We start from the raw sequence: 56269 nt of genomic DNA, 5'->3' as shown, positions 1-56269 counted from the left end.
CATGAGTTCGAGGGTGCGCGGCCAGACCACGAGCGCCTTCGAGGTCTGCGTCGGCTGCGGGCTCTTGTCGATCAGGCGGATGCCGATGCCGTATCGGGCGAGTTCGGCGGCGAGGGTGAGGCCGACCGGGCCGGCCCCGACGATGAGCGCTTGAAGCATGACCGTGCCCTGGCTCCGCTGCGATTCGCATTCGAAGCCACTGTATCGGAGATTCGATCACCCTCGGTAGAGACAGACCTCCCTGCCAGGAGGGTATGGGGCGACCACCATTCCGGGCCGGGGGTAGCGATGGAGTCCAAGACGACCGCGTGGTGGCCTCCGATCGGTTGCGGACTGGTCTCCCTGCATGCGGGCCTGATCGTCTCGTTCGCCCTCGGCCGCCTCCTCACCTGACCGAAACGCGACCTCATCCTTCGAGGCCTCCGCTGCGCTGCGGCGCCTCAGGATGAGGAGGTTGGTTGGGATGGTCCATACTCCCCGGATCGTCGACCCATGAACCCCATCAACGATGCCCTTAAATCGGAGAGTGCCCCCATGCCGCCATCGTCGCTCGGTAGCGATGGCCGGGCAGGATTTGCCGCGCGGGACGCCCCAGCGGCGATGGCGTTCCTATAAATATTTGACATAACACGATTTTTTCCGTTGCGACCAACGGCGGCGTTTTTGCAATGCAGGCGTGTGTCACTGGGAAAGTCGTGCCGCCATGTCCATCGGTCTCAACGGAATATCCGCCCCGGGAGCGAGCTACCCCGTCCGCACGACGCCGTCAGGATCGACGGAGGCGTCGGCGAAGGACGACTTCCTGAAATATGCCAAGATGACGCCCGCCGAGAAAATCCGCGAAGAGATCCTCAAGAAGATGGGCCTCACGGAGGAAGCGTTGGCCGGGATGCCGCAGAAGGAGCTCGAAAAGATCAACCAGGCGATCAAGGAAAAGATCGAGGAACTGGTGAAGCAAGGCCGGGAGAAAGTCGTCGGAGCCTTCGCCGACATCAAGGCCTGAAGAGACGGCACGCGGCCGGGTGGCGCTCAGTCCCGCGCCAGCATCGCCTTGCCGATGGCGAAGACCCGGCCGTCTCCCAGGAGATGCGCGGTGAAGCCGGCAGGAAACAGCGGATCGAAGGCCGGGTTGCGCACGTTGAGGCCGCCCGCATAGGCACCGAAAGCCGGCATCACCAAGCGCTTACCGTCGGTGACGAAGCAGCGGCGCCGAACCGCGCGGCCGCGCATGGCGACCTTGCCGCAGGGATGCAGATGCCCGGCGATCTCGCCCTCCGGCGCATCCGGCAGCGGCTCGTGCCGCAGGGTCAGTCCACCGAGCGCCATCGTCTCGGCATAGCGCCCGCCGACGCCTTCCGAGACGGCATGGTCGTGGTTGCCGGCGATCCAGACCCAGTCCCGGCCTTCCTGCAGGGCGGCGATCATGGCCCGGTCGCCGGGCTCCATCCGCTCGGGGCCGCGCGCATCGTGGAAGGAATCGCCCAAAGCCACGACGCAGGCCGGGTCGAAGCGGACCACCGCTTCGTGCAGGCAGGCCAGGGTCTCGCGGGTATCGTAGGGCGGCAGGAACTGGCCCGAGCGCGCGGCAAAGGCCGAGCCCTTCTCTAGATGCAGGTCGGAGACGATCAGGGTCCGGTGCGCGGCGAGCCACAACCCGCCGCAGAGGTCGAGGGTGAGCGCTTCGCCGGCCAGCGTCAGGCCGGGGGTCTTGATGGTCCGTTCGAGTTTCTGGCCGAGCGCCAAGATCGCATCCTCTAATCCGGGGAAGGGGCGCGTCACCGAATCGTCACCCGAGCGCTTCTTCGAGAAGCTGCGCCTCGGCCTCCGCCAGGATCTCGTCCGCGCCTTCGCCGTAGACCTTCTCGCGCCCGATTTCGAGCATGACGGACACGGAGAGCGGCGAGACGCGGTCCAGCGCCTTGTGGGTGATTCGCCCCTGGATGCGCCTCAACATCATGCCGAGGCGGGCCACGTCGAGGAGTCCGGTTGCCGCATCCTGCCGCGCGGCGCGCAGGAGCAGGTGGTCGGGCTGGTGCTTGCGCAGCACGTCGTAGACGAGATCGGTGGACATGGTGACCTGCCGCCCGGTCTTCTTCTGGCCCGGATAGCGCCGCTCGATCAGCCCGGCGATCACGGCGCATTGGCGAAACGTGCGCTTCATCATCGAGGATTCGTCGAGCCAGGCTTCGAGATCGTCACCGAGCATGTCCTCGGCGAACAAGGCGCCGAGGAAGCCGGGCTCGCGGGCGATGGCCTCGCTCACGTCGCGGGTCATCCAGATGGCGATGCCGTAATCGTTGGCGGCAAAACCAAGGGGACGCAAACCCGCCCGCTCCAGGCGGCGGGTGAGCAGCATGCCGAGGGTCTGGTGAGCCAGTCGTCCCTCGAACGGGAAGGCCGTGAGGTAATGGCGCTTCGCCCGTGGGAACGTCTCCACGAGGAGGCCGTCGGGCCCCGGCAGGATCGAGCGGCTGCGCTGCTGGACGAGGTAGTCCGCCACCTGTTTCGGCAGCCTGTCCCATTCGAACGGGTCGGCGATGAGGGCGCGCACGCGGGCGGCGAGGAAGGTCGAGAGCGGAAACTTCGCTCCCGCATAGGACGGGATCGCCGGGTCGGTGCCCGGCCCGGCCTTGCTCGCCAGGGCCTCGTCCTCGGACAGGCCCTCGAAGCGCAGCACTTCCCCGGCGAAGAGGAAGGTGTCGCCCGGCGTCAGGGTATCGGCGAAATCCTCTTCGATCTCGCCGAGAACGCGCCCACCCTTGGGCAGGATGGCGCCCGGTTTACCTCGGACGCCGCGCGCGAGGCGCACCTTCACCTTGGCGGATTCGACGATGGTGCCGACATTCATGCGGTATTGCTGGGCGATCCGCGCATCGCGCACCCGCCACAGCCCGTCCGGCCCGCGCAGGATCTTCGCGAACCGCTCATAGGCCCGCAGCGCGTAGCCCCCCGTCGCCACGTAATCGACGACGGCCTCGAAATCCTCCCAGGACAACGTCGCGAAGGGCGCGGCCGAGACGATCTCCTCGTAGAGCTGCAGAGGATCGAACGCATCGGCGCAGGCCATGCCGAGGACATGCTGGGCCAGAACGTCCGGCGCGCCGAGCCGGGCATCCGGCGTGTCCTGTGCGGCTTCCTCCACCGCGTCGAGGGCGGCCTGGCATTCGAGGATCTCGAAGCGGTTGCCGGGGACGAGATAGGCCTTCGACGGCTCGTCCATCCGGTGATTGGCGCGCCCGATCCGCTGCATGATCCGACTGGCCCCCTTGGGCGCGCCGATATTCACGACGAGGTCGACATCCCCCCAATCGATGCCGAGATCGAGGGTCGCGGTGCAGACGATGGCCCGCAATTGCCCCGCCGCCATGGCCGCCTCCACCCGCCGCCGCTGGCTGGCATCGAGGGAGCCGTGATGGAGCGCGATGGGCAGCGACGCCTCGTTGATGCGCCAGAGTTCCTGGAAGGTGTACTCGGCCTGGAGCCGGGTATTGACGAAGACCAGCACCGTCCGGTGCGCCTGGATCAGGTCGTAGATGGCCGGCATCGCCTGACTGGCGGTGTGGCCGGCGAGCGGCAGGGTCAGGCCGGTATCGAGCAGGTGGAGGTCAGGTGCTGCCCCGCCCTTCACGACGACGAGGTCGGCCATGGCATCACCGAACCCTCCCCCCTCTGCGGGGGAGGGTGGCCCGCGAAGCGGGTCGGGAGAGGGGAGCGCCGGTTCCTGAGAGGTCGCCCCCTCTCCCGCCTGCTCCGCAGGCACCCTCCCCCGCAGAGGGGGGAGGGTCATCGAGCCCTGCGGCACCAGATACCGCCTCAGATCGTCCGGCTCGCGCACGGTGGCGGAGAGGCCGATGGCGGTGAGTTTTGGGCTGAGGCGGTGCAGCCGCGCCAGCCCGAGCGACAGCAGGTCGCCCCGCTTCGAGGTGACGAGGGCGTGCAACTCGTCGAGCACCACGCAGGAGAGGGTGGCGAACAGCTCGGACGCCTCGCGATGGGCGATGAGCAAAGCGAGCTGCTCAGGCGTCGTCAGCAGGATGTCGGGCGGGCGCTCGATCTGGCGCGTGCGCTTGTGGGAGGGCGTGTCGCCGGTGCGGGTCTCGACCCGGATCGGCAGGCCCATCTCGGCGATGGGCGCTTCGAGGTTGCGGGCGATGTCTACCGCAAGGGCTTTCAGCGGCGAAATGTAGAGGGTGTGGAGCCCCCGCGCTTTTCGCGATGGCGCCCGCTTGGACAGGGCGACGAGGCTCGGAAGGAACCCCGCCAGCGTCTTGCCGGCCCCTGTCGGCGCCACCAGCAGGGCCGAGCGCCCTTCGCCGACGATGCCGAGGAGCTCAAGCTGATGCGGACGGGGCGCCCAGCCGCGCGAGGCGAACCAGGCCTCGAACGGCGCGGGAAGCCGGCCCTCAGGCAAGGATCGTCAAGCCAGAGCCATTAGGAACCGGTCGATCAGTTCGAGGGCGCGCCCGGTCATCGCACCGGGATAGCGCACGAAGATGTGGCAGCCGCCGGGATAGATCGCGGTATGGCCGCCATTGCCGGCCGCCGCCCAGCGGGACGACATGTAGAGCGTGTCGTCGAGCAGCGGATCGTGCGTGCCCACCGAGAACAGGGCGGGCGGCAGGCCCTTCAGATCGGCATAGAGCGGCGACACGTCGGGCCGGCGCCGGTCGATGCCGTCGCGGACGTAATCGTTGGCGAAGGTGGTGAGGTCCTTGGTGTTCACCACGAGGCGGGTGTCGCCCCAGTTGCGGACGCTGGGGGTCAAACCGAGGTCGAAGAAGCCGGCATTGAGGTTGGCGCCGCGGAAGGCGCGGGGCAGGTTGTGCCGGTCGCGCAGGCGCAGCAGGGTCATGACGGCGAGATGTGCGCCGGCCGATTCACCGCCGATGGTGAGGGCCGAGATGCCGAATTCGGCCTTGCCGGGGCCTGCGAGCCAGAGGGCCGCCGCCTCGCAATCCTCCAAAGCCGCCGGATAGGGATGTTCGGGGGCAAGGCGATATTCCACCGACAGACAGACGAAGCCGCAGGTATCGGCGATCCGCTCCAGCCACGGATCCTGCTCGTCGGCCGCGCCCCAGACCCAGCCACCCCGGTGGATGTGGAGGTAGGCTCCGCGGAGCTTCTGCCACTTCTTCGCGTCGGGCCGGATGACCCTCAGAGAGAGCGGGCCGCCCGGGCCGTCGATGACCACCGTCTCGGCGCGCGCGCTGCGCGGCATCGCCGGAGAGGCCTGGGTTCCCTGCCGGCGGCGCGCGCGCACTTCGGAAAGGGGAATCGACCAGGGATCGGCCTGAGCCGCATGGGCCGCGATGATCTCGGCGTTCAGGCGGTGGGTCTCCGGATCGATCGTCGCCGGGTCGAAGAGGGCGTGGTCGATCATGGAACGGTTCGTCTCATCCAGTGTGGGGCCGAAGCAGCGTTCGGGCGGGAGGGTCGAATGTGGGCGAAGCCCGCACCGATGCCAGTCGCCTTGCCGGCACGAGACGGCCTAACGCCCCAATGGACAGACGGTTTCGTTCGGGTGTGTCGCATCGGTCACGCTTCCGCCGGGTTCGCCGGCTTCAGAGAAGCCGATGAGGCCCCATATGTCCGAGAGAGTTCGGCCGTCGGACCACGGCCAGAGGATGACAGCATGATCGTCGACAACGACCCCCGCCGACAGGGACCGTACCAGGGCCGTCCCCCGGTCGGCAGTGGCTATTCCGATGGAGAACCGCGTTCGGCCCTGCGCCGCTTCCTCGGCGGCTCGCCCATGGCCGTGCTGGTGAAGCTGCTGTTCCTGTCCATTCTCGTCGGCGCCATCATGGCGATGGTGGGTGTCACGCCCGGCCTGCTGTTCTGGCACATCTACGACGCGGGCCGCGCGCTCATCGATCTCGGATTCGAGACCTTCCATGATTTCGGCCGCTGGATCCTCGCCGGTGCCGTGGTGGTGGTGCCGCTTTGGCTGCTGTCGCGGTTCCTTTCGGTGTCGAAATAGCCAGGCCGGAACGCACTCTACCGAAGGACATGAAAAAGGCCGGCGTTTCCGCCGGCCTTTTTCAGTTCGAAGCGTGTCGAAGACGATCAGCGCTGAACGATGACCTTCGCGCCGACCTTGGCGCGGGTGTAGAGATCGGCCACGTCGTCGTTGGTCATGCGGATGCAGCCCGACGAGACGGCGGTGCCGATCGTTTCCGGCTCGTTGGAGCCGTGGATGCGGTAGATCGAGCCGCCGAGATACATGGCGCGGGCGCCGAGCGGGTTCTCGATGCCGCCCTTCATGAAGCGCGGCAGGTCGGGACGACGGCGCAGCATTTCGGCCGGGGGACGCCAATCGGGCCATTCCCGCTTCATCGTGATGGTCTGGGTGCCGCCCCAGGTGAAGCCGGGACGACCGACGCCGACGCCGTAGCGCAGGGCCTGACCGCCGCCGAGCACGTAGTACAACCGGCGCTCGGCCGTGGAGACCACGATGGTGCCGGGAGCGTAATTGCCGCCGAAGGCGACCTGCTCGCGCTGGATCGCCGACATCTGCGGCACGGCCGAGGCCATCGGGTCGGCCGGGTTGAGCGAGGCGTTGGCGGTGGGCACCGCCACGACGGCCGGGGCAGGCTCCGCCTGCGGACGCACGCGCAGCACCAGCGCGTTGTCCAGGGGCTGACGGGTAAGCGGGTCGATCTCATAGGCGGCGGCGGGCGAGGCCCAGACACCAACCATGCAGACGAGCCCGGACAGGGCGGGGGCGATACGGCGCATCAAAGCCTCTCGAAGGCAGGCGAAACGTTGGGGAAACACGGTCGGTAACGCAACGCAGGATACCGTTTTCCGATCGCCAAGACGTAAACGCTGCCGCCCCAAAGCCAAGCTGAATTCGCGATGAAGCGATGGTTGTGGCGGGGTCGTGACTCCGTGGCCACAGTGTGGCGGCTTAGCCGTATTCGCAGGGATTATTATTAGGGGACCCTGTCAGCCGGGAACAATATCCGACGCGGCGGAACCGGACCCGCGTCGGACGTCCGAATACGCCAGATCAGACCGCGTCGAGGCCGAGGTCGATGATCGGTGCGCTATGCGTGATCCAGCCGCTGGAGATCAGGTCGACGCCGGAGGCGGCGATGGCCCCCACCGTCTCGCGGTTGATGCGGCCCGAGGCCTCCGCAATGGCGCGCCCGTCGATCATCCGTACGGCCTCACGCAGCTGGTCCGGGGACATGTTGTCGAGGAGCACCGCATCGGCGCGGACCGACAGGGCCTCGGCCAGCTGGTCCAGGGTGTCGACCTCGATCTCGATCTTCACGAGATGCCCGGAATAGGCCCGTGCCCGTTCGATGGCGGGAACGATCCCGCCGGCCACGGCGACGTGGTTGTCCTTGATGAGCACGGCATCGTCGAGGCCATAGCGGTGGTTGGAGCCGCCCCCGGCCCGGACCGCGTGTTTTTCCAGGGAACGCAGGCCCGGCGTGGTCTTGCGGGTGCAGACGATCCGCGCCTTGCCGTGCGGCCGCGCAGCCTCCACGAGCCCTGCCGTGGCGGTGGCCACGCCGGACATGCGGCACAGGAGATTCAGCGCCACGCGCTCGGCGGTGAGGATGGCGCGCGCCGGACCGTCGAGCCGGATCACCACGTCGCCGGGGGAGACCCGCGCGCCGTCGTGGCGTTCGACGATGACCGACACGGCCGGGTCGATCAGCGCGAAGGCGATGATGGCCGCATCGACGCCGGAGATCACCCCGTCCTGCCGGGCCGCGATGACGCCGGAGAGGCGGGCATCGGCGGGCACGATCGCGTCGGTGGTGATGTCGCCGGCGCGGCCGAGATCTTCGAGCAAAGCCGCGCGGACGATCGGCTCCACGAGGAGACGGGGGAGGGGGACGAGACGGGCATCGCTCATGGGTTCGCTCGTATGATGGTCGCTGGTAGGGGGCCGACGATCCGCCCACTGACCTCGTCCTGAGGTGGCGGAGCGAAGCGGAGCCCTCGAAGGAGGCCTCCATCTCGCATGGGGTAGCTGGAACTCTCCTTCGAGGCCCGCTCGCGCGGGCACTTCAGGATGAGGTCGATGGGTGGGATCATCCCAAGACGATTCCGATCGTCCGATCTAAACCGGAGCGACCGCATCGACCGAGACGGTCTCCGCCATCCGCCAGACCTCGGCCAGGGTCACTTCGCTGTGCCGGGCCGGCGCCTGGTCCGGGTGGTCGCTGCGCCAATGGGCGCCCCGGCTCTCCAGGCGGGACAGGGCGGAGGTCGCGACCATCAATCCGGTGAGGGCCGAGTCGGAGCCCTGCCTCGCCGCCGGCGCCAGGCGGCGCACAGCGTCGGTCAGGCCTTCGGCGTCGCGCACCACCCCGACATCGGCTTCCATGATCCGGCGGATCGCGTCGTGATCGGCGTCGTCGCGCCGGCACGGCTCGGCGATCGAAGCCGGACCGGGGGCGGGGACGGACGCAACAGCCTCGGCGATCCAGGGGGCGAAGGCCATCGCCTCGAGGAGCGAATTGCTGGCGAGGCGGTTCGCGCCGTGCAGTCCGGTGGAGGCGACTTCGCCGCAGGCGAACAGGCCGGGCACGGTGCTGGCGCCGGTGCCGTCCACCTTGATGCCGCCCATATGGTAATGCGCCGCCGGGCGCACGGGGATCGGCTGGCGCTGCGGGTCGATGCCGGAGGCGGTGCAGAGGCCGGCCACGGTGGGGAACCGCGTCGCCATGCGGGCGCCGAGGGCACCGCGACAATCGAGGAAGACCTCGGTGCCGCGCCGCCTCGCCTGGAAAATCGCCCGGGCGACCACGTCGCGGGGAGCGAGATCGCCCCCGGCGATACCGGCCATCACCGGTTCGCCCTCGCTGTCGATCAACCGCGCGCCCTCGCCGCGCAGGGCTTCGGTGGCGAGCGGCATCGGGTCCAGTCCCACCGAGATGGCGGTGGGGTGGAACTGCACGAACTCCATGTCGCGCAAGGTCGCCCCGGCGCGCGCCGCCAGCGCCAGCCCTCGGCCGGTCGCCCCGCACGGGTTGGTGGTGGAGGCGTAGAGGGAGCCGAGCCCGCCGGTGGCGAGCACGACCGACCGCGCTTCGAGCCGCACCGAGGCACCGTCGCGCTCGCAGATCAGGCCGGCGACGGCGCCGCTCTCGTCCTGCAGCAGGCCGCGGACATTGGCGACCAGGATCTCGATGGAGGGCGTCAGCGCGACGGCCTTCAGCAGCGTGTCGAGCACCATCCGCCCGGTGGAATCGCCGCCCGCCCGGACGATGCGGCGGCGCGAATGCGCCGCTTCGAGGCCGAGCGCCAGGGCACCGACGGCATCCCGGTCGAAGGGCGCGCCGAGGCCGACGAGCCAGTCGATCAGGCCGGGGCCGGCTTGCGCCACCCGCAGCGCGACGGCCGGGTCGGTGAGGCCGGCGCCGGCAGCTTCCGTGTCCGCCGCATGCAGTGCGGCGGCATCGTCCTCGGCCATGGCGGCGGCAATGCCGCCCTGCGCCCAGCCCGTCGCCGTGCCGCTTCCCAAGGGAGAAGCGGTGACGAGGGTGACCGGGCGGGGGCTGAGCCGCAAAGCCGTGGCGAGACCGGCGACGCCGGCGCCGACTACGATCACACGGTCCGAGCCGGGGAGGGTGAAGGAGAACGGGGAGTGCGCGTTCATCGCGGACGCACCGCGAGCATGCGCTCCACCGCCGCGCGAGCGCGCTCGGCGAGTTCCGGCTCCACCGTCACCTCATGGGTGAGGGTCTCCAGGGCGTGGCGGATGTTCCGCAGCGACATCCGCTTCATGTGCGGACACATGTTGCAGGGCTTGATGAACTCGATGTCCGGGTTGGCGGCGGCGATGTTGTCGCCCATGGAGCATTCCGTCACGAGCACCACCTGACGCGGCCGCTTCTCTGTGACGAAGTTCATCATCATCGCGGTCGAACCCGAGAAGTCCGATGCCGCCACCACGTCGGGCGGGCATTCCGGATGGGCGATGACGGTGACGCCGGGATAGCTCTCGCGCACCTCGTCGATATCGGCGGGTGTGAACTGCTCGTGGACCTCGCAATGGCCGGCCCAGGTGAGGATCTCGACCTCGGGCACCAGAACCTGGACGTTCTGCGCCAGGAACTCGTCGGGAATCATCAGGACGCGCGGCGCATTGAGCGAGCGCACCACGTCCACCGCGTTGCCGGAGGTGCAGCACACGTCCGATTCCGCCTTCACGGCGGCGGAGGTGTTGACGTAGGTCACGATCGGCACGCCGGGATACTTCTCGCGAAGTCCCCGCACGTCGGCGGCGGTGATCGAATCGGCGAGCGAGCACCCGGCCCGCATGTCGGGGATCAGGACGGTCTTGCCCGGATTGAGCAGCTTGGCCGTCTCCGCCATGAAATGGACGCCGGCCAGCACGATCACGTCGGCATCCACGTTGATCGCCTCGCGGGCCAGCGCCAGGCTGTCGCCGACGATGTCCGACACGGTGTGGAAGATCTCGGGCGCCTGGTAGTTGTGAGCGAGGATCACCGCGTTGCGTGTCTTCTTCAGCTCCAGGATCGCCGCGACGTCATCGGCCAGGGCCGGCCATTCGATGGCCGGAACATGCCGGCTCACGCGGGCGTAGATATCGGGCAGAGGCAGGGTCGAAACCCGGTCGATCGGGAAACTCGTGGCCGCCATGGTCGCGTCCTCAATTATGCTCAATCTGAGCATTGTGCCGACTAACGTAGGCGTGTGAGATACGCTTGTCTAGATATGCTGAGCCTGAGCATATTCATTTTGCATTGCGATATTGTGCAAACGTCATCCTCCGCCATCGCCGTCCCTTCCCTCGTGGTCGAGCGCGATAGTTCCTGATCGCGTGAGGGGACAAGGACGTTCAGAGGTCGAGTGCCGGTTCGGTCCGATAGGCACGATGCAGCAGGGCGGTGAGTTCGTCGGATCGCGGCAGGGTGACGGTGCCGATGGACGATATAGCGACGGCCGGCGTCCAGGAATTCATCGCGACGGCTCCGGCAAACTCGTGGAGCCCGTCCGCCGCTACGACCGCCTCGCGCTGGGGGACACCGAGGGCGGTCAATCGACGGCGGACAATTCCCATCGTGACCCCGGCCAGGATGTCGGCCTTCGGCCATGTCACCGACACTCCGTCCCAGAAGGCCAGGTTCCAGATCGTCGCTTCGCCGATACTCCCCTGACGATCGACGAACGCGGCATCGTCGAAGCCCATCCGGGCAGCCTCGCGCAGGAGATGGGTCTTTGCCGATTCGCCCACATGCTTGACCTCCGGGCGCCAACGCTCATGCGGCGTGAGGGCCAGTTTCAGCGGGCCGGCGGGGCCGTCACTCGGCGGAAAGGTTCGAACTAGAATCGAGAATATTTCCGCTGCGCAGTCGAGGCGGAACTCGCCGTTGCGCGAGAACACTGTCGCGGTGAGCGACAGGTCGCCGGGGGCGCCCGCGATGGCGGTCCGAAGTGCGTCTCGTATGCGCTCCTCAGGAATGGTGCAGCCGAACAGTGCCTGCGACCCGTCGAGAAGGCGCTCCAGATGAAGGTCCAACCCTCTCACGCGCCGGTCACGGACCTGCATGGCGGTAAAATGCGCGAACCCGGCGAAGGCGAGGGGGGCGAGGTCGGAGGCGGTGGCGATGCGCCCGTCGATCCAGGCATGGGTGGCGAAGACGTCTGTCATGGGAAAGCGCTCTCGACTGGTTTCCATCGAAGAGCCGCAGCCTTAATCCGTGACAGCACTGTCAGGGTCAACGGCCAATGCGGATTGGGACGCTATCGAAGCGCACGGGCGTCAGCGTGCGCATGCTGCGCTATTACGAAGGGGAGGGGCTGCTCGCGCCGGAGCGCACCGCCTCCGGGTATCGCGATTACACGCCGCTGGACGAGGAAACCGTCCGGCGGATCAGGACGCTCGGCGCGGCCGGAATGACCTTGCCGGTCATCCGCGTGTTCCTGCCCTGCGCGCTCGCCGGGCGCGGCGCATTCGAACCCTGCGACGAGCTTCGGCAAACGTTACGCCGGCACATCGGCGAGGTGGACGAGCGCATCGCGGCGCTCGAGACGAGCCGCGCCATGCTGGAATCGATCCTGGCGGCAATGTAGGCCCCACCCGCGATTGCCGCGTCGCCAGGGCCGAAACGTGTCTCGGCACGCGATGCCTCAGGGCGACCGTCGCGAAGGGGTCAGCCGGAACCCCGGCGCGGGGCGCTCCAACAGCACCTCACGGCGGAAGCGGACGAGCCGGGCGGGCCGCCCTGCCGCGCCGCTGGTAACTTCGTCGGTCTCCTCCACCAGCCCCTGCTGGGCGACGAGTCGACGGAAATTTTGCTTGTGGAGATTGGCGCCCGACAGGGCCTCCACGGTGCGCTGCAACTGGAACAGGGTGAAGGTCGGCGGCATCAGCTCGAACACCACGGGGCGATACTTGATCTTGCCACGCAAGCGTCCGATCGCCGTGGCGAGCACCCTGCGGTGATCGAACGTCATGGGCCGGCCCGTCGTGGCGAATTCGGCAGCATTTGCTTCCCCGGCCTGTCCCCGCGCTTCGGGGATCAGACCGGCCTCGAACAGGAGTTCGTAGCGTTCGAGCACGCGCTCCTCGTTCCAGGCCCCGCCGCCGATGCCGAAGGTGAGGCCGAGCCTGTCCTCACGCCGCCGCCTGACCTTGGCATCGGATGTCCCGGCCGCCCAGGCCAGGAGCTTGGCCTCGATCTCGTCGAGGGTCGCGGGCCGGCCCGCGCGCCAATCCTCCCAGGGAAGGAACGCGTACCAATTGTGCCACGACGCCTCGGCGAGCGCCGCCGACCGCATCTCGCGGACCAGAGCGAGATAGGCCACGGACAAAGAGTGAAGGCCGCCCGAATCGTCGCCCTGCCGGTCGCGGTCTCCGAACGTGTAGAGCTGCTCCACATAGCCGAGGCGCTGCTGGGTCTGGCGCTCCACCCAGGCGCGCAGACCGCGTTCCAGGGTCGGGTGCTCCGGCACGAGGGGACCGGACGGCAATCCGGTCTCGCGGCTCGCGGCCTGGCCCGGCACCTTCACGGTGAGGGCGCGCGGCTCGCCATCCGTCGCCGCGACGATGACGGCGACGAGCCCGACCGCCGACGGATTGGGAAGCGCATCGGCCGCTTCCGCTGCAAATCCGTCCTGCCCCCTCGTCACCTGTCCGCCCCCCGGTCCGTGAATGGGTCTCATGGCAGATTGCCTGCCGGAATCAACGCGCGAAAGGATGCGCGCGTCGCCTCACGCCTTGGTGGACACCGGGCGCGCCGGGTTGCCGACGACTGTCGCGCCGGGCGCCACGTCGCGGGTGACGACGGCGCCGGCCCCGATGATCGCATGGTCGCCCACCGTGACGCCGGGCAGGATCAGCGCGCCGCCGCCGATCCAGACATTGCGGCCGATGGCGATGGGGCGTGCGAATTCCAGCCCGGCCTCGCGCGCCTCCGCCTCGCGGGGATGGTCCGCCGTGAGGAGTTGGACGCCCGGCCCGATCTGTGTCCGCTCGCCGATCGTCACCGTGGTGCAATCGAGGATGACGCAGTTGAAGTTCAGGAAGACGTGGGCGCCGATGCTGATGTTGAAGCCGTAATCGCAATGGAACGGCGGCCGGATCACCGCCCCGTCGCCGACATTGGCCAACGTCTCGCGCAGCAGAACCCGGCGCTCGTCGGCGGGGCGGCCGAGCATGGCGTTGTAGCGCGCGAGCCAGACCTGGCAGGCGCGCAGGTCGGCACCGAGTTCCGCGTCGTCGGGGTGGTAGAGTTCCCCCGCGATCATCTTCTGCTTCGGCGTGCGCCCGGCTTCGGTGGTCATGCCAATCTCCGTGCTTCGTCGAGGCGGGGAGTAGGCCGATGGGCCGGGGCCGGCAAGCGAAGCGGTGCGGATCGGCTTTGCGTGGCACGGCCACCCGTTTAGATTGCCGCCGCTCGAACCTGGGCGCTGGGGCTTACCGGAGGAACGACGTGATCGGACGCGACACCGCCTTGGGCTCGACCGTGCCGGTCGACGTGAGGCTCTACGGTATTCTCGACGTGGACGTCTGTGGCGATGACGGCGACGACCTCGCCGATATGGCGGCCGAGGCCGTCTCGGGCGGATGTACCCTTCTTCAATACCGGGAGAAGTCCATCGAGAACGCGCGCGAGTCGCTGGCGCGCATCCGGGCCATCCGCGCGGCCATCGCGGGCACCGGGGTGCCGCTCCTCGTCAACGATCGCTGCGATCTCGCTCTGGCTGCCGAGGCCGAGGGCGTGCATCTCGGCCAGTCGGACCTGCACCCGGCGGATGCGCGGCGCATTCTGGGCCCACGCGCCATCATTGGCCTGACGTTGAAATCGGCGGCTCAGGCCGACGAGCTCTATCGCCTGCCCGTGGATTATGCCTGCATCGGCGGCGTCTTCGCCACGACGAGCAAGGACAACCCCGATCCGCCGGTCGGGCTCGACGGTTTCTCGCGCATCGCCTTCCGGGCGCGCCTCGCCCGGGGCACCGGTTTTCCGGTGGGGGCCATCGCCGGGATCGACGGCAGCAACGCCGCCGCCATCATCGCGGCGGGCGCCGACGGCATCGCCCTGATCTCCGCGCTGTTTTCCGCCGAGGAGGTGGAGGCGCGCGCCAGGGACCTGCGCTTCCGGGTGGATTCGGCCCTCGCGGCGAGGGGCGCGGCCGCCTAGAGCTGCGCCCGACCACGTTGGGTCGGGGCACATCTCCAGGCCTTTGTTTCGCCGCGCTCTTTTTCGCCGAACCGGCATCCGCTTTGGCGGAGAGCGCTCTAACGAGCGAGCCGGGCGAATGAGCGGTAAAATTCTCTAAGTCCCTGTTCTAAAATCATTTTCAATCGGGCCGGATTCCCTCGTTCCGGACGATGGTTTAGGGTTGCCGCAACGCAAGGGACGAGACACGCCATGACACCCATCGCCGTGACCATAGCGGGCTCCGATTCCAGCGGCGGCGCCGGTATCCAGGCCGATCTCAAGACCTTCGCGGCACTCAAGGTCTATGGCGCCAGCATCATCACCGCGCTCACGGCGCAGAACACCCTCGGCGTGCAGGCGATTCACGACGTGCCGGCCGATTTCATCGCCGCCCAGATCGACAGCGTCTTCTCCGATCTCGACGTCAAGGCGGTGAAGATCGGCATGCTGTCGAAGCCCGCGGTGATCGAGGCCGTGGCCGCCGGGCTCAGCCGTCATGCCTCCCGCATACCGATCGTCCTCGACCCTGTCATGGTGGCCACGAGCGGAGACCGCCTCATCTCCGACGAGGCGGTGGACGCTATGCGCCGGCACCTCCTTCCCCTGGCCGATCTGGTGACGCCGAACCTTCCCGAGGCCGCCACCCTGATCGAGTCTCCCGTGGCGCAGAGCGAGAACGAGGCGGTCGTGCAGGGACGCAAGCTGCTCGCGATGGGGGCCCGCGCCGTGCTCATCAAGGGCGGCCATGCGGAGGGCACGGAGAGCGTCGATCACCTCATGAGCACGGACGGGACGCTGCGGCGCTTCGCATCGGCGCGCGTCGACACCCGCAACACGCACGGCACCGGCTGCACCCTGTCCTCGGCCGTGGCGGCGGGCTTGGCCCGTGGCCTCTCCCTGACGGAGGCCGTCACCCAGGCCAAACGATACGTCACCGCCGCCATTGCCGCGTCCAATTCCGTGACGGTGGGACGAGGGCACGGACCGGTCCATCATTTCCACGCCCTTTGGCACTGACACGAGGGAGAAGTTGGCCTCCTTCGCCTTGCATCGGATGCCTGATTGCGTTTGAAGTACCGCACGATCGTTCGATGTACGGAACGACGCGATAGGTTCTGGGACAATGCAAGATCAGGCGACGACGCCCGAACGGGGACGGCAGCGGGATATCCTGAACGGAGCACAGGTTCTCTCGGGCCAGCTCGGCAAGACCATCCAGCGGCTGCGCAAGGCCTACAACCTCTCACTCTCCGAACTCGCCGAGCAGTCCGGCGTGGCGAAATCGATCATCAGCCAGATCGAGCGCAACGAGACCAACCCGACCCTGGCGACCATCTGGCGCCTGAGCCAGGCCCTCGACGTCTCCATCGAGCGCGTGCTGGCCACCAGCGACGAAGAGCCGTTCATCGAGAAGACGTCGCGCGCCGACACGCCGATCCTGCTCTCCGACGACGGCAAGATCCGCCTCGCCATCGTCGGCTGGATCAAGACGGTGGAATGGCTGCAATGGTACGAGGTCACGGCCGATCCGGGCGGCGTCCTCGATTCCGATCCGCACCAGCGCGGCTCGGTGGAATCCCTCACCGTCACCGAGGGTTCGCTCGAAGTCGAGGTGGCCGGCACCTTCCAGCGGGCGCGGGTCGGTGAAACGCTGCGCTATCGCTGCGACAGGCCGCACACGGTGCGTTGCGTCGGAACGGAACCCGCCAAAGCGATCATGGTCGTGATCATGAAAGCGGCGGTGATGGAGTAGGAGCGCCGAGCGTCCTTGCCCGTCTCGACCTGCGGTACTCCACGGGGGATTACCGCGACACGACGGTCAATGCCCGGAATTGACCCAGCGGACGATGTCGGCGAGCACGACGCTGAGAGCGGCATCGAGACCGATGGCCGCGTTGCCCGCCTCGACCTTGGCCACCGGCACGCGCGCGGTGAAGATGCGGGCGGCGACGACCTTGCCGGTGCCGTCGGTGATGAGCTTGGCCGAGATGTCCACCACCGCTTCGCCCGAGCCGGACGCGATGTCGAAGGCACGGATCTCGCTGATGAGCGCGTAATCGGCCACGATCTTGTCGCCGGGGCGGCTCACGGATTTCAGGCGTCCGGAATTTTCGAGGCTCTGGATCAGCCGTGTCTGGACGAGGCGCGGCAGGCGGTCGGCCCATTGTCCGCCGCCGAGGAACGACAGGGCACCGCCGGCCTGACGAACGATGATGCGATCCTGCTCGAAGGGCTGGAGGCCGACGGGCTCGGCCACCGAGATCGACCGCGCCGCCACGCTCGGCCGGCCGGAACTCGGCAGGGCGGCGAGGTCGAAGGTCATGGGCGCGCCGCCGCCACAACCGCCGAGCAGGGCGGAGAGGCAGGCGAGCGCCAGGGCATGCGAGCGAAACGTCATCCGAAGGGCCTGGAAACCTGTGCAGCGCTGCAAGAAGCGCAACCGTAAACTACGCCATAGCGGTTTCCGTGCCGTGACGCCGGACACATGCGGCTAGGCTTTGCCGGGTTCAGCGGCCACCGTTGTATTCTGGCAACGATGGCTTGCCGCCGAAGATGACCTGCGACGGGTCGCGCTCCAGGCTCTTCACCGTCCGGTTGAGGGTGTTGAGGGTGCGCTGGCCGTCCGAGGAGAGGGCTTCGACCTCGCGCCGCCCGGTCCCGCTGAGGCGGCTGAAGCTCGACGCGATGGTGGAGGTGCGCTTGTCGAGGTTCTCCGACAGGGTGCGGAAGGCCTTGCCGGCATCGCGCACGGAGATCGCCGCCTCGCGGACTTCGGCGAAGGTGCTGCTCCCAGCTTGGCCCGAGGCGGAGCCGAGGAAGCTTTCGGCCCCCTTCAGCACGTTGTCGACCCGGTCGGCCGAGGCGTTGAGCTTGCCGGCAAGCGAGCGCGCGTCCTTCACCGCACCCTCGATGTCGGGGCTCGCGGTGCTGAGCGCGGCGGAGAAGCGCTCGGCATTGTCGATGACGCGGTTGAGCTTCTGTCCGTCGATGGCCTTCACCAGCGAACTCACGGCAGGCCCGGCATCGTTCAGGGTCTTGGAAAACGATTCGACATTGGCGAGGGTGCGGGTGATGGCGCCCTCGTTGCCGGCCACCAGCTTGTCGAGGCGCTGCAGCACGTCGTCCGCGCGCTGGGCAATCTGCTTGGCCGCCGCCATCATGTCCTGGATGTCGGAACTGTCGGCGAAGATCGTCGGGGTCTGGTCGCCCGAGCCCGGCGTCAGGGGCGGCGAATCGGCGTTGCCGCCGGAGAGCGAGATGGTGGAGACGCCGGTCAGCATCGCGGAATCGAGGCGGGCCCGGGTGTCGGCGCGCAGGGGCGTGGTCCGTTCGACCTCCACCATCGCGACGACCCGGCGAGGGTCCTGCGGCAGCAGTCGGACATCCATCACCTCACCGACCTTGATGCCGTTGAAGGCCACGGTCGAACCCTTGGCGAGGCCGCCGACGCTGCCCGAGAAGACGATGCGCACGCTCTCGCGCACCTGACTGCGCGATCCGCCCTGGAGCCAGAACACGAAGCCGAAGGCCGCCACGACGACCGCGAGTGTGAAAGCCCCGACGAGGGCGTAGTTCGCACGAGTCTCCATCGGATCAGTCGTACTCCGGATGGGCAGCGCCCGTGCGGTGCGCCACGGCACGCAATCGGCGGGCCGTCAGCGTGTGAATTCTTTCAAACATGGGCGTTTGCCCCGCCGGTGACGATCGCGCGGGCGCGCTTGCCGTGGAAATACGAGCGAAGCCAGGGGTGGTCGCTCGCCAGCATGGCGTCGATCGGCCCCTGCGCGATGATCTGGCCGTCGCCGAGTGCCGCGATGCGGTCGCAGGCGGTGTAGAGACTGTCGAGATCGTGCGTCACCATGAAGACGGTGAGCCCCAGCGTCTGTTTCAGGGTGGCGACGAGTTCGTCGAACTCCCCGGCGCCGATCGGGTCGAGGCCCGAAGTCGGCTCGTCGAGGAACAGGATTTCGGGGTCGAGGGCGAGGGACCGGGCCAACGCCGCGCGCTTGATCATGCCGCCCGACAATTCGGAGGGGAGCTTGTCGGCGGCATCGGGCTTTAGGCCCACCATCTCGATCTTGAGGCGGGCGAACTCGTCGAGCAGGCGCTCGGACAGGTTCAGGTGCTCGCGCATCGGCATCTGGATGTTCTGCTTCACCGTGAGCGCCGAGAACAGCGCACCCTGCTGGAACAGCACGCCCCAGCGCTGCTCGATCTGCCGGCGGCGCGCCATGGTCATGGTGTCGACGTCCTCGCCGAACACCTCGATCGTGCCCGAACGCTTCGGAACCAGGCCGAGGATCGTCCGGGTCAGGACCGACTTGCCCTGTCCGGACGGGCCGACGAAGCCCAGGATCTCGCCGCGATAGATGTCGAGGTCGAGCCCCTTCATCACGACCTTGCTGCCGAAGCCGACCACGAGGTCGCGTACGCCGATGATGACGTCGCGAGGCGGGGCGCGGTCGAACGGCGCGGGGGGCGGGGACATCTGGTTCACGGCGATCAGAAATCGATGGCCGCGAAGAACACGGCGAAAAGTCCATCCAGTACGATGACCATGAAGATAGACTTCACGACTGAGGCCGTGACGTGACGTCCGAGCGATTCTGCCGATCCTTCGACGGCGAAACCTTCGATTGTCGCGATGATGCCGATGATGAGGGCCATGAACGGCGCCTTGATCAGGCCGACCGCCACGTGGTGGAAGGAAACGGCGGCCTGGAGCCGCGCCAGGAATGCGTCGATCGTCATCCCGCCATAGAGCGAGGCGGTGAGGCCGCCCCCGGCCAGGGCCGCCAGCGAGGCGAGGAAGGCGAGGATCGGCAGGCCGATCACCAGCGCCAGGATGCGCGGGACGATGAGGATCTCGATGGGATCGAGGCCCATCACCCGCAGGGCATCCACCTCCTCGCGCATGCGCATCGAGCCGATCTCGGCGGTGAAGGCCGAGCCGGAGCGCCCCGCCACCATGATCGAGGTGAGGAGCACGCCGAGTTCGCGCAGGATGAGCAGGCCGATCAGGTTGACGACGAAGCTCTGCGCCCCGAAGCGCTGTAGCTGGAAGATGCCCTGCTGCGCGACGATGCCGCCGACCAGGAACGAGATCAGCATGATGATCGGTACGCCCCGGAAGGCGACCTGTTCGAGCTGGTTGACCAGGGCCGTGCCGCGGAAGGTGCTCGGCCGCGAAGCGACGCGGATACAGGCGGTCACCACCTCCCCGAGGAAGGCGAGGCCGCTGACCATGTCGGATTTAGCGCCGACGACCCGGACCCCGAGATCGTGCAGGAAGCCCATGAGGCGGCCGCGTTTGGGCGGACCGGCATAATCCTCGTCCGGCAGATTCATTTCGCCGAGCAGGATACGGTGCTCGGCCGTGGCCCCCGCATAGGCGAGGCGACCGCCCGCGGCTTCGATCTCGCCACGGGTCCGCTCCAGGACCCAGGCGCCGAGCGTGTCGAGCCGCGCCACCTTCGACAGGTCGACGAGGATGGGAGCGCCCTTTGCGTCGCCGGCGATGCGCGCGGCTGCCCTCTCCACGGAGGCACCCTGATCCGCCGTCCAGCGACCGCTCAGGACCACGCGTCCGCCCTCGCCGAGAAACTCGGCTTCGGCGGCGTCAGGGTTCGGCTTGGCAGCAGCGTGGCGCACGAAGCGCGACTCCCGGTTCATGCGCAACTAAAACGCAGATCAAGGTTACGGATTGGTCAAGACCCACGGCAAGCGGCGGAGTGCTGACCTACAAACGGGGCGGTGTGAAGGGGGCAAGTGTCGCTGCTCTCGCGGAAAGTGACACGAGGCACAGGCCGGACAGGGCGAGCGGCGCCATCAGGGCGAAAGCGAGCGAGCCTCCGCCGGCCTGGTAGGCGACACCGCAGAGAATCGTCGCGCTCGCCGAGGCGCAGGCATTGACGGCGCTCGACATGCCTTGAGCGCGCCCCCGCGCCCCATCGGGCGCGAAGGCCGAGATCGCCGTCATGGCGCCGAGCTGCGTCGCCCCGAAGCTGAATGCGTGGAGGGTCTGCAGGAACAGCGCCGGAACGAGCTCGCCGCCGATCAGGGACAGGCCGACGACGCGTATGAGGGACGCTGCGGCGCCGAGGCCGATGAGCCGGAACGGCGTACGCCAATGGGCGGGCCAGCGCCCCACGGTGGCGAAGAAGACGATCTCGGCGGCGACGCCCGTCGCCCAGAGCACGCCGATCCACGATGAGGAGATCCCGCTGGCCTGCCAATGGATGCTGCCGAAGGCGTAGGTCGCCGCGTGGCTCGCCTGGATCGTCGCCTGCGCGCCGATGCAGAGCCAGAGCACGCGGGGCAGCTTCGGGCGTGTGCCGGGCGCGATGCGCGGCTGCGCCATATGAGCTTCCACCGGGCTGGCGAAGATGGTGGCCGCGGCGACGAGGGCGAGGCCGGTGAGGAGGACCGGCACGGCGAGGCGTTCCCCCATGGCGCTGAGGGCCGCCCCCCCGAGCAGGCTGGCGATGAGGAAACCGATGGACCCCGCCATGCGGATACGGGCGTAGTCGAGCCGCTTGCTGTGCCGTACGGCGGCCAGGGTGAGGTAGTCGATGGTCGGCACCAGCGGCGCTCCGGCCGCCGCGTTCACGGCGACGAGCACAGCGAGGATGGGCCAGCCTATGGCGGCGCCGGCGGGCATCAGCGCGTAGGTCGCCGCCACCGCCACGCTGCCGACCAGCAGGAGACGGCGCGCGGCCACGCCCCGGTCGATCAGCCCCACGAGGGGAGCCGTGGCGATGATCTTCATGGCGATGGGCAGCGCCAGGAGGGCGCCGATGATCCGCGCATCGAGGCCGAGCGCCTTCAGCCAGACCGGCATGAACGGCATGGCGATGCCGATTTCGACGAAGACGACGGCATAGAGCAGCGACAGACGCGTCGCGTTCGGCTCCGTCGGAGAGGATTGAGACAAGGGGGACCGCTCGATCGAGGGGCGAAGCGGCCTCAAGCCGAAGCGTTGCCGGCCGCTGACGATGATTCGACCCGTAAAGGGGGCGTTAAAACCATCGTGTCAATCTACTGGTGCTGGTACCCGCGACTTCGCGCAACGGCGCGAGGCACCATCGAGGACACGAGTTCTATGTCTGTCATGCGTTCGCTCACCCCGGTCGATGAGTCGGAATACGACCGTATCGAAGCGGCGATGAGCGAGAGCGAACGCGGCCGCTGGTTCCTCGCCGAATATACCAGGCGCAACCGCAGTGCCGATACGGACATGCTGCTCGGCGCCATCTCACGCCTGGAAAGCGCGGTGACGGCGGATCGCCCCTCCGACCGGGAAACCGAGCGGGTCGGACGCATGCGCGGCGACCTGATGGACATGGCCCACGCCATCGCCAGAACCAAGGCCGAGATCGCGGCGATCAGCACCGTGGATCAGGACCACAGCCGCCTTGGCATCGCCTCCGTCGCCCTAGACGCCATCGTCCGGGCCACCGAGCGCGCGACGTCGGACATCCTCGGCGCCGCGGAGGAAGTCCAGGAGACCGCCTGGACGATGCGCGAAACCGGCGCGGATGCGACGATTTGCGACGTGCTCGACCGCCGGGCGACGGAAATCTACACCGCCTGCTCGTTCCAGGATCTCACGGCGCAGCGCACGGCCCGGATCATCCATACCCTGCGCTATCTCGAAGAGCGCCTCGCGGCGATGATCGCGATCTGGGGCGGCGAGGTCGAGGCGATCCCGCCGGCGCCGGGCTCGACGGCGGCGACTGTCGCCCAGGACCTCGACCAGAGCGATGTGGACCGGTTCATCGACATGGATTCCGGGCGATCGGAGAGTGTTCGGGAAGCGAAGGACGACGTGACGGGGGAGATGGAGGCCGTCGTCGAAGAGCAGGCGGAAGAGCCGGTGAGCCCGGACATGCCGCTTTCCTCCGCCATGGAGACGACGGACGAAGAGGCTCCGTTCACCGAGCCGCACGCATCCGAGGCGGGCGAGGAGGCTGTCATTGAGGACGCCATCGCCGAGGAACCTATCGCCGAGGACACGAGCGAGCCTTTCGACGACGAGCCGGCCGACGAGGTCGTTTCTGACGACGAGAGCACCGAGGACCGGGCGACGTCGCCGGCTTCCGAGAAGACCGACATCGCCACGGCTTTCGCCGATATCGACGGCCTGAGCGAGAAAGAGAAACTCGCCCTGTTTTCCTGAGCGAGACGAATGCCCCGCGCGCATCGTCGACGGCACTGATAAGAGGGCCGTCATGGCCCTTCACCTCCTGAAGCTCTGCGTCGGACCCGCGACGATCGAGGACCTCGAACAACGCATCGCCCGCAACCGGGACGACGCGTTGCAGTCCGGGCGCGACCCGTCAACGTTCCACGTGACCCGAATGGTGCCCAAACGTGCCTCGGCCATTGCCGGGCAGGGCTCGATCTACTGGGTCATCAAGGGCACGCTGTGCTGCCGCCAGGCCATCACGGCCATCGAGCCCTTCACCGATACGGACGGCGTCGGCCGCTGTCGCCTCGTCCTCGATTCGGTCGTGGTCCCGGTCAATCCGCGCCCATGCCGGCCCTTCCAGGGCTGGCGCTACCTGACGGTGCGGTCCGCGCCGGCCGATCTCGACATGCGTCGCGCCGACGGCCTCGCCGACATGCCCGAATCGCTGCGGCGCGAGCTCTCCGTCCTCGGCCTGATCTGACCTTATTCACCCTCACCGTGATCCGGCGACGGAGCGGTGATGCCGCCCCGTCGCCAAGGATGTCAGGCCCCTTCGAAGCGGCCGCTCGCATGGGCGAGCATCGTGTAGACCTTGCCCGTCTCCGAGGTGAGGTAGGCATCGGCACGACGCGAGTCGCGGTCGTTCTTCGAGACTTCGCCGAGGAGCCGTTCGAACTCGCCGACATAGCGGTCCACCGTGCGGCGGAACTCGGCATCGGCCGCGTAGCGCCGGCGGATCTCCTCGAAGGTCTGCCGACCCTGCGCCGTGTAGAGACGGCGATCGAACAGGTTCGGCTCACCGCGACGGTAGCGCTCCCACAATTCCACCGCCGTCTGATGTTCGATCATCTTGGCGATGTCGTTGGAGATCGTCTCGAGGGCGGTTCGGCTGCGGTCGACGGCAGCGCCCTTGCCCGCTTCCAGTTTCGCGGAGCCGGCCTTGGCGGGCTCCGCCTTGTTGGAGCCGGCCTTGGTCGCGTCCGGCTTGGCCTGACCGTTGGGACCGGCGGCCGCGTTCGCCGGATCGGCCCCATCCGTGTCGTCGTCGAGGGAGGCGCGCGTCAGCAGGTCCGACAGCCAGCCGCGATTGTCGCGTCCCGACGGGGCACCCGCACGCGCAGTCTCGCCGGGACGCAGGGCGGGCTGGTTGCCGGCACGGGCCGCCGGGGCGGAGACGATCGTCATCTGCTGGGTCGGGCGAGCGTCGGACGACTTGTCCTCGCGGGCCTTCGGCTCGGAGGGCTTTGCGGCGACCGGTGGCGCGACCGGGTTGGCCCCATTCTGCTTCGGCTTGGCCGGAGCGGGTTCCGAGACCTGCACGTCCTGTTGCTTGGCGGGCTGGACGTCCGCCTTGCGCGGGGCGGGGGCCACCGCCTCGGTCACGTCGACGCTGCGCCGCGAGCGGGAGACGAGCGAGGACAGCTCGTTCAGCGCCTTGATCTGGTCGGAGACGACCCGACGCATCTCGCTGGTGGCTTCCTGGGTCTCCCGCGGGATTTCCAGAACGCCGCGCTGCAGGTCCGCCCGCGTCGCTTCGAGTTCGCGACGGATCTCCGCCGCCATCTCGCGCATCCCCGCCACCGAGTCGCCGAAGCGGCCGGCTGCGCTCTCGAACACCGTCATCATCTGCTCGGATGCGCCGGAGATCGCCGTGCGAACAGCGGTCGCCGTCCGCTCGCCTTCGCTGCCCGCATCCTTGCGCAGGCCTTCGAAGGCTCCCGTCACACTGGCGCCCGCGCTTTGTGCCGCATCGGACAGGCTGCTGGCGATGCCGCGCGCCCGCTCCTCGGCGGAGCGAAGGGTCTCGGCCATCTGCGTGTCGAACCGTGCGGTCTGCTCCTCGAGGACGCCCGACCGCGCCTCGATGCGGGTCAGCACCTCTTCCACCGCCTTGTCGCGGCTGGCGAGAAGATCGACGAGGCGCGTCTCGACGGTTTCCAGAGAGCCAGCCGCGTTGGTGAGCGTGCCGGAATGAGCGCGGGCGATCTCGGTGAGCGAGGTCCCGCGGGCATCGAGCGAGGCGGCGAGGTCGGCCGCATCGCGCAGGGCGCCCTCGGCGACGGCCTTCAGCTGGTCGACTTGTTCGGCGACGCTTCTGCTGGCGCGCTCCGTCTCGGTGCCGATGGCGGAGAGCGTCGCCTGCACCTGCTCGACCCGGCCCGACAGGCCGTTCTCGATGGCGCCGAGATTCTCTCCGGCATCGGTGACGAGTTCGCGCAGGGCCGAATTCGCCCCCTCGACCCGGTCCAAGACGCCAGCGAGTTCGCTGCGGAGACGATCGCTCGCCTCGTTGAGGCTCGCCAGCGCACGGGAGGCGCCGCCGTCGATGGCTGCCAGCAGGGCATTCCTGGACGCTTCGGATTGTTCGGCGAGGTCCCGAACACGATCAAGCAAGGTGTCGGCGAGGGGCTTTGCGCTCTCGTCGAGGATACGCGCGATCTCCTGATTGCGCTCGCCCAGGGAGGCGACGAGCTGGGAGGCCGGCCCCTCGACGATCTCGCGGAGGCGCTCGGAATGCGTCGCCATCGCCTCGACCATATGGGTGCCGCGCGTGTCGATCGTCTCCACGATCGATCCCCCACGCTCCTCGATCGCGCGGGTAATGGTCTCCGCGCTCTCGGCGAGGCGGCGGGCCAGGGACTGCCCGCGCGCCTCGATCAGAGAGGCCAGGGCGGTCGAGCGGCGATCGAAGCCGGCGACCATGTCCTGGTTGCGCCCGTCGATGAGGGCGGCCACGGCCTCGTTGCGCTGGTCCAGAGCCGTGGCGAGCGCATCGGCATGGGCCTGGGCGAGGGCGGCGTGGCGGTTCACCCGCTCGTCGAAAGCGGAGAGCATCGTCGCGCTGCGCTCGTCGACCAGGGCCGCATAGGCGTCCTGGCGGTCGTCGAACGCATTGGCGAGAGCATCGCCGCGGGACGCGACGAGGGAGGCGAACACCTTCATCCGGCTGTCGATCCGGTTCGTGAAGGCCTCGCTGCGGGCATCCACGGCCTGGGTCAGGGCGGCGCCATGGTTGTCGATCGCATGGGCGAAAGCGGTCGCACGGCTGTCCACGAGCTGGTCGAGGGCGCGCAGGCACTCGTCGAACAAAGCTGCGATGGCCTGCGTACGAGCATCGACCGACTGGGTCAGTGACTGGCCCTGATCGTCCACGGTGCGGGTGAACGCGCCGGTCCGGTCTTCGACGAGATCGGTGAGGGCACGCATCCGCGCATCGAAGACATTCCCGATGGCCTGAGCGGTGGCCTCGACGGCCTGGCTGAGGGACGTGCCGCGATTGTCGATGGTCTGCGTCAGATCGGCGGCGCGGTTGTCCACGAGGTGGTCGAGGGCGCGCAGGCGCTCGTCGAAGACGGTCGCGATCGACTGGGCGGTGGCCTCGACGGCCTGGCTCAGGGAGATGCCGCGATTGTCGATGGTCTGCGTCAGATCGGCGGCGCGGTTGTCCACGAGATGGTCGAGGGCACGCAGGCGCTCGTCGAAGACGGTGCCGATGGCCTGGGCGCCGGCCTCGACGGCCTGGGTCAGCGACGTGCCCTGGTGCTCGATGGTGCGGGCGAACGCCGCCGCGCGGTCGTCCACCAGGGTGTCGAGGGCGCGCAGGCGCTCGTCGAACAGCGTCCCCATGGACTGGGTGCGATCGTCCACCGCCTGGTACAGGGTGCTGCCCTGCATCTCCATGGTGTGGGCGAATTCCGCCGTCCGGTTCTCCACGAGGGCGTTGAGCTCGCCCAGGCGCTCGTCGAAGAGGGCGCGCAGGGAGCCGGTGCGGTCGTCGAGGGACCGGGTGAGGTGTCCGCCGCGGTCGTCCACCGTCTGGGCGAAGTCCGCCGTCCTGTTCTCCACGAGGGCGTTGAGGTCGCGCAGGCGCTCGTCGAAGAGAGCGCGCAGGGAGCCGGTTCGGTCGTCGAGGGATCGGGTGAGGCTGCCGCCGCGCTCGTCCACCGTATGGATGAGTTGCGTCGCGTGGTTCTCGATCAGCTCGTCGAGGGCGCGCAGGCGCTCGTCGAACAGCGTGCTCAGCATGGCCGTGCCGGCATCGACCGAGCGGGTCAGGACGGAGCCCTTCGTGTCCAGCGTGTGCACGAAATCGGCCGAACGGTTCGCCACGAGGGTGTCGAGGGCCTGCATGCGGTCGTCGAACAGGGCGCCCATCGCGTGGGTCCGGTCGTCGACGGTCTGCGTGAGGGCCGTACCCTTGGTGTCGATGGTCCGGGCGAAATCGGCCGAACGCTCCGCCACGAGGGCGTCGAGGGCCTGCATGCGGTCGTCGAACAGGGCACCCATCGCGTGGGTCCGGTCGTCGACGGTCTGCGTGAGGGCCGTGCCCTTGGTGTCGATGGTGCGGACGAGTTCGGCCGCGCGGTTCTCCACCAGATCGTCGATCGCCCGCAGGCGCTCGTCGAACAGGGCGCTCAGAGCGTGGGTGCGCGCATCGACCCGGTCGGTGAGGGCTTCGGCGCGGCTGTCCACCAGGCCGTCGAGGGCGGTGAGGATGTCGTCGAACAGGGTCCGCAGCCCGTGGGTGCGGGCTTCCACCGATTCCGCGATCCTCGCGCCGCGACCGTCCACGAGTTCGTCCAGGGCGCCGATGCGCTGGTCGAACAGCGCGACCAGGTCGCGGGTCCGGGCTTCCACCGCGCCGGCCGCGCCGCCGAGGCTGGCTTCGATCGTGTCGACGAAGGTCCGGCCATGCTGGCCGAGCGAATCGTGCAACGGAGCCAGCCGGTCTTCGAAGCTGCTGGCGAGCACCTGGGAATGATCGTCCAGCATGGTCCGGATCTCGTTGGTCCGGTTGTCCAGGAGCTGGTGGACGGTGCGCACGCCCTCGTCGAGCAGACTGCCGATATCGGTGGTCCGCGTCTGGAGGGTGGAGCCGAGGCGGCCTTCGCCTTCGCCGAGCAGACGGTCCGCATCGGCGACGACGTCGCGCAGGCGGGCGATGATGGTGTCGCCGCGCTGTTCCAGAAGCTCCGCCAGGGAGGAACCGCCGCGATCGAACAGCTGCGCCAGCTCGGTGATACGGGTGCCGAGGGCGCCGAACACGACGCGTCCCTTCTCGTCGAGCTCCTGGCCCATGGCGGCCGTGCGCTCGTCGATGAGGGCGGCCAGGGCTTCCGCGCGGTGCGAGAAGGACGAGCGGATCGCCTCCGCCTGTCCGGCCAGAGCCTCGTTGGCATGGCCCGTCCGGCTCTCGATCATCTCGACGAGCTCGCGGGTCCGGTTGGCGAGATCCTCGTCCACGGCGCGGGTGCGGCTCTCGATGAGGCGGATCGCTTCGAAGGCCTGGGAGCCGAAGGTCTCGTCGATCAGGCGGCTGCGCTCTTCCAGCGCGGCGGCGATGGTGTCGAGACGCCCGACCACGCTGGTGTCGAAGCGGCCGACGCCCTCTTCGATGCGGCGGGACAGGTCGGTCGCCTGCTGCTCGAAGCGCTCAGCGATCTCGGTGGAGCGGCTGCCGAGGGTATCGCCCAGGGCCAGGCTGCGGCTGGCGATGTCCTGCGCCATGCCGTCGGCGCGGGCATCGAGAGTCTGGACGAGGTCGCGGCTGCCTTCGACCATGATGCGCGCCATCTCGCTGGTGCGCAGGATCAGGGCCTCGTTGAGGGCGGTGGCGCGGGAGCCGAGCTGACCATCGATCTGGCTCACCAGATGGGTGAAGGTCTCGCCGATCTCGGCGGAGCGCTTCACGGAGCGTTCCTCGAGGGCGCCGAGCTGGCTCTCCACGGTCTCGCGGGCTTCGCGGGTGCGCTCGGCGATGGTGTCGGCCACCGCCTTGCCCTGAACCGTGATGACGCGGTCCATCTCCTGCAGCTGGCCGGTGACGGTCTCACTGAGGGTGGAGGTGTCGCGGGCGATGCGGTCGGCGAGGATATCGCCGCGCGCAATCGTCTCCTGGAGCGCCGCAAGGCGGTCGTTGAGCACGGTGTCGATGGCCTTCGCGCGGCTTTCCGTCGTGTCGGCGAAGGTAGCGCCGCTCTGCGCGAGGGCGTCGCTGACGCGGGCGCTCTGGGCGGTCACCGCCAGAACGATCTCGCGGCCGGTATTGGCGAGCTGGCCATGCGCCTCTTCGGCATGGGTGGTGATGAGGTCGGTGAGGCCACGGCTATGCGTGCCGAAGGAAGCCTCGACATCCTTGATCCGGGCGGCGAGTTCGCCGCCGACATTCTCGGCCGCGCGGGCGATCGCGCCCGTCGCCTCGGTGGCGCGGCTGACCAGGGTCTGGTCGATCTCGGACAGGGTCCGGCGCAGGGCCTCCATCGCATCCTGGGCGCGCCCACCCACCTCTCCGCTGAGGCCGCTGGCGGCCTGCTGGAGGAGCTCGGCGGCTTCCTGTGTGCGAGCGGCGAGCTCGGCGGAGGTGGCGGACAGGCGCTGCTCGAAGATCTGCACCGCCTCGACCGTGCGGGCTTCGAGTTCGCCGGTGGCGCTCGCCGAGGAACGGCGCAGGGCCTGGGCCGCTTCCGCCGTGCTGGCGCCGAGGCTGACCGTGGTCTCTTCCGCGCTGCGGCGGAAGATGTCGGCGGCCTCGCTGGTCCGCGAGCCGATCTCGGTGGCCAGGGTGTCGAGGACGGCGCGCAGGCTCTCGATCGCGGTGCCGGACTGGGAATCGAAGGTGCTGCCGAGAACCCCGAAGGCTCCGGTCAGGGTGAGGGTCGCGTCCTCGACACGCTGGGTGACGAGACCGCCGACCTGCTCGCCGGCCTTGGTCAGGCGGCGGATGCTGGCATTGACGACGGAGGCCGTATCCTCGCCGCTGCTGCGGAGCGCGGCCGCTGCCTCGGCCGACCGGGTGTCGATCTCGCCGTTGAGGCCCGCCACGGTTCCGCGCAGGTTCTCCACCGTGCCCATGGCCCGGGTCTCGAAATGGGTGCCGAGGGCCGCGAGAGCCGCGTCCATCGCCCGCGCGGCTTCCTCGGCGCGCTGGGTCACGAGGTCACCCACGCGCTCTCCGGCGGAGGTCAGGTTGCTCTCGAGCGAGCCGCCCTGCACGGTGAGGGTCTCGTGCAGGCGGTTGGCCACCGTATCGATGCGCTCGGCCAGAAGACCGGCGCGATCGTCGATCCCGCTGCCGGCGGTCTCGATCGACCGGATAAGGTCGTCGCGCAGGGCAGTGGTCCGGGCCGCGAACGTCTCGACGATGCCCTCGGATGCCTGGGCCAGACCCGCCTGCGCCTCGCGGGTACGGGTTTCGATGGTCTCGGATACGCCGCTGCCGGCAGCTTCGATCTCAGCGCGAAGGGCCGCGCCCCGAGCGGCGATGTCGTCGGTGATGGTGGCGCCCGTGGCGGCGAAATGCTCGCGGAGCGCCGTGCCGGTCTCGGCGAACCGGGCGGTGATCTGGCCGCCGGTATTGGAGAAGGTCGTGGTCAGTTCGGTGCCGCGGGCGAGGAACGTGTTCTCGAGGCCGCGCGCGGATTCTTCGAAGGTCTGGCGAACTTCGCTGCCCTGGCGGTTCAGGCTCTCGATCACCTCCATCCCGGTCTGGGCGAGGGTGCGGGCGACCTGGCCGGCATTGTCGGCCAGCGTCGCGGTGAGCATGCCGCCGGTCCGCTCGAAGGCGAGGGTGACGTCCGCCGCGCGGCTTTCCAGGGATTGCGTCAGGGTGTTGCCGACTTCGGTCAGGCTGCTGCGCACACCTTCGCTGGTGCTGGCGAGGCGCTGCACCAGATCGTCGCCACGGTCGGTGACGAGGCCGACCACGCGGTCGCCGGCTTCTCCGAGGGCCGCCGTGATGGCGTCGCCACGGTTGCCGAGCGCCGAAGTGATGGCGTCGCCGCGCGCGTCGAGGGCACCGGTCACCCGTTCGCCGGCGCCGGTCACTGCGGCGACGATGCGTTCTGCCGCGCCATCGAGCTCCTGGGTCAAGTTCTGGTGCGACCCGGTGATCGCGCCGCGAACGCGCTCCGCATTGGCGACGATGGATTCGCGCTGTGCGACGAGCTCGTCGACGAGGGAGCGGATGCGGATCTCGTTGTCGGAATAGGCCCGTTCCAGGGTCGCGATCTCGCCGCGAACCAGGGTTTCCAGCTCACCGGCACGGGCGAGCGCCCGCTCGACGCCGTCGCCCACGGCCGCGACCTCGCGGCGGACCGTCTGCGACATGGTGAGGACGGCATCGGTGGAGAAGTTCTCGGGTTCGGCGAGGCGGATCGCGACTTCGCCGACGGCGCGGGCCACGAGGCGCATCTCCTGCGCACGGACGGCGAGCATCGCCATGATCGCGAACAGGACGATGGGGCCGACGATGGCGGTGGCGCCGACGGCGGCCTGAAGCGCCGTCATTCCGGCGAAGAAGCCCTTCAGCTCACCCCCCGACTGGTTCCAGGCGAGGGCGAGGAGGGCGGCGAACCAGACAGCAGAGACGATCGCGGCGACGATGTAGGGCGTGCCGGACGGCCGCACGCGCAAGGTCTGCTGCAGGATGCCGATGTTCTGGCGGTCGTCATTGGCCACCATGGAGCGGTCCGGCGGCAGCAGACCTCCTTCGCGGCGCGGCCGGTTGCGGTCCGGCGGCGGCAGGTCTGAAGCGAGGGGCTGGTCGAGATCGAGGCGAGGGGGCGCGAGGCGGCCACCCTGCTCGCTCAGCAGATCGTTGTCGCCCACATCGGGAAGCCGCGGCTCGACCCGGGGCTCCGCCGCCTGCGTCGAGGGGAAGTCCAGGTTGAGGGCCTGCTCGATGGCGGAAAGAGCCGCCTCGGCCGGGTCCTTGAGCTTCTTTTCCGTGGCCATTCAACGCCTCGTTACGCAGATCGTCGAAGCCGGCCGCACCCGGTGATCGACGACATTTTTACCAATTTACCAAGGAAGTTTAGACCTCGGCGCGAGACCCGGATACCCGAGTGGATCGAACCGTCCAAAAAACCTTAACGAAATGGTTACCAAGCTTGGCACCGGTTTCATTCCGTCGGCATTCTGCATGATGCCTCAAGGCTTAAACGGAAGCGAACGATCTCGGCCGCTCCTGTGGATAGACTGGTCGAGTCGGGCCCGATCGCCCGGTTCGGTTAAGGCGAGGAGACCCGTGACCCCTCTGATTGACCATGCCTACCTCTCCGAACAGACATTCGGCGACGTCGACCTCGCCCGCGAACTGCTCGGGCTCTTCGCCGGACAGTGCCGCCGGCTGATGCCCGGAATCGCCGACGCGGATCTCGATCCGGACCGGCGGGCCGACCTCGCCCATACGCTCAAGGGCTCGGCCCTCGGCATCGGCGCCGCGCCGGTCGCCGACGTCGCCGCGTCCATCGAGGATCGCCTGCGCGAGGGGAGGGAGGTTCCGGTGGAGACGGTCGCCCGCCTCGACGAGGCGGTGACGGCCACCCTGGCGGAAATCGACGCACTTGGCTGATCTTGCCACGCTTGGAGGGAACGGGACGGCATCTGCGACGTAAGCGCAGGAATGTGGGGCGATAGGTCCGGTGACGCTTGCATTCGATGGGCCGCGCCTTCAAGGCAGTCGCGCTGCACAACCGGCCACAGACGTGTTGTCCGAGCCTGGAGTCTTTGATGCCCAAGATCACCTACGTCGACCATGCTGGTACGGCCAGGACCGTGGAAGCCGACGTAGGATCGACCGTCATGGAAGCGGCGATCCGCAACAATGTGCCGGGCATCGATGCCGAATGCGGCGGCGCCTGCGCCTGCGCCACCTGTCACGTCTATGTCGATGCCGATTGGGTCGATGCGGTCGGGCCGGCCGAGCCGATGGAGCAGGACATGCTCGATTTCGCTTCCGACGTGCGTGCGACGTCCCGCCTGTGCTGCCAGATTCGGATCAAGCCCGAACTCGACGGGCTGAAGGTCATCACGCCGGCTCGCCAAGGCTGAGCGGACGACGACCGAGGCTTTCGCTGAAGCGCAGCAGATACCCGTCGGGATCCTGAACCAGGAATTGCCTGACGCCGACTTCCGTCTCACCGACCCGGTACCAGGCCTCGTGGGCTGGCCGGAACAGAGGCCAGGGCACGGCGTCCAGGGCCGTCAGGATCGGATCGAGGGCATCCACCGCGATCTGGAGATTGATCCCGCGACCGAGCGGCGGTTCCAGGGGGCCCGTCTGCCAGTTCCCGTTGACGAGGTTGAGCATCACCTGTGCTCCGCCCCGCTCGATATAGGCGAAGCCGTTCTCCGGCCGGGCATAGGCCACTGCGAACCCGAGCGCCCCGCACCAGAAGGCGAGCGAGGCGGGAAGGTCGCGGATGTCGAGTTCCGGAACGAGCGGGCTGAACCCGCCATGGGGCATCCGGTCGTCCGTCATCTCACCAGAGACCTCATGGCGCCGTCGATCCCTTCGAGGTTCAGCGGGAACATCCTGTTCGCCACGATGCCACGGATCATGCCGATCGACTGGGTATAGGCCCAGTGTTCGGTGGGAACCGGGTTGAGCCAGACCGATTTCGGAAACCGTTCCAGCACCCGCTCCAGCCAGACCTGGCCCGTCTCCTCGTTCCAATGCTCCACGGAGCCACCCTGCATGACGATCTCGTAGGGGCTCATGGAGGCGTCGCCGACGAAGACGACGCGGTAATCGGACGGATAGGTACGCAGGACGTCTAAAAGCGGGATCGCCTCGTCGTGGCGCCGGCGGTTCTCCTTCCACACGCGCTCGTAGGGGCAATTGTGGAAGTAGAAATGCTCCACATGCTTGAACTCGGCGCGGGCGGCGGAGAACAGCTCCTCCGCCAGGGCGATGTGCCAGTCCATCGAGCCGCCGACATCGAGGAAGAGCAGCAGTTTCACGGCATTGCGGCGTTCCGGCCGGTGGCGAACATCGAGATAGCCCTTGTTGGCGGTCTCGCGGATGGTGCCGTCGAGATCGAACTCCTCGGCCGCGCCGGTGCGGGCGAAGCGCCGCAGGCGGCGCAGGGCGACCCGCATGTTACGCGTTCCGAGCTCGACGCTGTCGTCGAGATCCCTGAATTCGCGCTTGTCCCACACCTTCACCGCGCGAAAATTCCGGTTGCCGTCCTGGCCGATGCGGATGCCTTCGGGGTTGTAGCCATAGGCGCCGAACGGTGAGGTTCCCCCGGTGCCGATCCACTTGTTGCCGCCCTGATGGCGTTCCTTCTGCTCGGCGAGCCGCTGTTTCAGCGTCTCGAACAGCTTGTCCCATCCGAGCGCCTTGAGCTCCGCCTTCTCGGCATCGGTGAGATACTTCTCCGCCAGCTTGCGGAGCCATTCCTCTGGGATCGCCGTCGATTCCGTGGCCTCGCCCAGGGTCTCGATGCCCTTGAACACGGTGCCGAAGACCCGGTCGAACCGGTCGAGATGGCGCTCGTCCTTCACCAGGGCCGCGCGGGCGAGAAGATAGAACTCTTCCACGCGCTTGTCCGCGAGGTCGCGGTCCAGGGCGTCGAGCAGCATGAGATGCTCCCGCAACGTGACGGGAACCTTGGCATCGCGCAGGGCCGTGAAGAAATGCAGCAGCATGGGCGGAGAACGCGCGATCCCGGCGCTCGGGTCAAGGCCACATCCGCATCGGTGGGAGCGCGTCCCGGTGCCACGGTTCGCGGGCCGATGTCGTGAGCCGGATAACGGAAATAATCTTGAATTCAGTAGGATATGCGGTGCGCTTTCGTCGTTCGGCACCGACGAAGCTGGGTATAAGTCGGGAATTCTGTTGATATCGCCGCAAACTGTGTTCGTTGCACCTTCAACACTGTCATTGGAATCAAACAGCTGAGAGGCAGAGTGAACGTCAAGTCAGGGCCGGGGTATTTGGCAGAGTAAGGGTGGACGTTATGGCGCTCGTCTTGCGCTCCTTGAGTGATTTCAAGCGGTTTCTGGCGAAACCGGGCGCGACGATTCAGATCGTGAGGAACACCTTCATCGAGCGCCAGCCAGCCTCGTTCCAAGAAGCCTATCGCCAGAAGGGCATGTACGAACCGCGCACCGTCCAGGCGATCTCGAAGAAGGCGGCGGTCTTCGCCATCAAGGGCCATCCCTCGACGGTTTGGCTCTATTGGGACAAGGGCACGCGCAACTGGCGCTATTCCGGCGACACCCTGGCGGTCCCGCTCAATACCGGCGTCGGCCCGCCCGACGAAATCATCTATCGCTGTAGCTTCTCACCGGGATCGGAGCCGAAGGCTCGCGCTCCCGCTCGACCCCGCGCCAAATCCAGCGATCCGGCGCCAGCATCGCCGACGGATCAGCCGAAGCCGACCATGCCCGAGCGCGGACAGGGCCGCTTGTTCTGATCCCTTGCCGTACCGCTCGCCCCAAGCACGATTCCTGATCAACCGGCCCGCATCGCCCAGTCAGCACCATGTCTTCGAACGACGTCGATAGCTGAGGCTACCTCGCTTTCAGGCCATCGCAAGAGCATTCGTTGGTCGATCCGCCTAATTTCAGACGTGTCTTCGAATTATCCACTACTCCGACGTCATTGGTACGGCGGTTCGTATGGAACGATACGCTCCGCCGGATCGATCAGGCGCTCTTTGCGGGTTGCTCTTCTTTCGACGATGCTTCCCGAGCTTCCATCACCTTTCCTGCCTCGAGGTTCTTGCCTACGGTGCGCCGTGCGCGGAACGCCGGCCTGACCTCGGTCTCCTTGCGCTTGAGCATGGCGCGGTACTCGTCGCGCCGCTCGTGGATCGAGGCGATGACGAGGCCCATGGGGACGCCCACATCCACCAGTACGGCTTCCGAAAGCTGCAGGGACGCTTCGATGGTCTCGGGCACGGCGTCGTCGACGCCCAGTTCGTAGAGCGCCGTGGCGTGGCGGGCGTCGCGGGCGCGGGCGACGATGGTGATGTCGCGGCGCTCCGCGCGCGCCGCCTCCACCACGGCCTCCACCGCCCTCGGGTTGTCGAGGGTGACGACCAGGGCGCGGGCATTGGCGATATCGCAGCGCCGCAGCAGTTCCGGGTTGGAGGAATCGCCGAAATAGACCGGGTTGCCGAGGCGGCGGTGCTCGGAGACGCGCGCCGCGTCCGCATCGAGGGCGAGATACGGGATCTTGTGGCGGGCCAGCATCTCGCCGACCTGCCGTCCGACGCGGCCGTAGCCGGCGATGATGACGCGGTTCTGCTGCTTGTCCGGCACCGGCTCGGCGCGGGCGCGGCCGAGATTGGAGCGGGACATCCGCTTGCCGAGACGGCGCGCGAGGCTCGCCAGCCCTGGAATCGCGATCATCGTCACCGTCGTGACGATCAGCGCCGCCTGGCCGAGGCCATCCGGTACGAGCCCGCCCGCGATGGCGCCGCCGATGAGGACGAAGGCGAATTCGCCGCCGGGGCCGAGGAGAAGCGCCGCTTCGAGCGCGACACCGCGCTGGATGCGGAGGAACCGGGCCGCCACGAGGATCACCGCGCCCTTGATGAGGATCAGCCCGATGGACAGGCCGAGGATGGTTTTCGGCGCCGCCATCAGCTGGGCCGGGTCGAGGTTCATGCCCACCGACACGAAGAAAACCCCGAGCAGCAGCCCCTTGAACGGGTCGATCGTCGCCTCGATCGCCCGGCGATACTCCGTCTCCGCCAGGAGCAGGCCCGCGACGAAGGCGCCGAGCGTCATCGAGAGGCCGCTCGCCGCAGCGGTCAGGGCGGTCGCCACGATGACGAGGAGACAGGCGGCCATGAACAGCTCAGGCGAGCGGGTCCGGGCCACGAGCTGGAACAGGGGCCGTAGCGCGAGGCGGCCGGCGACCACGATGAGGACGAGGGCGATGGCCGCCTGTCCGAGCGCGAGGGCGAGCGCGCCGCCGACATCTGCCCCGTCGCTGCGGCCGAGCACGGCGATGGCGAACAGCATCGGCGCCACGGCGAGATCCTGGAACAGCAGCACGGCGAAGCTGGCGCGGCCCGCGGGCGTGTTCAGGCGCTTCTGTTCGGCCAGGACCGGCAGGACCACGGCGGTGGAGGACAGGGCGAGCGCCAGGCCGACGATGACGGAGGCGGCCAACGGCACTTCGAGGGCGAACAGGATGATGCCGATGACGAGGGAGGAGGCCAGCACCTGGGCCGACCCCAGCCCGAAGACGAGGCGGCGCAGGGTGCGGAGCCGCTCCCATGACAGCTCGACGCCGATCATGAACATCAGGAAGATCACGCCGAATTCGGCCAGATGCGCGATCTCGGACCGGTTGCCGATGGTGAAGATCGACACCCATGGCACCGTGTCGGCCAGTCGCCCCAGGCCGAACGGCCCGAGGATCGCGCCCGCTCCGATGAAGCCCAGCACCGGACTGATGCGCAGCCGGTGGAACAGCGGCACCACCACGCCTGCGGTGACGAGAAAGATGATCGCTTCCTTGTAGGATCCGGCGTGAACGTCCGTCATCGATCTGGGCAATCTCCCGAGAGTGGTGCGCGCGACGCTGGCCGAGACGGGGCAGCCGAAGTTCTGCACAGGGAACTCCGGCCGCGGGAATCCATCGGGTCGCCGGCAGCGAGGAGAGCATGCAAGCCCATGTACCGCCTGGGCAACCTGCATTTTGCCGGCCCATGCGGATTTCATCCCTCGCCGCACTCAGCCATGCATGCGGGACGCGCTGGCGCAGAAGGGGTTTTGCGCTGCGATACGGAATGGCGCAAAAACGGCACAATGGCCGCATAGGGCGGAACTTAACGATCGGTTAAGCCCCAGCTTACCTCACGGTTTGTTGCGTCGTTCGTCGCGTTTTTTGAAGACACGAGTGCCTCATGCGAAAGTCGCCGCCCAACCGGGATGTTCAGCGCGAACGACGTGACTGGATCCGTGAGTCCGAGCGCTGGACGCACGAGCGCCATCTCGAGAAGGGCTACCGGATCAAGTGGGGCTATGTCGGGATCGCGTATCTCGTCGAGTTCATGGTCATCGGCGCGTCCCTCTGGGGCGCCTGGCTGTTCGCCGGGGTCTACAGCGACGGGGACGACAAGGCCTTCTACTTCATGCTCCTCGCGCCGCTGGTCTACGCGGCGGTGGAGCTCTGCCGCGTGCCGCTGGGCATCCTGGCCCGCACGCAGCGCTCCTACTTCATCCGGGCGCTGGCCATCGTCGGCATCATCTTCGCCGCAGGCGTCACCACCAAGTCGGTGTCGCAGCTCGGCGAGATGATGTTCCACCCGCGCCTCATGGATGCCGCCAAGGCCAAGACCGCCCTCAAGGACGCGCAGGCCGACCGCTCGACCATCGACAACCGCATCGCCGCCGCCGATGCCCGTGTGGCCCAGTACACGACGGAACTCGACCAGATTGAGAAGCGCGCCGCCGAGAATGCGAGCCAGCTTTCGGCCTTGCCCGCCCAGCGCTGTGAGCGCGTCTCGGGCACCAACAGCAAGGGCCAGCGCTATTCCAACCTGAAATGCGTCACCGATCCGCGCACCGCGACCCTCAATGCCAGTGTCGGCAAGGCCGGTGCCGACCGGGCGGTGGTGACGAAGTCCCTCGAGGAAGCCCGCAAGGCGCGGGCCGAACTCGACCGTGGCGTGGCCGAGCGCAAGGTCGCCGATGCCGAGCAGGCCTATCGCAATTCGGTGAACCGCTCGCAGCTCCACTCCTTCACCGCCATGGTCTACGGCGTCGATCCGATCGACGTGACGGATGCGCAGGTCCACGCGTTCCTGCGCATCTTCGTGTTCGTGCCGGCCCTCTGCGCCGCCTTCGCCTCGACGATCCTGGCGCTCTGCGCGGTCTCGGTGCGCAAGACCTTCATGGACGAGGACGATCTCGGCGCCGCCGTGAACCTCGAGGCGACGCCCTACATGCTCGACTCGATCACCGATTCCATTCGCCAGGAGATGGGCCTGGCGCCGCCCAAGCCCGTGCGCGACGTGACGCCAACTGGTGAAGTGATCCCGCTGGACCGCCGCACCCCACCTAATATCCACATCCCGCCGGCGGCTAATGCGGGAGCCGGCGCATGAGCATTCACGCATCGGGGACGCCGGAAAACGTCGTCCTGGCCCAGAGCGTCAACGGCCGGCTCCGGGCCGAGACGAGGATCACCGCCGCGCGTGCCTTCCTGTTCCGGGCCATCGGGGCGGGTGCTTTCGCGGCGCTCGCCGGCATCGGCATCGGCGCGGCGTCCTATGGCTACGCCTACATGAACCAGTTCGACTCGGCGGCGGAGAAGATCGCCGCCGCCATGCAGGCCGCGCTGTCCGACGTGACGCTGAAGACCAAGGGTGAGGTGACGCTCACCGACAACGTCCTGAAACTGGAAGGCGGCCCCGTCCGCTCTTCCCCGTCGCCGACCCAGGCCCAGCTCGGCAAGGACGCCGCCCCCGCTTCAAAGGCTACGGTGAACACCACTTTCACAGTGTTCAAACAGGTGCCGTACATGGACGGCCAGATCGTCACCGGCTGGAACTTCCGCGCCAACGAGGAAGTGCCCTTCCAGCAATATTGCTACTTCTCCCGCCGGACCAACGAGGCCAAGGGCCAGGTCGAGATGAAGATCGATCTCGCCATGGACGGCAAGGTTCTGCCGCAGCCGCAGAAATCCGACGTGAACCTCGCGATCCTGGCCTCGAACTGCGTCTGGAGCGACGGGAAGTCGCTCTGAGGGCTCTACGCTTCAGCCGAATTTCGGTAGTGGGAGGGCACCCGTCGCCATCCCGCTTCGGGGAAGCGCGCATCGGCTGCGCCGCAGACGCTGAAGCTTCCCAATGGATGAAGCCGCAACAGAAAGCCGACGCCTCATGCGCTTTACCGGTACCGCCGATTACGTCGCCACCTCGGACCTCACCACCGCGGTCAACGCGGCCATCGTGCTGGAGCGGCCGCTTCTGGTGAAGGGCGAGCCCGGCACCGGCAAGACAGTGCTGGCGGAGGAGATCGCCAAGGGGCTCGGTGCGCCGCTCCTCACCTGGAACGTCAAATCCACCACCAAGGCGCAGCAGGGCCTCTACGAATACGACGCGGTCTCGCGCCTGCGCGACAGCCAGCTCGGCGATCCGCGCGTGTCGGAGATCGGCAACTACATCCGGCGCGGCAAGCTGTGGGAGGCGTTCACGCATCCCGAGCGTCCGGTTCTCCTCATCGACGAGATCGACAAGGCCGATATCGAGTTCCCGAACGACCTTCTGACCGAACTCGACCGGATGGAGTTCCATGTCTACGAGACCGGCGAGACGATCCGCGCCGAGCGCCGCCCCATCGTCATCATCACCTCGAACAACGAGAAGGAACTGCCGGACGCGTTTCTGCGCCGCTGCTTCTTCCACTACATCAAGTTTCCCGATGCCGAGACGCTGAAGGCCATCGTCGAGGTGCACTTCCCCGGCATCAAGCATCGCCTCGTGGAGGAGGCCCTGCGGGTCTTCCTCGAGACGCGGGAGGTGCCGGGTCTGAAGAAGAAGCCCTCCACCTCGGAATTGCTGGATTGGCTCAAGCTCCTCGTGTCGGAGGATGTCTCGCCAGAGACCCTGCGCGAGCGCGATGGCCGCAAGCTGATCCCGCCGCTCCACGGCGCGCTCCTGAAGAACGAGCAGGATGTCGGCCTCTTCGAGAAGCTGGCCTTCATGATGCGTCGCGAGGGAAGAGGGGGCTGAAACGGGCGGGTATCGAGCCGCGCCGTCATCCGGAGCGCCGGAGGCGAGCCCGGGATCCAGAGCCGTGACGATGCCAGGAATGGGCCAGACCTGCGTTTCTGGATCCTGGGCTCCGCAACGCGGCCCCAGGATGACGCGGGGACATGAATTAGGGCGTCGCCATCGAGGCCGGGCCTTGGGATGAGCGAAGGCAGGCCCGGATAGGGCCGAGATGTCATCGGAGGATTGTCCATGAAACTGAAGAAACTCGGCCGGACCGGCCTCGACGTGTCGCCGCTCTGCCTCGGCTGCATGACCTACGGCATTCCCGAGCGCGGTCCCCATCCCTGGACCCTGCGTGAGGAGGAGAGCCGCCCGCTCATCCGGCAGGCGATCGAACTCGGCATCAACTTCTTCGACACGGCGAATTACTATTCCGACGGGACCAGCGAGGAGATCGTCGGGCGTGCCCTCAAGGACTTCGCCGACCGTGACAGCGTCGTGCTCGCGACGAAGTGCTATTATCCGCTGAAGGACCAGCCCAATGCCGGCGGTCTCTCCCGCAAGGCGATCTTCGCCTCCATCGATGCCAGCCTGAAGCGCCTCGGCACCGACCATGTCGATCTCCTCCAGATCCACCGCTGGGATTACGGCACCCCCATCGAGGTGACGATGGAGGCGCTCCACGACGTGGTGAAGGCCGGCAAGGCCCGCTATATCGGCGCGTCCTCGATGTACGCTTGGCAATTCGCCAAGGCCCTGTTCACCGCCGATCTCCATGGCTGGACCCGGTTCTCGACGATGCAGGACCATTACAACCTCCTCCACCGCGAGGAGGAGCGCGAGATGCTGCCGCTCTGCGCGGACCAGGGCATCGGTGTGCTGCCCTGGAGCCCGCTGGCGCGCGGGCGCCTGACCCGCGACTGGGACGAGGGCAGCGCACGCCAGGATTCCGACGAGGTCGGCAAGCGGCTCTATGCCTCCGCAGAGGAGGCGGACCGGGCCATCTTCGGCAAGGTGGCGGAGATCGCGCAAGCGCGGGGCGTGTCGCGGGCGCAGGTGGCTTTGGCCTGGGTGATCCAGAAACCGATCGTCACCGCGCCGATCATCGGGGCGTCGAAACCCAGCCACCTGACCGATGCCGTGGCGGCGCTCGACCTCGCGCTCGATGCCGACGAGATCTCCGCCCTCGAATCGCTCTACACGCCGCACCCCGTCGTCGGCTTCCAGTAAGGCCTTTAGACTAGGAAGGTTCTCCGTCCATGCGCCGCCTGATGCTCCTGCGCCACGCCAAGTCCGACCGTTCGCCGGGCGTGCGCGATATCGACCGTCCGCTGAACCCGCGCGGATTCAAGGCCGCGCCGCAGATGGGGGCCTATCTGGCGGCGCAGGATCTGATCCCCCAGAAGGTGGTCGTCTCTCCGTCCTTGCGGACGCGACAGACTTGGGAGGGCATGTCCGCCGCCCTCGGCAATCCCGAGGTCGAGATCGTCGACGCGATCTACGAAGCGCCGGAAAGCGCGCTGCTCAAGGTTATCCGGTCGACGCCGGCCGAGATCCGGACCCTGCTCATGATCGGGCACAATCCCGGCCTGCAGGATCTCTCCCTCGATCTCGTGGGCGATGGTCCCCGCGAGGCGAGGGCGCGGCTCTCGGTGGAATTCCCGACCGCGGCGCTCGCCGTCATCGATATCGAGGGCGATGCCTGGACCGGGTTCCGTCCCGGCACGGGCCGGCTCGAACGGTTCGTCACGCCCAAGGGCCTCGACCGCGATGACGCCGCCTGAGCCTATGTGGCGATATTGAACGGATCACCGGCTGGGCCGTTGCTCAGTGCCATGGCCCGCCACCGCTGATCCCGTGTTCGTCACCACGCTTCTCGTCCTGACAACCCTGATGCCGCGCATGGGCATCGGCCTCGACGCCGTGAAGTCCGGCGTCGCGCGCACGGAATCGGCCGTGGCGATGGTAGCCCCTCCCTCCGACGCCCCGAGTTTTCTCGCCAGCGAGAGGGCGGTGTCGAACTGGCGGGCGGAAGCGGGGACGGCCCTGCGTCCCGCTTCGCTGGCCCTGGTCGCCCGCTACGCGCCGGTCCCGCCCGCTTTCGTGGCGCGCTGCGTCAAGCTCAACAATTACTGGTGCATCAAGAGCGCCCGCTGGCGGGGCGAGATCGGCAGCGATGCGGAGGGGCATACCGGGTTCGCCACCGCCGGCGACGGCGCCGACGCGGCGGCCCTCCTGCTCCGGCGCTATTATCGCGAGTTCGGCCGCCGCAACGCCCTGTCCATCGTCCGCCGATGGGCGCCGGCGGAATGCGCTGTTTCGAGCGCCGGGGTTTCGGGCGGAAAGGTCTCCACCGGTCTCGCGCCGCTCGGTCTCGGCAAGACCCTGCGCGCCCGCTACCTCGCCCGCCATGCACGGGGAGGAATGCGCAAGCCTCGCATGGTCGCGCGGGGCGGGCCGCTGCGGGTCCAGCCCTGGTCGCCGCTGGCGAGGATGGCGGGCGCGCAAAAGCCGAGGCCCGTCCGTATCGCGGGGGCCGCCGAGACGATCGGCCGTCCGGCGATCACCCCGATCATCGCGAGTTCGTCCGAAACCGGGGCGACATCGCCGTCCTCCCGGCTGGCAGACCGGTTCGCGGCGGAATCCGCAGCTTTGCCCGCCCTCGCGGCTGGACTACCGGGTCTGCGGCTGCAGGATCTGGCGGCACCGGCACCCCTCTGCGGGAACGACGAGGTCCGCATCCGCAATTACGCCACGCGTATCGCCGCCAGCGTGGGCCTCAAGATCGAGGACGATCTGGCGTTGTTCGATGCCGATGGGCGACCATCGCCCCGTCTCGCCCCGGTGATGCTCGCCATGTCGGCGGTGGAACTCGGCGTGCTGCGGGCGGGGCCGGATCTGGTGGAAGCCGCCATCGCACGGCTCGCCGCCGCCCAGGTCGATCCTGGCCAAGTCGATCCCGGCGCGGTGGACCGATGACGCGTCCGGTTCTTGCGTTCGCTTGACGCGCGCGCCACCTCACCACTGCATTCGCCACCCATCCTCCCCCTCCGGCCAAACGAGACCCTCGCTTCATGATCAGCTTCGCCTCGCGCGCGGGCTCCGCGATCCAGGCCTTCGCCGAGGCATCGAGCGATCTCCTGATCCAGCCGACCCTGAGGCTCGGCGTCACCGGTCTCGCGCGGTCGGGCAAGACGGTGTTCACCACCGCGCTGATCCATCATCTGGTGGAAACCCATGCCCTGCCGGCCTTCGCCCCGGCGCATGAGGGACGGCTGCGCCGGGCCCGCCTCGTGCCGCAACCCGACGACGACATCCCGCGCTTCCCCTACGAGGATCATTTCGCGGCCCTGACGGAGCAGCGCCTGTGGCCGCGCTCCACCGACCGGATCAGCCAGTTCCGCCTCGCCATCGAATACGAGCGCAAGGGCGGCTGGCGCTCCGGGCCGGGCACGCTGATGCTCGACGTGGTGGATTATCCCGGCGAATGGCTCCTCGACCTCGCTCTGATCGACCAGAGCTACGCGGAATGGGCCGCCGCCACCATCGCGGGCACCCGGCGCACCGGGCGCGCCGCCATCGCGGCGCCCTGGCTGGCGGTGCTCAAGGACCTCGACCCGTCCGGCCCCCTCGACGAGGTCGTGGCCGAGCGGGCGAGCATCGCCTTCACCGCCTATCTCACCGCTTTGCGCGCCGGGCCGGAATCGGTGGCGACCACGCCGCCGGGCCGCTTCCTCATGCCGGGCGACCTCGCCGGATCGCCGGCTCTGACCTTCGCGCCCCTCGACGGCCTGCCGGAGACCATCGTCCCGAACAGCCTCGCGGGGCTCATGGAACGGCGGTTCGAGGCCTACAAGGCCAAGGTCGTGGAGCCGTTCTTCCGCAACCATTTTCAGCGGGTGGATCGCCAGATCGTCCTCGTGGACGTGCTCGCCGCCGTCGATGCCGGGCCGGCCGCCCTCGCCGAATTGGAAGAGGCGCTCGACACCGTGCTCCTCAGCTTCCGCATCGGCCGCAATACCATCCTGTCGCGCCTGTTCGCGCCGAGGGCGGATCGCATCATGTTCGCGGCCACCAAGGCGGATCACCTGCACCAGACCAGCCATGATCGGCTGGAGGCTTTGCTGCGGCTCCTCGTCTCCCGCGCCATGCGCCGGACCGAGGCGGCCGGCGCTCGCGTCGGCACCGTCGCCCTCGCCTCCGTGCGGGCCACGCGGGAGACCACGGTCCACGATGACGGCATGACCCTGCGCGCGGTCTCGGGAACGCCCGAGGCGGGCGAGCATGTGGGCGACGAGATTTTCGACGGGCGGAGCGAGGCGGCGGTGTTCCCCGGCGAACTGCCCTCGCGACCCGAATCCGTTCTCGACGGCGCGGTCCCGCCCGGATCGCTCCGCTTTCCCCGCTTCCGCCCCCCGCTGATCCGGCCCGACGCCCATGGCCGGCCCGGCCACCTGCCGCAGATCCGCCTCGACCGGGCGATGCAGTTCCTCATCGGCGACAAGCTCACGTGAGCGCCGGGCCGAGCGAGTCCCCCTCTCCCCGCGCGCGGGGAGAGGGTCGCGGGGACCTCGTCGTCCCCGCGACGAGCGGAGCGAGGGTGAGGGGGCCGGACCGGATGTGGCATTGTCGCAATCGCCCCCTCACCCTCGGCTGCCGCCTCGACGTGCCCCCCGACGAGGGGGGGACACGTCCCTCTCCCCGCAGGCGGGGAGAGGAGCGCTCGACCGATCTATCCCACTTCGCGACCATGCCATTATCAAAGGTCCGCCCATGACCTCTCCGAACCGTCCCCGCGCCTTCCGCATCCCCGCCGCCGAGCCGGCCGAGGGACTGGAGGGCATCGTTCCGCCGCCGGAGCCGCCGAACGCGGTCAGGATCGTCGAAGAGCCGTTCGAGATCGTCGAGGCCGCGGACGGCACCGCCGTGCCGGTGGCTCCGAAATCCCGAGCGCCCTGGTTGTCGGTGCTGATGCTGGCTTTGGGCGGCCTCGTCTCCCTCGGCATCGGCCTGTCGCTGGAGCGGATGATCGCGGACCTGTTCTCCGCCGCGCCCTGGCTCGGCGGCGTCGCTCTGGCCCTGCTCGTCCTCGCGGCCATCGCCTTCCTCGCCCTGGTGATGCGCGAGCTCGCGGGCATCTGGCGCGAGCGCCGGATCGAGAAGCTGCGGGCGAAGGCCATCGAGGCCATCGCCACGCGGGATCACACCGGCGCGCAGGCGGTGGTCGCCGAACTTTGCGACCTCTACGCCACGAGGACCGGGCTGGTGGCCGGCCGCCAGCGCCTGAAAGCTCTGGGCGATACGATTCTCGATGTTGACGACCGGATCGGGCTCGCCGAGCACGAGCTGCTCGAACCCCTCGACCGGCAGGCCCGCAACGCCATCGCCTCGGCCGCCAAGCAGGTCTCGGCGGTGACGGCTCTGAGCCCGCGCGCCATCGTCGACGTGGCCTTCGTGGTCTTTGCCGCGGTGCGCCTCCTGCGTCAGATCGCGACGATCTATGGCGGGCGCCCGGGTTTCCTCGGCTTCCTGCGTCTTGCCCGCGCCGCCTTCGCGCATCTCACCGTCACGGGCGGGATGGCGGTGGGCGAGAGCATGATCCAGCAGGTTCTCGGCCTCGGCATCGCCGCGCGGGTCTCGGCGAAGCTCGGCGAGGGCGTGCTCAACGGCCTGATGACCGCCCGGTTCGGCCTCGCGGCCCTGGCCGTCTGCCGCCCGCTCCCCTTCGTCAGGGAGGAGCCGCCGCGCCTGTCGGATGTGGCCGGGGAGTTGCTGAAGCCGATGGGCGGTGCCGAGAAGGCGTGAATCAGAGCCCCTTGAGGAAGCCCGCCAGGCGCATCAGCCCTTCGGGCCAGGGACCATGCCCGCTCGCCACGTTGATGTGACCGGATTCACCCGCATCGACCAGGGCGGAGCCCCAGGAATAGGCGAAGTCCTCGGCTCGGTCATAGGCGCAATAGGGGTCGTTGCGGCTCGCCACCAGCAAGGACGGGAAGGGCAGGGGATCGCGCGGCACCGGCGCGAAATCCGTGACGCTCGATGGCAGGTTCGGCGTCTGCTCCACATCCGGGAACGCCACCAAGAGGGCACCCCGCACCTTGCCCTCGGGGAAGGCGGGCGCGGCCTGCACGGAGGCGACCACGCCGAGGCTGTGGGCGATGAGGATCACCGGACGCGTCGCCGCCTCCACCGCCTCGACGATACGCGCGCGCCAGGAGCCGGCTTCGGGATGGTGCCAGTCCTCCTGCTCGACGATGCGGGCATTGGCCATGCGGGCGGCCCAGCCGGCCTGCCAATGGCCGTCTTCCGAGCCTGCATAGCCGGGGAGGATGAGGATGTCGCAATCGGCGAGCTTCATGCTGCCCCGATAGCGGCTCGCTCGCGCGGCGTCGAGACGGATGGGGGGAATTCGGCAGGCATCGCCGCGTTGGGTAAAGGGCCTCCACGCTTCGAGAGGTGGCGGCCCATCATTTTCATCGAGGGCCCGCGCGGATCGAGGTTTCCCGCGTTAGCCGAGTGTCGCGCTCAGGCGTGCCCAGGAGAATGCACATGACGAAGCTCTTCATCGCCAACATCCGCGCCGCCAAGGGCTTTCGCCCGCTGGTCACGGTCCGGGCTGCCGCCGAGGGCGAGGCCAAGGTCTTTCTCGCCGCGGCCTATCCAGACGACGAGATCGTCGATGTGGTCGAGCCGAGCGACTGGGTCAGCGATGCCGATACCGGGTCCGCGCCCGGCGATATCCGCGAGCATGCCGGTGTCGAATGGCAGGCCCCGTGAAGCCTGAATGAAACGAGGGGGCGACGGCTTCCCCTCGCTGCCGGCGCGGCAATCGTTGGCCAGGCACGTAAGATCACGGCCGTCCCAGACCATAGGCCATCGCCGAGATGGCGATGAGGAAGGGCGTCCAGAAATGGACCAGGCCCAGGCCGCTCCACACCGTGAACCGCTCGTTGCAGCCGGTGGTGTTCATCGCGCATCCCAGGGGGACGAGGTAGAAGAACCAGAAGGCCGTCGCCACGAGCAGCGCCAGGCCGAAGATCAACGCGGCGATCCGCATCCTGGCCCTCCTCCCGCACACAGACGCCCTTCGGCATCGGGGTGTCGCGCACTGCCGAACGAATCAATTTCGGTAAGACCGGATGCCGTCACGTCTTATGGGCCTTCCCGCAGGGCATCGACGGCGTGACCGGCGAGGTTTGCCCCCAGGAGCCGCTCCGCGTCGAAGCCCCCCAGCGGCCGAAGGCGGCCGGGCAGGTCGGCGATATCGCGCTGCCGCCGGAGGGCGGCCTCCCGCGCTGTTGCCAGGGTGACGGCCTCGAACCGGATCGGATCGCCCGGCCGGCTTTGGGCGAGGCGGCGCAGATCGGCCGAGATCACCGTCGCGATCTTCGGGTAGCCGCCCGTGGTCTGCCGATCCGCCATCAGCACGATGGGCAGGCCGTTGCCTGGCACCTGAATCGAGCCCATGACGGTGGCGTCGGAGACGATGTTGTAGCCGCCCGCGCCATGGGCGATGGCCGGGCCGTCGAGCTGGTATCCCATCCGGTCGGCGCGATGCGACACGGTGAAGGTCGAGCCCAACAGCGTGTCGATCCCGCCTTGGGTGAAGCGTTCGGCCTGGGGGCCGAGCAGGACGCGGATCGGTGCATCTCGGTCGAGGGGAACGGCATCGATGGTCCGGTCACCCAGTGCAGTACTCTCCATCGCGGCGAAGGTCAGATGGTCGCCGGATCGGAACAGACGTCCCTCGACGCCCCCGATACCGGCGCGGAGATGCAGCGAGACGCTACCGAGCACGGCACCCGCTTCGAACCCGCCGGCCACGGCGAGGTAGACGAACGCTCCCTCACGCGGCGGGTCCACGATGAGTTCGGCGCCTCGCGCCAGGGTCGCGGTGCGGTGACTGGCAAGGGGGGCGCCGTCGATACGGAGCGTGCCGGGCGCGCCAGCGCAGGCGAACCATCCCTGTCCGGCCTCCATCACGAAGCTGCCGCCGCCGAGGCCGAATTCGAGGACCGGTGTGTCAGGGGCATTGCCCACCAGCGCGTTGGCGGTCGCCATGGCGAGGCGGTCCATCGCACCGGAGCCGGAAAGGCCGTAGCGCTGGTAGCCCTGCCGTCCGCCATCCTGGAGGCTGAGCGCGCCATGGCATCTGCGGATGACGAGACGCCCGGTCACGGCGTTGTCTCGCATTCGACGATGCACTCACCGGCCCCCGCTGCCCGGTCGAGTTCGTCCCATCTTTCCGGCTCGATGGGCAGGAAGCGGATGGTGTCGCCGGGCTCGAACAGGAAGACCGGGTCGCGGCCCGGCAGGAAGGCGCGCACGGGGGTCCGCCCGAGGAGGTGCCATCCGCTCGGGGCGGCGATGCTCGCCACCAGAGCCTGCACGCCGCCGATGGAGATCGTACCGGCCGGCGTTACCGGCCTCGGGCTTTCCCGGCGCGAGAGAGCGAGGCTGGGGTCGAGACCGGAGAGATAGGCGTAGCCCGGCAGGAAGCCGTTCATGGCCACCCGGTAATCGGCTGCTGCATGCCGGGACACGACCTCGTCGGCGCTCAACCCATGATGGGCGGCGACATCGGCGAGATCGATGCCGAAGGACCCGCCATACACCACCGGGATGCGCCATAACCGGCGTGGCGTCGTCTCGGTCGAGACCGCGCCGATCAAGGCGAGGAGCGAGGCTTCGATCCGGTTCGGCTCGGTCGCGCAGGGATCGAGATGGACCGTCAGCGAGCGGTAGGTGGGGACGGCTTCGACGAGCCCGGGAATGTCGCCATCCCGCACGGCACGATCGAGGGCCAGGACCATCGCGTTGGCCTCAGGGTCGATCGTCTCACCGAACTCGATGGTGACCGCAGTGTCGCCGCACCAAAGCAGGCGGGGCTGAGGGGCTGACACGGGTCGCGGGGCCTCGCTCGACGCAATCTCCGTCGGCCCCGGGGGCAACCCCGATTCCGACACTCGCTCCAGTCCGAACACAAAAGGGGCGGCGCTGTCGAGCGCCGCCCCTCTTCCGTCGCGAAATTTGGCTCGGAAACCTGCCCTCAGTGCTGCCGCACCGGCGGCACATCCGGCTTGCGGAGCGGCTCGGAACCGCCCTGGGTCGTGGTGTTGAGATTCTCTGGGTCGAGCGCGCTCTCCACGAACTCGCGGCCACGGTCGGCGAAGTCGCGGGCGTAGCGGATGCCCTGGTCCTTCACCTCGTCGGACCAATGTCCCACCGTCTCGTCCTCACGGCGCGTCCTGGGAAGCAGGGCGCCGAGGAGCATTCCCGCCGCGAGGCCGACGACGCCGACGAGAAGCGGGTTCTCGGTGACGAACTGCTCGACATTGGTCTTGCCGCGGTCGAGGCGCTGGCTTCCACGCTCGGCGAACTCGCCGATGCTGCGACGGCCGGAGCGGTGGGCGTCCGACGCCCATTCACGCGCGTCGTCATAGGTCCCGGACGCGCGGTCGAGCAACGATTCCGCCTTGTCCTTGACGGTGTCGCGGGCGTCGAGGGCCGCGGCCTTGGCGCGGTCGGCATAGCCCTCGGCTTTCGACTGGGTATCGTCGGCGAGGTGGCCGGCCTGGTGGCGAAGGTCGCCGGCCGTGGTCCGTGTTTCGCTGCGCGCGCGGTCGGAGATGTCGTGGAGCGAACGGGCGGTCTCGTCGCCATGGGGGAGGCCGGCGGAGACGGCGATATCGTCGGGGAGGGAACTCTTCGGCCCGCCCGGAATGCTGCTGGAACTCATGGATGCGACTCCTGTCGAATGGGGATGGGGCGGCGATGCCGCTGCCGGATCAGTCGGGTGTCGATCGGCCCGTGATGGCTCAGATCTGGTTTGCTTCGGCCAGTTCCCTCACGGGCTGGCGGGTCGGCTGGTCGGGGTCGTAGGCCTTCGCGGCCACGCCCGGCGTCACCGGCAGCGCACCGTTGGGATCGATGAGCGGACGCTTCGTCAGCGTCTGCCGATCCTTGCCGGTGCGATGCAGAAGCCAGCCGATGCCGGCCGCGATGAGCAGGACGGGGACCGGGTTGCGCCGTATCGCATCGAGAGCGCCGTCATAGGCACCGCTCAGCGGGGTCCGGCGGACATTGCCCAGCATGTCGTCGACGATGCTCGGGACAGAGAGCCTGTCCTGAATGCGATCGATGGTCTGATCGAGGCGGGCACGGCTCGCCTCGATGTCCTTCTCGAGATCGTTCAACGATTCACTCATCCCGAAACCCTTTCCGACAACGCACGCGCGTCCTGGCGCATCTGCCGTGTCGTGCGGGTCGGCGCCAGGGTGGAGAGTGACATGGTGCTCCGCCCGATCAGGGCGAAGACGATGGCGATGACCAGAAGCACGCCGCCGACGATGAGAGCGGACAAGGCTTCCGAATGCACCACCGTCGCGAGCCATTTCACCAGGGCGTCCACGAGGACGAACAGGGCGACGACCCCGAAGACGCCGGCGCCGACCATCAGCGCGAGGCCGATGAACAGCGTGCGGACGTTGCTCGTCATCTCGTTGCGAAAGAGCGCCATCTCCTTGCGCGCGAGTTCGCTGGTCTCGCGCAGGGCATCGCCGACGAGGCTTTGAATGCTGGATTGAGGGGCGTTCGACATGGCGTCCGCCTAGCTTCGGAAGGAATCGCGGGCATCGCGGTCATGCGCGATGCTCGACGACTTGATGAAGCGCGAGACGACGAAGCCGGTCACGAAGGTGGCGACGGCGACGGCCACCGGCGCGCGGCGGGCGAAGGCTTCCGCCTCGTCGTAGAACTCGGCGAAGCTGCGGTTCTCGATGGAGGAACCGAGCTGTTCGAGGCCCTCGGCGGCGCTGTCGAAGAACGCCTTGATGTTGGGCTGCTCCTCGAAGGACTTGCTCGAATCCCGCAGGCCCTGCGCCAGGTCGTTGACGGACTGGGCCGCGTCGCCTTTGCGGCGATCGGCATAGTCGGTGGCATGGGCGCGTGCGGCGGCGACGAATCCCCGTCCACGCTCGACGGCCACGTCGGCGATGCCCTCGACATCGCCCTTCAGCGTCCGCCAATCGCCGGTCGGAGTAGCAGCCTCGCCGGAGCCGATCCCGGGGGCGTTCGCCGCGGATGCCGGGCCAGTGGGTTGATTTGCGTTCACGCGCATACTCCTCGATCACTTGTGGTCTGTGTCACCTGTGGCTCTTCAACATCACGGAAACAGACGCGGTTCCGAAGGGAATGCGCTGCGTATGCAATGCTCGGACGGTGGCGCTGCCAACGGTCGGAACCGCCGGCCCAGCGGGATTCACCTAAGCTTACGTTGGGTGCCGGACCGGGCCCATCCTGGCGCTCGACAGCCGCCGAACCGACCAGCGATCCACCGCCGAACCGACATTCATGGTGCTGAACTCTGGCCGCGGGCGGCGCGGTCGGCTAGGTTGGTCGGCGGATTATCAACATACGTAGCCGTATCCGACGGATCACCGCCGGGTTACGCGCGTTGACTGTCGGAATCATCCTGTCCGGTGCGCCCATGGTGCGCCGCACGCTGAGGACCGGAGCCCGCTGAGTGGCACGCCTTGTCATCGTATCGAACCGTGTGGCCATCCCTGAAGACAGCGGGAAATCCGTTGCCGCGGGAGGCTTGGCGGTCGCCGTCAAGGAGGCCTTCACGTCCTATGAGGGACTGTGGTTCGGCTGGAGCGGCAAAGTCGTCGAGGATCCGTCCGAAGAACCCGAACTGATCGATCGCGGTCGCGTTCAATACGCCGTGGTCGACCTGTCGCCTCAGGATCACCGGGAGTATTACAGCGGGTTCGCCAACCGTGCACTTTGGCCGATCATGCACTACCGGCTCGGCCTGGGGGCGTTTTCCCGTTCAGATTACGCCGGTTACCAGCGTGTGAACCGGACCTTTGCGCGGGCTCTCGCCAAGCTGATCGAGCCCGACGACATCATATGGGTCCACGATTACCATCTGCTGCCGCTTGCATCGGAACTGCGCGGCCTTGGGATCGCCAACCCCATCGGCTATTTCCACCACATTCCCTGGCCGGCGGCGGACGTGTTCAACACGCTGCCCGCCAGCGGTGACCTCCTGCGCGGCATCGCCGATTACGACCTGATCGGACTGCAGACCGACCCGGACGTCCACAACCTGTCGCGCAATCTCATCGACGAATTGCGGGCCATTCCGCTCGGCGGCGGCTCGCTGATGGTCGATGGGCGCCGGACCCGCATTCGCAGTTTCCCCATCGGCATCGATGTGGCGGGGTTCAAGGAGGCGGCGGAGAATGCCGGCGCCAACAAGACTGTCCGCGAGACCATGGCGGGGCTGCGCACCCGCAAGCTCCTCATCGGCGTCGACCGGCTCGACTATTCCAAGGGCGTGCCCGAGCGGATGGAGGCGGTGGACCGCTTCTTCGCCTCGAATCCCGACCAGCGCGGCAACGTCGTCTACCTCCAGATCACGCCTAAATCCCGCACCGAGGTGCCGGAATACGAGGAACTCAGCCGCGAGGTGAACGAGACCGTCGGCGAGATCAACGGCGCGCTGGGCGAGCCGAACTGGACTCCGATCCAGTACGTGACGAAGGCCTATCCGCGTCCTGTCCTGGCGGGTCTCTATCGCGCCGCCCGCGTCGGCCTGGTCACGCCCATGCGCGACGGGATGAATCTGGTCGCCAAGGAATACATCGTCGCCCAGACGGCGGACGATCCGGGCGTGCTCGTGCTGTCGAAATTCGCCGGTGCGTGCCGGCAGCTGCCCGAGGCCCTTCTCGTCAATCCCTATGACCGGTTCGAGGTGGCGGAGGCGATCCGCACGGCGCTCTACATGCCGCGCGGCGAGCGGATCGAGCGCTGGAAGCCCATGGTCGAGCGGATGACGCGCGAAGATGTGGATTGGTGGGCGCGGAATTTCTTGACGGACCTGGAGAACTTCCGCACCGTCGAGCGCGAGCCACCCCGCGCCGCTGCTGCCGCAGAGTAGCCCCCCGTCGTCCTGCTAACGGCGGGGCGAGCGGTACCGGCCAATCAGGCCGGTTGCGGGACAGGGCTCCGGGGTACCGTTCTTGCGTGACCCGCGCCGACGATCGGCCCGCATTCGTTGGGCCTATGCACCTGCGAAAGGCCTCCATGATCGGCATCGACGAAGGCGTACCCGGACCTCTCGGGGCGCATTTCGATGGTCGCGGTGTCAATTTCGCGCTGTTTTCCGAGAACGCCACCGGTGTGGACCTGTGCCTGTTCGAGCCGGGCGAACGCCACGAACATCGCGTCATCCCGCTCCCCTGCCGCACCGACGACGTCTGGCACGGCTATCTGCGCGGCGTGTTTCCGGGCCAGCTCTACGGCTACCGGGTGCACGGCCCCTGGGACCCGGCCAACGGCCACCGCTTCAATCCGGCGAAGCTCGTTCTCGACCCCTATGCGCGCGAGATCCATGGCCGGATCCGTTGGCACGATTCCCTCTACGGGCACCGTCGCGGCCTCCAGCGCGAGGACCAGATCGACCGGCGTGACAGTGCGGCCCTCATGCCGCGCGGCGTGGTGACGGCCCCCGACCTGCCCGAACTCGCGATCACGCCGATCCGTCGTCCCCTCGGGCAGACCGTGATCTACGAAGCCCATGTGAAGGCGCTGACGCAGCTTCACCCGGCGATTCCCGAGGCGGAGCGCGGCACCTACGCCGCCTTGGCCCATCCGGCGATCATCGAGCACCTGTTGAAGCTGGGTGTGACGGCGATCGAGCTTCTCCCGATCCAGGCCTTCGCCGACGACCGGTTCCTGGTGGAGAAGGGGCTGGTGAATTTCTGGGGCTACTCGCCGCTCGGCTATTTCGCGCCGGAGCCGCGCTATCTCGGGGCGGCCGGGGCCGGTGGTCTCAAGGCGGCGATCCGCGAACTCGCCGCCGCCGGGATCGAGGTCATTCTCGACGTCGTCTACAACCACACCTGCGAGGCCGATCATACCGGACCGACCCTGTCGTTCCGGGGCATCGACAATGCAAGCTATTACAAGCTCAACCCGGAGAACCGGAGGCAGGAGATCGACTGCACCGGTTGCGGCAACACCCTTGACCTCGACCACCCGCGGGTCATGCAGCTCGTCCTCGACTCCCTGCGGCATTGGGTGACCGCCTATGGTGTGGCGGGGTTCCGCTTCGATCTCGCCACCAGCCTCGGGCGCACGCCGCACGATTTCACCCCCAGGGCGGCGTTCTTCCAGGCCATCGCGCAGGATCCGATCCTGTCGCGGGCGAAGATGATCGCGGAGCCGTGGGATATCGGCATGGGCGGCTACCAGCTCGGCGCCTATCCGCGCGGCTGGGCCGAGTGGAACGACCAATTCCGCGACGGTGTCCGCGCCTTCTGGCGCGGAGACCACGGCATCCTGCCGAAGCTCACGCAGGCCCTGTCCGGCTCGCGGGAGATCTTCTCCGGCTCCGGCCGTTCGCCTTTGGCCAGCATCAACTACGTGGCGAGCCATGACGGCTACACGCTGGCCGACGTCGTCGCCTTTGAGGAGAAGCACAACCACGCCAACGGCGAGGACAATCGCGACGGCCACGGTCACAACCTCTCGCGCAATTACGGCGTCGAGGGTCCCACCGACGATCCTGCGATTCTGAGCCTTCGCGCGCGGCAGAAGCGCAACCTGCTGGCGACGACCTTTCTGGCCCAGGGCGTCCCGATGCTTCTGGCCGGGGACGAGCGGTCGCGGAGCCAGAACGGCAACAATAACGCCTATGCCCAGGACAACGCGATCAACTGGGTCGATTGGGAGAACGATCCGGACCCCGGCCTCACGGCCTTCGTCGCCAACCTCACGGCTTTGCGCCGCGAGCAACCGGCCTTGCGCCGCCTGACCTTCTTGACCGGTGCCGTGATCGGGGAGGGGCCGCTGCGCGACGTCCACTGGCTCTCGCCCTGCGGTGCCGAGATGGACGACGAGGCCTGGGCCGACGGACACCGGCAGGCCTTCGGCATGCAGATCGGCAACGACCTGCCGAGCGCGGACCGCCTGCTGATCCTCATCAACGCCGCCGAGGACGCGATCGATTTCACCCTGGCCCCGGTCATCGGCGGGCCGTGGATGGTCGTGTTCGACACGACCCGGCCGACGGGCGCGGTCCCGGCCGGGCAGGCCTTGTTCCCCCCCAATGCGCGCCTGCGCATCGATCCCCGTTCGCTCTACGTCCTGCGCGGAAGACAGGCCGCGTCCTACGAGATCTGAGGGAAGGGGAGGCGGTCCGGTCCAGCCGCTCCCGCCCCGATCAGCGGTCGTCCACGCCGCGCCAGGCCGGACGGCGATCCGTCTCGGCCAGGGTGTCGCGCGACGAGCCGGCGAGAGATCCCGCCACCTGCCGGACCAAGCCGTCGGTGGCCTGGCTCAGGGCCTTCTCGCGCGTATCGGCCGGCAACGCTCCCCAGGCGACGGAGACGGATTTCTCCAGCGACGGCGCCGCAATGCGCGCGGCGAGGTCGGGATCGTCGCGGTGGGCGGCGAGGTAGGAGAGGGCGCCGATGGCGAGGCAGACGCGGATGAGGAACGACATGGGCTTTCCGGACTGGTTCGGTGTCGGCCGTGAGCGGGCCCGTGCGACCGAGCCTCCGCGCAGAACGTAAAGCCCACATCACGCACGCCCTGAAATCCAGAACCATGGTGAACATGGCTTTGCCAGCACCCTCCAGCGAACCGGCATGTGGTGCCCGGCCCTGTGGATAGCGGGCGATGTGCCCCGAAAGGGACCTTCCGCCGAATAGGCTTGGTTACGGACCGGAAAGCATCCGCGAACAATCGGAGGGGTCTGCGCAACACTCGCTTAAGTCGGGTCTGCGAGGTTTGGCATCAGTCGAGTTCAAGTCGAACCCGAGTCAAAGTCGAGCAAGGGGCGACGAAGCGGCCTGTTTGGCACTTCGCGCTGTGCGTGTGCGTATTGCGTATCTACAGCGGCCTGGCTTCCCTGATCGATCTCCGGCTCGCCGGACTCGTGCATG

The 56269-nt window shown here is 68.1% G+C and carries 52 protein-coding genes (2 of these 52 only partly in view); 23 read left to right on the top strand and 29 right to left on the bottom strand.

Annotated elements, in window-relative coordinates; genetic code table 11:
- On the bottom strand, nt 1-159 hold the beginning of the coding sequence (locus ASF32_RS08255; protein WP_056426207.1) for an FAD-dependent monooxygenase. 1308 nt of this gene lie to the left of the window's left edge; 159 of the gene's 1467 nt are visible here — the first part of the coding sequence; it begins with the start codon at nt 157-159; the stop codon falls past the left edge of the window.
- A gap of 544 nt (nt 160-703) precedes the next feature.
- Between ASF32_RS08255 and ASF32_RS08250 the strand changes: the two genes are divergently transcribed.
- A complete protein-coding gene (locus ASF32_RS08250) occupies nt 704-1003 on the top strand; it encodes a hypothetical protein (RefSeq protein WP_056426204.1) in 300 nt (99 codons plus the stop codon).
- A gap of 26 nt (nt 1004-1029) precedes the next feature.
- Here the strand turns inward: ASF32_RS08250 and pdeM are convergent, their stop codons facing one another.
- Genes pdeM through ASF32_RS08235 form a run of 3 tightly spaced genes read right to left on the bottom strand, consistent with a single transcriptional unit; the run spans nt 1030 to nt 5380 of the window.
- A complete protein-coding gene (pdeM, locus tag ASF32_RS08245; RefSeq protein ID WP_056426201.1) occupies nt 1030-1743 on the bottom strand; it encodes a ligase-associated DNA damage response endonuclease PdeM in 714 nt (237 codons plus the stop codon).
- Nucleotides 1744-1786: 43 nt separating this feature from the next.
- The gene (locus tag ASF32_RS08240) at nt 1787-4411 is read right to left on the bottom strand and encodes a ligase-associated DNA damage response DEXH box helicase (protein ID WP_056426198.1); all 2625 of its coding nucleotides are present in this window, start codon (nt 4409-4411) and stop codon (nt 1787-1789) included.
- A 6-nt stretch (nt 4412-4417) separates the two neighbouring features.
- Nucleotides 4418-5380 (bottom strand): alpha/beta hydrolase, encoded by a 963-nt coding sequence (locus tag ASF32_RS08235; protein WP_056426195.1) that lies wholly within the window; start codon nt 5378-5380, stop codon nt 4418-4420.
- 252 nt (nt 5381-5632) lie between these two features.
- On the opposite strand from ASF32_RS08235, the gene ASF32_RS08230 reads away from it, so the two are divergent.
- Nucleotides 5633-5980: a DUF6460 domain-containing protein gene (locus tag ASF32_RS08230; protein ID WP_056426192.1), complete on the top strand. Its 348-nt coding sequence runs from the start codon at nt 5633-5635 to the stop codon at nt 5978-5980.
- Nucleotides 5981-6066: 86 nt separating this feature from the next.
- Here the strand turns inward: ASF32_RS08230 and ASF32_RS08225 are convergent, their stop codons facing one another.
- The 5 genes from ASF32_RS08225 to ASF32_RS08205 form a co-directional block, all read right to left on the bottom strand.
- On the bottom strand, nt 6067-6738 hold the full coding sequence (locus tag ASF32_RS08225) for a L,D-transpeptidase (protein ID WP_056426189.1): 672 nt from the start codon (nt 6736-6738) through the stop codon (nt 6067-6069).
- Between the two features lie 274 nt (nt 6739-7012).
- Nucleotides 7013-7873 carry a carboxylating nicotinate-nucleotide diphosphorylase gene (gene nadC / locus ASF32_RS08220; protein ID WP_056426186.1) on the bottom strand — a complete coding sequence of 287 codons (861 nt, stop codon included), beginning with the start codon at nt 7871-7873 and terminating at the stop codon, nt 7013-7015.
- 207 nt (nt 7874-8080) lie between these two features.
- Entirely contained in the window at nt 8081-9622 is a 1542-nt protein-coding gene (locus ASF32_RS08215; RefSeq protein WP_056426184.1) for an L-aspartate oxidase, read from the bottom strand.
- Nucleotides 9619-10629, bottom strand: coding sequence for a quinolinate synthase NadA (nadA, locus tag ASF32_RS08210; protein WP_056426181.1), 1011 nt, complete (start codon nt 10627-10629; stop codon nt 9619-9621). Before nadA ends, ASF32_RS08215 begins: the two co-directional genes overlap by 4 nt.
- 199 nt (nt 10630-10828) lie before the next feature.
- Nucleotides 10829-11641, bottom strand: a complete 813-nt coding sequence (locus ASF32_RS08205) for an aminotransferase class IV family protein (protein WP_056426178.1) — start codon at nt 11639-11641, stop codon at nt 10829-10831.
- A 77-nt stretch (nt 11642-11718) separates the two neighbouring features.
- Here ASF32_RS08205 and ASF32_RS08200 point away from each other — a divergent pair, with 77 nt between their 5' ends.
- Nucleotides 11719-12063: a MerR family transcriptional regulator gene (locus ASF32_RS08200; RefSeq protein ID WP_056426175.1), complete on the top strand. Its 345-nt coding sequence runs from the start codon at nt 11719-11721 to the stop codon at nt 12061-12063.
- Between the two features lie 57 nt (nt 12064-12120).
- Here the strand turns inward: ASF32_RS08200 and ASF32_RS08195 are convergent, their stop codons facing one another.
- Both ASF32_RS08195 and ASF32_RS08190 read right to left on the bottom strand, forming a co-directional pair.
- Nucleotides 12121-13155, bottom strand: coding sequence for a hypothetical protein (locus ASF32_RS08195; RefSeq protein ID WP_244477915.1), 1035 nt, complete (start codon nt 13153-13155; stop codon nt 12121-12123).
- Nucleotides 13156-13203: 48 nt separating this feature from the next.
- The gene (locus tag ASF32_RS08190) at nt 13204-13776 is read right to left on the bottom strand and encodes a sugar O-acetyltransferase (protein WP_056426169.1); all 573 of its coding nucleotides are present in this window, start codon (nt 13774-13776) and stop codon (nt 13204-13206) included.
- A 149-nt stretch (nt 13777-13925) separates the two neighbouring features.
- Here ASF32_RS08190 and thiE point away from each other — a divergent pair, with 149 nt between their 5' ends.
- The 3 genes from thiE (at nt 13926) to ASF32_RS08175 (ending at nt 16410) form a co-directional block, all read left to right on the top strand.
- Nucleotides 13926-14636 carry a thiamine phosphate synthase gene (thiE, locus tag ASF32_RS08185; RefSeq protein WP_156467729.1) on the top strand — a complete coding sequence of 237 codons (711 nt, stop codon included), beginning with the start codon at nt 13926-13928 and terminating at the stop codon, nt 14634-14636.
- A gap of 231 nt (nt 14637-14867) precedes the next feature.
- Nucleotides 14868-15674 (top strand): bifunctional hydroxymethylpyrimidine kinase/phosphomethylpyrimidine kinase, encoded by an 807-nt coding sequence (gene thiD / locus ASF32_RS08180; protein ID WP_056426166.1) that lies wholly within the window; start codon nt 14868-14870, stop codon nt 15672-15674.
- A gap of 106 nt (nt 15675-15780) precedes the next feature.
- Complete coding sequence (locus tag ASF32_RS08175) at nt 15781-16410, top strand: XRE family transcriptional regulator (RefSeq protein WP_056426161.1); 630 nt, start codon at nt 15781-15783, stop codon at nt 16408-16410.
- A 66-nt stretch (nt 16411-16476) separates the two neighbouring features.
- Here ASF32_RS08175 and ASF32_RS08170 read toward each other — a convergent pair whose 3' ends face one another.
- The 5 genes from ASF32_RS08170 to ASF32_RS08150 form a co-directional block, all read right to left on the bottom strand.
- Nucleotides 16477-17055: an ABC-type transport auxiliary lipoprotein family protein gene (locus ASF32_RS08170; protein ID WP_056426259.1), complete on the bottom strand. Its 579-nt coding sequence runs from the start codon at nt 17053-17055 to the stop codon at nt 16477-16479.
- A 109-nt stretch (nt 17056-17164) separates the two neighbouring features.
- On the bottom strand, nt 17165-18247 hold the full coding sequence (locus ASF32_RS08165) for an MlaD family protein (RefSeq protein WP_056426158.1): 1083 nt from the start codon (nt 18245-18247) through the stop codon (nt 17165-17167).
- 83 nt (nt 18248-18330) lie between these two features.
- Nucleotides 18331-19146, bottom strand: a complete 816-nt coding sequence (locus tag ASF32_RS08160) for an ABC transporter ATP-binding protein (RefSeq protein ID WP_056426156.1) — start codon at nt 19144-19146, stop codon at nt 18331-18333.
- Between the two features lie 14 nt (nt 19147-19160).
- Complete coding sequence (locus ASF32_RS08155; RefSeq protein WP_056426151.1) at nt 19161-20330, bottom strand: MlaE family lipid ABC transporter permease subunit; 1170 nt, start codon at nt 20328-20330, stop codon at nt 19161-19163.
- Nucleotides 20331-20397: 67 nt separating this feature from the next.
- Complete coding sequence (locus ASF32_RS08150) at nt 20398-21591, bottom strand: MFS transporter (protein ID WP_056426148.1); 1194 nt, start codon at nt 21589-21591, stop codon at nt 20398-20400.
- Between the two features lie 168 nt (nt 21592-21759).
- Here ASF32_RS08150 and ASF32_RS08145 point away from each other — a divergent pair, with 168 nt between their 5' ends.
- Together ASF32_RS08145 and ASF32_RS08140 are read left to right on the top strand one after the other, a co-directional pair.
- The gene (locus ASF32_RS08145; RefSeq protein ID WP_082470024.1) at nt 21760-22836 is read left to right on the top strand and encodes a hypothetical protein; all 1077 of its coding nucleotides are present in this window, start codon (nt 21760-21762) and stop codon (nt 22834-22836) included.
- A 52-nt stretch (nt 22837-22888) separates the two neighbouring features.
- Nucleotides 22889-23329 carry a DUF1489 domain-containing protein gene (locus ASF32_RS08140; protein WP_056426144.1) on the top strand — a complete coding sequence of 147 codons (441 nt, stop codon included), beginning with the start codon at nt 22889-22891 and terminating at the stop codon, nt 23327-23329.
- A gap of 62 nt (nt 23330-23391) precedes the next feature.
- Here ASF32_RS08140 and ASF32_RS08135 read toward each other — a convergent pair whose 3' ends face one another.
- Nucleotides 23392-31581: a hypothetical protein gene (locus ASF32_RS08135; RefSeq protein ID WP_056426141.1), complete on the bottom strand. Its 8190-nt coding sequence runs from the start codon at nt 31579-31581 to the stop codon at nt 23392-23394.
- Nucleotides 31582-31873: 292 nt separating this feature from the next.
- Here ASF32_RS08135 and ASF32_RS08130 point away from each other — a divergent pair, with 292 nt between their 5' ends.
- Entirely contained in the window at nt 31874-32200 is a 327-nt protein-coding gene (locus ASF32_RS08130; protein ID WP_056426138.1) for an Hpt domain-containing protein, read from the top strand.
- Nucleotides 32201-32358: 158 nt separating this feature from the next.
- The gene (locus ASF32_RS08125) at nt 32359-32679 is read left to right on the top strand and encodes a 2Fe-2S iron-sulfur cluster-binding protein (protein ID WP_056426135.1); all 321 of its coding nucleotides are present in this window, start codon (nt 32359-32361) and stop codon (nt 32677-32679) included.
- On the opposite strand, the gene ASF32_RS08120 is transcribed toward ASF32_RS08125, so the two are convergent.
- Together ASF32_RS08120 and ASF32_RS08115 are read right to left on the bottom strand one after the other, a co-directional pair.
- On the bottom strand, nt 32657-33109 hold the full coding sequence (locus tag ASF32_RS08120) for a VOC family protein (RefSeq protein WP_082470022.1): 453 nt from the start codon (nt 33107-33109) through the stop codon (nt 32657-32659). The genes ASF32_RS08125 and ASF32_RS08120 overlap by 23 nt on opposite strands.
- Complete coding sequence (locus ASF32_RS08115; protein ID WP_056426132.1) at nt 33106-34281, bottom strand: VWA domain-containing protein; 1176 nt, start codon at nt 34279-34281, stop codon at nt 33106-33108. The genes ASF32_RS08120 and ASF32_RS08115 overlap by 4 nt, the downstream gene beginning before the upstream one ends.
- Before the next feature lie 311 nt (nt 34282-34592).
- Between ASF32_RS08115 and ASF32_RS08110 the strand changes: the two genes are divergently transcribed.
- The gene (locus tag ASF32_RS08110; protein WP_056426130.1) at nt 34593-35051 is read left to right on the top strand and encodes a hypothetical protein; all 459 of its coding nucleotides are present in this window, start codon (nt 34593-34595) and stop codon (nt 35049-35051) included.
- Between the two features lie 232 nt (nt 35052-35283).
- On the opposite strand, the gene ASF32_RS08105 is transcribed toward ASF32_RS08110, so the two are convergent.
- Nucleotides 35284-37137, bottom strand: a complete 1854-nt coding sequence (locus tag ASF32_RS08105; protein WP_056426127.1) for a cation:proton antiporter — start codon at nt 37135-37137, stop codon at nt 35284-35286.
- Between the two features lie 362 nt (nt 37138-37499).
- Here ASF32_RS08105 and ASF32_RS08100 point away from each other — a divergent pair, with 362 nt between their 5' ends.
- The 8 genes from ASF32_RS08100 to ASF32_RS08065 all read left to right on the top strand — a co-directional run bounded on the left by ASF32_RS08100 (nt 37500) and on the right by ASF32_RS08065 (nt 46118).
- Entirely contained in the window at nt 37500-38702 is a 1203-nt protein-coding gene (locus tag ASF32_RS08100; protein ID WP_056426124.1) for a hypothetical protein, read from the top strand.
- Complete coding sequence (locus ASF32_RS08095) at nt 38699-39343, top strand: hypothetical protein (protein WP_056149950.1); 645 nt, start codon at nt 38699-38701, stop codon at nt 39341-39343. The genes ASF32_RS08100 and ASF32_RS08095 overlap by 4 nt, the downstream gene beginning before the upstream one ends.
- 136 nt (nt 39344-39479) lie before the next feature.
- Nucleotides 39480-40331 (top strand): MoxR family ATPase, encoded by an 852-nt coding sequence (locus tag ASF32_RS08090; protein WP_056162789.1) that lies wholly within the window; start codon nt 39480-39482, stop codon nt 40329-40331.
- A 231-nt stretch (nt 40332-40562) separates the two neighbouring features.
- Nucleotides 40563-41543, top strand: coding sequence for an aldo/keto reductase (locus ASF32_RS08085; protein ID WP_056426121.1), 981 nt, complete (start codon nt 40563-40565; stop codon nt 41541-41543).
- A gap of 29 nt (nt 41544-41572) precedes the next feature.
- On the top strand, nt 41573-42097 hold the full coding sequence (locus tag ASF32_RS08080) for a histidine phosphatase family protein (protein ID WP_056426118.1): 525 nt from the start codon (nt 41573-41575) through the stop codon (nt 42095-42097).
- Between the two features lie 73 nt (nt 42098-42170).
- Complete coding sequence (locus tag ASF32_RS08075) at nt 42171-43292, top strand: hypothetical protein (RefSeq protein ID WP_056426114.1); 1122 nt, start codon at nt 42171-42173, stop codon at nt 43290-43292.
- A gap of 95 nt (nt 43293-43387) precedes the next feature.
- On the top strand, nt 43388-44827 hold the full coding sequence (locus tag ASF32_RS08070; RefSeq protein WP_056426110.1) for a YcjX family protein: 1440 nt from the start codon (nt 43388-43390) through the stop codon (nt 44825-44827).
- Between the two features lie 259 nt (nt 44828-45086).
- Nucleotides 45087-46118, top strand: a complete 1032-nt coding sequence (locus tag ASF32_RS08065) for a TIGR01620 family protein (protein WP_056426106.1) — start codon at nt 45087-45089, stop codon at nt 46116-46118.
- A 1-nt stretch (nt 46119) separates the two neighbouring features.
- Here the strand turns inward: ASF32_RS08065 and ASF32_RS08060 are convergent, their stop codons facing one another.
- Nucleotides 46120-46671 (bottom strand): alpha/beta hydrolase, encoded by a 552-nt coding sequence (locus ASF32_RS08060; protein WP_056426103.1) that lies wholly within the window; start codon nt 46669-46671, stop codon nt 46120-46122.
- A 191-nt stretch (nt 46672-46862) separates the two neighbouring features.
- On the opposite strand from ASF32_RS08060, the gene ASF32_RS08055 reads away from it, so the two are divergent.
- Nucleotides 46863-47090, top strand: coding sequence for a hypothetical protein (locus ASF32_RS08055; protein WP_056426098.1), 228 nt, complete (start codon nt 46863-46865; stop codon nt 47088-47090).
- A 73-nt stretch (nt 47091-47163) separates the two neighbouring features.
- Here the strand turns inward: ASF32_RS08055 and ASF32_RS08050 are convergent, their stop codons facing one another.
- From ASF32_RS08050 to ASF32_RS08020, 7 genes are all read right to left on the bottom strand, one after another.
- Nucleotides 47164-47370: a hypothetical protein gene (locus tag ASF32_RS08050; protein ID WP_056426095.1), complete on the bottom strand. Its 207-nt coding sequence runs from the start codon at nt 47368-47370 to the stop codon at nt 47164-47166.
- Between the two features lie 95 nt (nt 47371-47465).
- Entirely contained in the window at nt 47466-48506 is a 1041-nt protein-coding gene (locus ASF32_RS08045; RefSeq protein WP_156467728.1) for a biotin-dependent carboxyltransferase family protein, read from the bottom strand.
- Nucleotides 48488-49216 carry a 5-oxoprolinase subunit PxpB gene (gene pxpB / locus ASF32_RS08040; protein ID WP_056426092.1) on the bottom strand — a complete coding sequence of 243 codons (729 nt, stop codon included), beginning with the start codon at nt 49214-49216 and terminating at the stop codon, nt 48488-48490. The genes ASF32_RS08045 and pxpB overlap by 19 nt, the downstream gene beginning before the upstream one ends.
- A 146-nt stretch (nt 49217-49362) precedes the next feature.
- Nucleotides 49363-50052 carry a hypothetical protein gene (locus tag ASF32_RS08035; RefSeq protein ID WP_056426090.1) on the bottom strand — a complete coding sequence of 230 codons (690 nt, stop codon included), beginning with the start codon at nt 50050-50052 and terminating at the stop codon, nt 49363-49365.
- A 79-nt stretch (nt 50053-50131) separates the two neighbouring features.
- On the bottom strand, nt 50132-50521 hold the full coding sequence (locus ASF32_RS08030) for a DUF3618 domain-containing protein (RefSeq protein WP_056426087.1): 390 nt from the start codon (nt 50519-50521) through the stop codon (nt 50132-50134).
- Nucleotides 50518-50913 carry a phage holin family protein gene (locus ASF32_RS08025; protein WP_056426085.1) on the bottom strand — a complete coding sequence of 132 codons (396 nt, stop codon included), beginning with the start codon at nt 50911-50913 and terminating at the stop codon, nt 50518-50520. The genes ASF32_RS08030 and ASF32_RS08025 overlap by 4 nt, the downstream gene beginning before the upstream one ends.
- Before the next feature lie 9 nt (nt 50914-50922).
- Nucleotides 50923-51432, bottom strand: a complete 510-nt coding sequence (locus ASF32_RS08020) for a hypothetical protein (protein ID WP_156467727.1) — start codon at nt 51430-51432, stop codon at nt 50923-50925.
- A 405-nt stretch (nt 51433-51837) separates the two neighbouring features.
- Between ASF32_RS08020 and ASF32_RS08015 the strand changes: the two genes are divergently transcribed.
- On the top strand, nt 51838-53259 hold the full coding sequence (locus ASF32_RS08015) for a trehalose-6-phosphate synthase (RefSeq protein WP_056426081.1): 1422 nt from the start codon (nt 51838-51840) through the stop codon (nt 53257-53259).
- A 146-nt stretch (nt 53260-53405) separates the two neighbouring features.
- Nucleotides 53406-55505 carry a glycogen debranching protein GlgX gene (gene glgX / locus ASF32_RS08010; RefSeq protein ID WP_056426247.1) on the top strand — a complete coding sequence of 700 codons (2100 nt, stop codon included), beginning with the start codon at nt 53406-53408 and terminating at the stop codon, nt 55503-55505.
- Between the two features lie 40 nt (nt 55506-55545).
- On the opposite strand, the gene ASF32_RS08005 is transcribed toward glgX, so the two are convergent.
- Nucleotides 55546-55827, bottom strand: coding sequence for a hypothetical protein (locus tag ASF32_RS08005; protein ID WP_056426078.1), 282 nt, complete (start codon nt 55825-55827; stop codon nt 55546-55548).
- Nucleotides 55828-56199: 372 nt separating this feature from the next.
- Here ASF32_RS08005 and ASF32_RS08000 point away from each other — a divergent pair, with 372 nt between their 5' ends.
- A protein-coding gene (locus ASF32_RS08000) for an ATP-binding protein (protein ID WP_056426076.1) crosses the window boundary here: on the top strand, nt 56200-56269 show its start. Its footprint extends 1844 nt past the window's final position; only the first 70 of its 1914 coding nucleotides appear in the window; the start codon lies at nt 56200-56202; the stop codon falls past the right edge of the window.

Source organism: Methylobacterium sp. Leaf91 (assembly GCF_001422815.1).
Classification (GTDB): Bacteria; Pseudomonadota; Alphaproteobacteria; order Rhizobiales; family Beijerinckiaceae; genus Methylobacterium.
Note: the sequence above shows the minus strand (reverse complement) of the source record. Positions and strands in the feature narration are given on the sequence as shown.

Excerpts from the sequence above, each read along its gene's own strand:
- ASF32_RS08250 (WP_056426204.1), top strand. The coding sequence starts at position 704 with ATGTCCATCGGTCTCAACGGAATATCCGCCCCGGGAGCGAGCTACCCC.
- ASF32_RS08235 (WP_056426195.1), bottom strand. The coding sequence starts at position 5,380 with ATGATCGACCACGCCCTCTTCGACCCGGCGACGATCGATCCGGAGACC.
- ASF32_RS08230 (WP_056426192.1), top strand. The coding sequence starts at position 5,633 with ATGATCGTCGACAACGACCCCCGCCGACAGGGACCGTACCAGGGCCGT.
- ASF32_RS08225 (WP_056426189.1), bottom strand. The coding sequence starts at position 6,738 with ATGCGCCGTATCGCCCCCGCCCTGTCCGGGCTCGTCTGCATGGTTGGT.
- nadC (WP_056426186.1), bottom strand. The coding sequence starts at position 7,873 with ATGAGCGATGCCCGTCTCGTCCCCCTCCCCCGTCTCCTCGTGGAGCCG.
- ASF32_RS08215 (WP_056426184.1), bottom strand. The coding sequence starts at position 9,622 with ATGAACGCGCACTCCCCGTTCTCCTTCACCCTCCCCGGCTCGGACCGT.
- nadA (WP_056426181.1), bottom strand. The coding sequence starts at position 10,629 with ATGGCGGCCACGAGTTTCCCGATCGACCGGGTTTCGACCCTGCCTCTG.
- ASF32_RS08205 (WP_056426178.1), bottom strand. The coding sequence starts at position 11,641 with ATGACAGACGTCTTCGCCACCCATGCCTGGATCGACGGGCGCATCGCC.
- ASF32_RS08200 (WP_056426175.1), top strand. The coding sequence starts at position 11,719 with ATGCGGATTGGGACGCTATCGAAGCGCACGGGCGTCAGCGTGCGCATG.
- ASF32_RS08195 (WP_244477915.1), bottom strand. The coding sequence starts at position 13,155 with ATGAGACCCATTCACGGACCGGGGGGCGGACAGGTGACGAGGGGGCAG.
- ASF32_RS08190 (WP_056426169.1), bottom strand. The coding sequence starts at position 13,776 with ATGACCACCGAAGCCGGGCGCACGCCGAAGCAGAAGATGATCGCGGGG.
- thiD (WP_056426166.1), top strand. The coding sequence starts at position 14,868 with ATGACACCCATCGCCGTGACCATAGCGGGCTCCGATTCCAGCGGCGGC.
- ASF32_RS08175 (WP_056426161.1), top strand. The coding sequence starts at position 15,781 with ATGCAAGATCAGGCGACGACGCCCGAACGGGGACGGCAGCGGGATATC.
- ASF32_RS08170 (WP_056426259.1), bottom strand. The coding sequence starts at position 17,055 with ATGACGTTTCGCTCGCATGCCCTGGCGCTCGCCTGCCTCTCCGCCCTG.
- ASF32_RS08165 (WP_056426158.1), bottom strand. The coding sequence starts at position 18,247 with ATGGAGACTCGTGCGAACTACGCCCTCGTCGGGGCTTTCACACTCGCG.
- ASF32_RS08160 (WP_056426156.1), bottom strand. The coding sequence starts at position 19,146 with ATGTCCCCGCCCCCCGCGCCGTTCGACCGCGCCCCGCCTCGCGACGTC.
- ASF32_RS08155 (WP_056426151.1), bottom strand. The coding sequence starts at position 20,330 with ATGAACCGGGAGTCGCGCTTCGTGCGCCACGCTGCTGCCAAGCCGAAC.
- ASF32_RS08145 (WP_082470024.1), top strand. The coding sequence starts at position 21,760 with ATGTCTGTCATGCGTTCGCTCACCCCGGTCGATGAGTCGGAATACGAC.
- ASF32_RS08140 (WP_056426144.1), top strand. The coding sequence starts at position 22,889 with ATGGCCCTTCACCTCCTGAAGCTCTGCGTCGGACCCGCGACGATCGAG.
- ASF32_RS08135 (WP_056426141.1), bottom strand. The coding sequence starts at position 31,581 with ATGGCCACGGAAAAGAAGCTCAAGGACCCGGCCGAGGCGGCTCTTTCC.
- ASF32_RS08125 (WP_056426135.1), top strand. The coding sequence starts at position 32,359 with ATGCCCAAGATCACCTACGTCGACCATGCTGGTACGGCCAGGACCGTG.
- ASF32_RS08120 (WP_082470022.1), bottom strand. The coding sequence starts at position 33,109 with ATGACGGACGACCGGATGCCCCATGGCGGGTTCAGCCCGCTCGTTCCG.
- ASF32_RS08115 (WP_056426132.1), bottom strand. The coding sequence starts at position 34,281 with ATGCTGCTGCATTTCTTCACGGCCCTGCGCGATGCCAAGGTTCCCGTC.
- ASF32_RS08110 (WP_056426130.1), top strand. The coding sequence starts at position 34,593 with ATGGCGCTCGTCTTGCGCTCCTTGAGTGATTTCAAGCGGTTTCTGGCG.
- ASF32_RS08105 (WP_056426127.1), bottom strand. The coding sequence starts at position 37,137 with ATGACGGACGTTCACGCCGGATCCTACAAGGAAGCGATCATCTTTCTC.
- ASF32_RS08100 (WP_056426124.1), top strand. The coding sequence starts at position 37,500 with ATGCGAAAGTCGCCGCCCAACCGGGATGTTCAGCGCGAACGACGTGAC.
- ASF32_RS08095 (WP_056149950.1), top strand. The coding sequence starts at position 38,699 with ATGAGCATTCACGCATCGGGGACGCCGGAAAACGTCGTCCTGGCCCAG.
- ASF32_RS08090 (WP_056162789.1), top strand. The coding sequence starts at position 39,480 with ATGCGCTTTACCGGTACCGCCGATTACGTCGCCACCTCGGACCTCACC.
- ASF32_RS08085 (WP_056426121.1), top strand. The coding sequence starts at position 40,563 with ATGAAACTGAAGAAACTCGGCCGGACCGGCCTCGACGTGTCGCCGCTC.
- ASF32_RS08080 (WP_056426118.1), top strand. The coding sequence starts at position 41,573 with ATGCGCCGCCTGATGCTCCTGCGCCACGCCAAGTCCGACCGTTCGCCG.
- ASF32_RS08070 (WP_056426110.1), top strand. The coding sequence starts at position 43,388 with ATGATCAGCTTCGCCTCGCGCGCGGGCTCCGCGATCCAGGCCTTCGCC.
- ASF32_RS08065 (WP_056426106.1), top strand. The coding sequence starts at position 45,087 with ATGACCTCTCCGAACCGTCCCCGCGCCTTCCGCATCCCCGCCGCCGAG.
- ASF32_RS08060 (WP_056426103.1), bottom strand. The coding sequence starts at position 46,671 with ATGAAGCTCGCCGATTGCGACATCCTCATCCTCCCCGGCTATGCAGGC.
- ASF32_RS08055 (WP_056426098.1), top strand. The coding sequence starts at position 46,863 with ATGACGAAGCTCTTCATCGCCAACATCCGCGCCGCCAAGGGCTTTCGC.
- ASF32_RS08050 (WP_056426095.1), bottom strand. The coding sequence starts at position 47,370 with ATGCGGATCGCCGCGTTGATCTTCGGCCTGGCGCTGCTCGTGGCGACG.
- ASF32_RS08045 (WP_156467728.1), bottom strand. The coding sequence starts at position 48,506 with ATGCGAGACAACGCCGTGACCGGGCGTCTCGTCATCCGCAGATGCCAT.
- ASF32_RS08035 (WP_056426090.1), bottom strand. The coding sequence starts at position 50,052 with ATGAGTTCCAGCAGCATTCCGGGCGGGCCGAAGAGTTCCCTCCCCGAC.
- ASF32_RS08030 (WP_056426087.1), bottom strand. The coding sequence starts at position 50,521 with ATGAGTGAATCGTTGAACGATCTCGAGAAGGACATCGAGGCGAGCCGT.
- ASF32_RS08025 (WP_056426085.1), bottom strand. The coding sequence starts at position 50,913 with ATGTCGAACGCCCCTCAATCCAGCATTCAAAGCCTCGTCGGCGATGCC.
- ASF32_RS08020 (WP_156467727.1), bottom strand. The coding sequence starts at position 51,432 with ATGCGCGTGAACGCAAATCAACCCACTGGCCCGGCATCCGCGGCGAAC.
- glgX (WP_056426247.1), top strand. The coding sequence starts at position 53,406 with ATGATCGGCATCGACGAAGGCGTACCCGGACCTCTCGGGGCGCATTTC.
- ASF32_RS08005 (WP_056426078.1), bottom strand. The coding sequence starts at position 55,827 with ATGTCGTTCCTCATCCGCGTCTGCCTCGCCATCGGCGCCCTCTCCTAC.